The 57,671-nt window shown below is 40.8% G+C and carries 50 protein-coding genes and 2 pseudogenes (1 of these 52 cut by a window edge); 42 read left to right on the top strand and 10 right to left on the bottom strand.

Annotated features, from left to right (window positions below):
* Positions 1-231 precede the first annotated feature (231 nt).
* From hpsA to WKK05_RS29370, 13 genes are all read left to right on the top strand, one after another.
* Positions 232-5,154 carry a hormogonium polysaccharide biosynthesis protein HpsA gene (hpsA, locus tag WKK05_RS29430; RefSeq protein WP_341526552.1) on the top strand — a complete coding sequence of 1,641 codons (4,923 nt, stop codon included), beginning with the start codon at positions 232-234 and terminating at the stop codon, positions 5,152-5,154.
* 25 nt (positions 5,155-5,179) lie between these two features.
* Entirely contained in the window at positions 5,180-5,893 is a 714-nt protein-coding gene (hpsB, locus tag WKK05_RS29425; protein WP_341526551.1) for a hormogonium polysaccharide secretion pseudopilin HpsB, read from the top strand.
* 31 nt (positions 5,894-5,924) lie between these two features.
* The gene (hpsC, locus tag WKK05_RS29420; protein ID WP_341526550.1) at positions 5,925-6,902 is read left to right on the top strand and encodes a hormogonium polysaccharide secretion pseudopilin HpsC; all 978 of its coding nucleotides are present in this window, start codon (positions 5,925-5,927) and stop codon (positions 6,900-6,902) included.
* Between the two features lie 146 nt (positions 6,903-7,048).
* Positions 7,049-7,768 carry a type II secretion system protein gene (locus WKK05_RS29415; protein WP_341526549.1) on the top strand — a complete coding sequence of 240 codons (720 nt, stop codon included), beginning with the start codon at positions 7,049-7,051 and terminating at the stop codon, positions 7,766-7,768.
* A 107-nt stretch (positions 7,769-7,875) separates the two neighbouring features.
* Positions 7,876-8,835 carry a hormogonium polysaccharide biosynthesis glycosyltransferase HpsE gene (gene hpsE, locus WKK05_RS29410; protein ID WP_341526548.1) on the top strand — a complete coding sequence of 320 codons (960 nt, stop codon included), beginning with the start codon at positions 7,876-7,878 and terminating at the stop codon, positions 8,833-8,835.
* A gap of 117 nt (positions 8,836-8,952) precedes the next feature.
* Positions 8,953-9,561 (top strand): prepilin-type N-terminal cleavage/methylation domain-containing protein, encoded by a 609-nt coding sequence (locus WKK05_RS29405; protein ID WP_341526547.1) that lies wholly within the window; start codon positions 8,953-8,955, stop codon positions 9,559-9,561.
* 31 nt (positions 9,562-9,592) lie between these two features.
* Positions 9,593-10,261 carry a TIGR04282 family arsenosugar biosynthesis glycosyltransferase gene (locus WKK05_RS29400; protein WP_341526546.1) on the top strand — a complete coding sequence of 223 codons (669 nt, stop codon included), beginning with the start codon at positions 9,593-9,595 and terminating at the stop codon, positions 10,259-10,261.
* Between the two features lie 225 nt (positions 10,262-10,486).
* Entirely contained in the window at positions 10,487-11,329 is an 843-nt protein-coding gene (locus WKK05_RS29395; RefSeq protein WP_341526545.1) for an HpsJ family protein, read from the top strand.
* Between the two features lie 125 nt (positions 11,330-11,454).
* Positions 11,455-12,363: a glycosyltransferase family 2 protein gene (locus tag WKK05_RS29390; protein WP_341526544.1), complete on the top strand. Its 909-nt coding sequence runs from the start codon at positions 11,455-11,457 to the stop codon at positions 12,361-12,363.
* Positions 12,364-12,931: 568 nt separating this feature from the next.
* Positions 12,932-13,696, top strand: a complete 765-nt coding sequence (locus WKK05_RS29385; protein WP_341526543.1) for a DUF502 domain-containing protein — start codon at positions 12,932-12,934, stop codon at positions 13,694-13,696.
* Between the two features lie 122 nt (positions 13,697-13,818).
* Positions 13,819-14,460: a transcription antitermination factor NusB gene (gene nusB, locus WKK05_RS29380; RefSeq protein WP_341526542.1), complete on the top strand. Its 642-nt coding sequence runs from the start codon at positions 13,819-13,821 to the stop codon at positions 14,458-14,460.
* Positions 14,461-14,725: 265 nt separating this feature from the next.
* Entirely contained in the window at positions 14,726-16,444 is a 1,719-nt protein-coding gene (gene ftsY / locus WKK05_RS29375) for a signal recognition particle-docking protein FtsY (RefSeq protein ID WP_341526541.1), read from the top strand.
* 868 nt (positions 16,445-17,312) lie between these two features.
* Entirely contained in the window at positions 17,313-18,725 is a 1,413-nt protein-coding gene (locus WKK05_RS29370; RefSeq protein WP_341526540.1) for a PP2C family protein-serine/threonine phosphatase, read from the top strand.
* A gap of 116 nt (positions 18,726-18,841) precedes the next feature.
* Here the strand turns inward: WKK05_RS29370 and WKK05_RS29365 are convergent, their stop codons facing one another.
* Both WKK05_RS29365 and WKK05_RS29360 read right to left on the bottom strand, forming a co-directional pair.
* Positions 18,842-18,997 carry a hypothetical protein gene (locus tag WKK05_RS29365; RefSeq protein ID WP_341526539.1) on the bottom strand — a complete coding sequence of 52 codons (156 nt, stop codon included), beginning with the start codon at positions 18,995-18,997 and terminating at the stop codon, positions 18,842-18,844.
* A 69-nt stretch (positions 18,998-19,066) separates the two neighbouring features.
* Positions 19,067-19,690: a hypothetical protein gene (locus tag WKK05_RS29360; protein ID WP_341526538.1), complete on the bottom strand. Its 624-nt coding sequence runs from the start codon at positions 19,688-19,690 to the stop codon at positions 19,067-19,069.
* A 205-nt stretch (positions 19,691-19,895) separates the two neighbouring features.
* Here WKK05_RS29360 and psbP point away from each other — a divergent pair, with 205 nt between their 5' ends.
* Together psbP and WKK05_RS29350 are read left to right on the top strand one after the other, a co-directional pair.
* A complete protein-coding gene (gene psbP / locus WKK05_RS29355; protein WP_341526537.1) occupies positions 19,896-20,441 on the top strand; it encodes a photosystem II reaction center PsbP in 546 nt (181 codons plus the stop codon).
* Between the two features lie 113 nt (positions 20,442-20,554).
* Positions 20,555-21,148: a nucleoside triphosphate pyrophosphatase gene (locus tag WKK05_RS29350; RefSeq protein ID WP_341526536.1), complete on the top strand. Its 594-nt coding sequence runs from the start codon at positions 20,555-20,557 to the stop codon at positions 21,146-21,148.
* Between the two features lie 129 nt (positions 21,149-21,277).
* Here the strand turns inward: WKK05_RS29350 and WKK05_RS29345 are convergent, their stop codons facing one another.
* The gene (locus WKK05_RS29345) at positions 21,278-21,505 is read right to left on the bottom strand and encodes a hypothetical protein (RefSeq protein ID WP_341526535.1); all 228 of its coding nucleotides are present in this window, start codon (positions 21,503-21,505) and stop codon (positions 21,278-21,280) included.
* 203 nt (positions 21,506-21,708) lie between these two features.
* On the opposite strand from WKK05_RS29345, the gene WKK05_RS29340 reads away from it, so the two are divergent.
* The 4 genes from WKK05_RS29340 (at position 21,709) to WKK05_RS29325 (ending at position 26,914) form a co-directional block, all read left to right on the top strand.
* On the top strand, positions 21,709-22,446 hold the full coding sequence (locus WKK05_RS29340) for a phycocyanobilin:ferredoxin oxidoreductase (RefSeq protein WP_341526534.1): 738 nt from the start codon (positions 21,709-21,711) through the stop codon (positions 22,444-22,446).
* Between the two features lie 950 nt (positions 22,447-23,396).
* Complete coding sequence (locus WKK05_RS29335) at positions 23,397-24,821, top strand: HlyD family efflux transporter periplasmic adaptor subunit (protein ID WP_341526533.1); 1,425 nt, start codon at positions 23,397-23,399, stop codon at positions 24,819-24,821.
* A 45-nt stretch (positions 24,822-24,866) separates the two neighbouring features.
* Positions 24,867-26,021, top strand: coding sequence for an ABC transporter permease DevC (gene devC / locus WKK05_RS29330; protein ID WP_341526532.1), 1,155 nt, complete (start codon positions 24,867-24,869; stop codon positions 26,019-26,021).
* Between the two features lie 158 nt (positions 26,022-26,179).
* A complete protein-coding gene (locus WKK05_RS29325) occupies positions 26,180-26,914 on the top strand; it encodes a DevA family ABC transporter ATP-binding protein (RefSeq protein WP_341531223.1) in 735 nt (244 codons plus the stop codon).
* A 287-nt stretch (positions 26,915-27,201) separates the two neighbouring features.
* Here the strand turns inward: WKK05_RS29325 and WKK05_RS29320 are convergent, their stop codons facing one another.
* On the bottom strand, positions 27,202-27,987 hold the full coding sequence (locus WKK05_RS29320) for a hypothetical protein (RefSeq protein WP_341526531.1): 786 nt from the start codon (positions 27,985-27,987) through the stop codon (positions 27,202-27,204).
* Positions 27,988-28,212: 225 nt separating this feature from the next.
* On the opposite strand from WKK05_RS29320, the gene WKK05_RS29315 reads away from it, so the two are divergent.
* The 14 genes and pseudogenes from WKK05_RS29315 (at position 28,213) to phnE (ending at position 41,783) form a co-directional block, all read left to right on the top strand.
* Positions 28,213-29,025: an HAD family hydrolase gene (locus WKK05_RS29315; RefSeq protein ID WP_341526530.1), complete on the top strand. Its 813-nt coding sequence runs from the start codon at positions 28,213-28,215 to the stop codon at positions 29,023-29,025.
* Positions 29,026-29,961: 936 nt separating this feature from the next.
* On the top strand, positions 29,962-30,321 hold the full coding sequence (locus WKK05_RS29310; RefSeq protein ID WP_341526529.1) for a Mo-dependent nitrogenase C-terminal domain-containing protein: 360 nt from the start codon (positions 29,962-29,964) through the stop codon (positions 30,319-30,321).
* Between the two features lie 17 nt (positions 30,322-30,338).
* Positions 30,339-30,620: pseudogene (locus WKK05_RS29305) on the top strand (cupin domain-containing protein).
* 488 nt (positions 30,621-31,108) lie between these two features.
* Complete coding sequence (locus tag WKK05_RS29300) at positions 31,109-31,855, top strand: creatininase family protein (protein ID WP_341526528.1); 747 nt, start codon at positions 31,109-31,111, stop codon at positions 31,853-31,855.
* A gap of 376 nt (positions 31,856-32,231) precedes the next feature.
* Positions 32,232-33,314, top strand: coding sequence for an SGNH/GDSL hydrolase family protein (locus WKK05_RS29295; RefSeq protein WP_341526527.1), 1,083 nt, complete (start codon positions 32,232-32,234; stop codon positions 33,312-33,314).
* Positions 33,315-33,323: 9 nt separating this feature from the next.
* Positions 33,324-33,467, top strand: a complete 144-nt coding sequence (locus tag WKK05_RS29290) for a hypothetical protein (RefSeq protein ID WP_341526526.1) — start codon at positions 33,324-33,326, stop codon at positions 33,465-33,467.
* A pseudogene (locus tag WKK05_RS29285) lies at positions 33,460-33,693 on the top strand (M42 family peptidase); the annotation flags it as partial. The gene WKK05_RS29290 and the pseudogene WKK05_RS29285, both read left to right, overlap by 8 nt.
* 108 nt (positions 33,694-33,801) lie before the next feature.
* On the top strand, positions 33,802-34,275 hold the full coding sequence (locus tag WKK05_RS29280; RefSeq protein WP_341531222.1) for a hypothetical protein: 474 nt from the start codon (positions 33,802-33,804) through the stop codon (positions 34,273-34,275).
* Between the two features lie 336 nt (positions 34,276-34,611).
* Positions 34,612-34,941, top strand: a complete 330-nt coding sequence (locus WKK05_RS29275; RefSeq protein ID WP_341526525.1) for a hypothetical protein — start codon at positions 34,612-34,614, stop codon at positions 34,939-34,941.
* Between the two features lie 96 nt (positions 34,942-35,037).
* Positions 35,038-37,917 carry a pentapeptide repeat-containing protein gene (locus WKK05_RS29270; RefSeq protein WP_341526524.1) on the top strand — a complete coding sequence of 960 codons (2,880 nt, stop codon included), beginning with the start codon at positions 35,038-35,040 and terminating at the stop codon, positions 37,915-37,917.
* A 150-nt stretch (positions 37,918-38,067) separates the two neighbouring features.
* The gene (locus WKK05_RS29265) at positions 38,068-38,550 is read left to right on the top strand and encodes a cupin domain-containing protein (RefSeq protein WP_341526523.1); all 483 of its coding nucleotides are present in this window, start codon (positions 38,068-38,070) and stop codon (positions 38,548-38,550) included.
* A gap of 276 nt (positions 38,551-38,826) precedes the next feature.
* Positions 38,827-39,801, top strand: a complete 975-nt coding sequence (locus WKK05_RS29260) for a phosphate/phosphite/phosphonate ABC transporter substrate-binding protein (RefSeq protein WP_341526522.1) — start codon at positions 38,827-38,829, stop codon at positions 39,799-39,801.
* 362 nt (positions 39,802-40,163) lie between these two features.
* Positions 40,164-40,985, top strand: a complete 822-nt coding sequence (locus tag WKK05_RS29255; protein WP_341526521.1) for a phosphonate ABC transporter ATP-binding protein — start codon at positions 40,164-40,166, stop codon at positions 40,983-40,985.
* Between the two features lie 3 nt (positions 40,986-40,988).
* Entirely contained in the window at positions 40,989-41,783 is a 795-nt protein-coding gene (gene phnE / locus WKK05_RS29250) for a phosphonate ABC transporter, permease protein PhnE (protein WP_341526520.1), read from the top strand.
* Between the two features lie 235 nt (positions 41,784-42,018).
* Here phnE and WKK05_RS29245 read toward each other — a convergent pair whose 3' ends face one another.
* Positions 42,019-42,702 (bottom strand): (2Fe-2S) ferredoxin domain-containing protein, encoded by a 684-nt coding sequence (locus WKK05_RS29245; protein ID WP_341526519.1) that lies wholly within the window; start codon positions 42,700-42,702, stop codon positions 42,019-42,021.
* 79 nt (positions 42,703-42,781) lie between these two features.
* Positions 42,782-43,039 (bottom strand): Asr1405/Asl0597 family protein, encoded by a 258-nt coding sequence (locus WKK05_RS29240; protein ID WP_341526518.1) that lies wholly within the window; start codon positions 43,037-43,039, stop codon positions 42,782-42,784.
* A 442-nt stretch (positions 43,040-43,481) separates the two neighbouring features.
* Between WKK05_RS29240 and WKK05_RS29235 the strand changes: the two genes are divergently transcribed.
* The 8 genes from WKK05_RS29235 (at position 43,482) to WKK05_RS29200 (ending at position 53,904) form a co-directional block, all read left to right on the top strand.
* Positions 43,482-44,036: a Dps family protein gene (locus WKK05_RS29235; RefSeq protein WP_341526517.1), complete on the top strand. Its 555-nt coding sequence runs from the start codon at positions 43,482-43,484 to the stop codon at positions 44,034-44,036.
* Between the two features lie 508 nt (positions 44,037-44,544).
* Complete coding sequence (carB, locus tag WKK05_RS29230; protein ID WP_341526516.1) at positions 44,545-47,862, top strand: carbamoyl-phosphate synthase large subunit; 3,318 nt, start codon at positions 44,545-44,547, stop codon at positions 47,860-47,862.
* A 581-nt stretch (positions 47,863-48,443) separates the two neighbouring features.
* Positions 48,444-49,400: an RNA polymerase sigma factor, RpoD/SigA family gene (locus WKK05_RS29225; RefSeq protein ID WP_341526515.1), complete on the top strand. Its 957-nt coding sequence runs from the start codon at positions 48,444-48,446 to the stop codon at positions 49,398-49,400.
* 268 nt (positions 49,401-49,668) lie between these two features.
* On the top strand, positions 49,669-50,013 hold the full coding sequence (locus WKK05_RS29220; RefSeq protein ID WP_341526514.1) for a DUF760 domain-containing protein: 345 nt from the start codon (positions 49,669-49,671) through the stop codon (positions 50,011-50,013).
* A 470-nt stretch (positions 50,014-50,483) separates the two neighbouring features.
* Positions 50,484-50,900 (top strand): 8-oxo-dGTP diphosphatase MutT, encoded by a 417-nt coding sequence (mutT, locus tag WKK05_RS29215; RefSeq protein WP_341526513.1) that lies wholly within the window; start codon positions 50,484-50,486, stop codon positions 50,898-50,900.
* Positions 50,901-51,144: 244 nt separating this feature from the next.
* The gene (locus WKK05_RS29210) at positions 51,145-51,609 is read left to right on the top strand and encodes a CBS domain-containing protein (protein WP_341526512.1); all 465 of its coding nucleotides are present in this window, start codon (positions 51,145-51,147) and stop codon (positions 51,607-51,609) included.
* Between the two features lie 159 nt (positions 51,610-51,768).
* A complete protein-coding gene (locus WKK05_RS29205) occupies positions 51,769-52,434 on the top strand; it encodes a phycobilisome degradation protein NblB (RefSeq protein ID WP_341526511.1) in 666 nt (221 codons plus the stop codon).
* Between the two features lie 843 nt (positions 52,435-53,277).
* Positions 53,278-53,904, top strand: a complete 627-nt coding sequence (locus WKK05_RS29200; protein ID WP_341526510.1) for a hypothetical protein — start codon at positions 53,278-53,280, stop codon at positions 53,902-53,904.
* A gap of 328 nt (positions 53,905-54,232) precedes the next feature.
* Here WKK05_RS29200 and WKK05_RS29195 read toward each other — a convergent pair whose 3' ends face one another.
* Positions 54,233-54,751: a DUF456 family protein gene (locus tag WKK05_RS29195; RefSeq protein ID WP_341526509.1), complete on the bottom strand. Its 519-nt coding sequence runs from the start codon at positions 54,749-54,751 to the stop codon at positions 54,233-54,235.
* A gap of 83 nt (positions 54,752-54,834) precedes the next feature.
* Positions 54,835-54,981 carry a hypothetical protein gene (locus tag WKK05_RS29190; RefSeq protein WP_341526508.1) on the bottom strand — a complete coding sequence of 49 codons (147 nt, stop codon included), beginning with the start codon at positions 54,979-54,981 and terminating at the stop codon, positions 54,835-54,837.
* A 242-nt stretch (positions 54,982-55,223) separates the two neighbouring features.
* Here WKK05_RS29190 and WKK05_RS29185 point away from each other — a divergent pair, with 242 nt between their 5' ends.
* Positions 55,224-56,129 (top strand): M48 family metallopeptidase, encoded by a 906-nt coding sequence (locus WKK05_RS29185; protein WP_341526507.1) that lies wholly within the window; start codon positions 55,224-55,226, stop codon positions 56,127-56,129.
* Between the two features lie 277 nt (positions 56,130-56,406).
* Here the strand turns inward: WKK05_RS29185 and WKK05_RS29180 are convergent, their stop codons facing one another.
* Complete coding sequence (locus tag WKK05_RS29180; protein ID WP_341526506.1) at positions 56,407-57,066, bottom strand: cofactor assembly of complex C subunit B; 660 nt, start codon at positions 57,064-57,066, stop codon at positions 56,407-56,409.
* Between the two features lie 96 nt (positions 57,067-57,162).
* Positions 57,163-57,671, bottom strand: partial view of a response regulator transcription factor gene (locus WKK05_RS29175; protein ID WP_341526505.1) — the 3' portion only. It continues 220 nt past the right edge of the window; the window shows 509 of its 729 coding nt (coding positions 221-729); the start codon falls outside the window, past its right edge; the stop codon is at positions 57,163-57,165.

The raw sequence follows: 57,671 nt of genomic DNA, 5'->3' as shown, positions 1-57,671 counted from the left end.
TATTTTATAACTGGAATTAAATAATTTAAAACAATCAGTAGTTAGCAATCAGATAAAACCGAATAAATGGTAAATAATCTCACCTTAAAAATGTGTATTTTGTAAATCAAGATGCACTAATTACTTACACCAATTTTACCTTAGCTTTTGCCTTAAAATTTATCTCACAGGCATGGTTAAAAACATAAAAATATTCAAAAAATTGTCACAAACTATTTGAAAAAAACAACTATGTCTCGAAAACGCTCCCTATTCAAGACAATAAGAAAAACCTTCCAACAAATTAGTAAGCAGTTTTTCCATGCGATTAAAAAGCGCATTGTTTGGTTACTGCGAACTTTATTTGTCATCAAGAGAAGACGAAGCTCTGCAAATGCAGGTTTTGTGCTGCCAACAGTAGCGATGGTAGTTTTAGTCGTTGTTCTGTTAACAACTGCAATTTTGTTTCGGTCTTTTGAACGCTCAAAAAATGCTAGTAATGTCCGGGTAAATGAGACTGTTCTTAGGGCAGCAGCACCAGCTCTTGATCGCGCAAAAGCAAAATTAGAAAAGCTATTTCAAGACCCTAGATTACCACGCTCAACCCCCTCAGATTTCTCACTGAGCCAAGTAGTCAACGACAACATTAGCGAATTTACATTTGGTGATGAGACACAGTTGAAGCTGGTCAAGAACAATGAAGAACCGCTCAAGTCAGTTTGGAAATATCCTGTTGATACTGACAATGACGGCTACTTTGATAGCTTCACTATCTATGGCATTTACTTTCGGACTCCTACTACTACCAGAGCTAGAAGCCCTCTAGAAGCAAGAGCGCAACCAATGGATGAAGGCGCTACAAGTGGTCGATGTGTGAGTAATGTTGCTACTAGTGCCGACTTAGTAGGCAGTCAAGGTTGGTATAAAGTTGGTAGTAAGCTGAAAAGAAGTATTTTTGTCTATACAACCACTGTGCCTATTACAGTGGAGCCAACTTCAGCTGCATTGGGCGCTGATTATACCAAATATAAGAAGTTTACAGGTAATAAAGGCTTTGCCGCGCTAGAGTATCAGCAAGACCGGGAGCGGGTTCCATTAAGCAACAACGCTGTCATTTATGAAAATGATTTAGAAATTTCACCTGGAGGTGGAATCAAGATTAATGGACGTGTCTTCACTAATGGTAATTTGCTAACAAGAAATACAGTGAGATTTTATCAAGTTAGCAGTCCTTACTCTTGCTATTACACAGAGGAAAACAGCAAAATTGTTGTTGCTGGCAATGTGGTCAACACACGCATAAATGAAAACACAAATACATCCCCTGATACTAGTACTAGTGTAGTAGTAGATTTCTTTAAAGACGAAAAACCTTATTCAGGGGGTTCTGCTAATATTCACAACGGCAATAAGACTGTACCTGAAACTGTTTACGGAAATCAAGCAGGTTATAACGATGCGGCCTATGCTCAGCGAATTAAACGCTTAGTGGATGCAGCTAGTAGTATAAGCACGGCATCTTTGCCCAAAGAAGTTAAAGATGGAATTACCAGCGCTCAACAGGCTGATGCCACATTATCAGCAACTGATGCTAAGACAGATCAACTAAAGACTTACTTCAAAAAGCGGACACGGCGTGTTCCCTATGCAGAGGTGGCTGTTGGTGGTAATGCGCTGGTGAAAACTGGAACCGGAGCTTATGACTACACAACAACTAGCCCACTTCAAGGAAGTGGAGATGCTCTACGACCACAGGACGTATGGGCTTTCCCCTTCAATCCCAGTAATGGCACAACAGAGACTGGTGGTTATGCTGGAATAGGGATTAAAGCACGGACTAGTACCAATAAGATTGAGCTAGCAGCGACAGACCCAGCTGTTCTGAAAGCTCTCACACTAGATGAAGAAAAACTTATTGGCGATCGCGTTTTAGTAGGCAACAACTTACCACAATTATGGTACGACGGTACTAAATTTGTTAGTTCAGACAAAGGACAGAACATTTCTGGTAAGGAGTGGGATAACAATACCAACACTCGTCAGCGCTTCACCCAAGCTAACCAATTAGATGATTTTGGCGATACAGATAGGGATGAATTCTGGGAAAAGGTAGCATCTCAAAAACCCACAGGTCTTTTGGATGTAGTTGGAGGTTTGCGAGTCATCACTGGCGCAGGAATTTACTTGCCGACTGGTTTCACTACTATGGGCGATTTTAGTACTGCAAAAGATACAGTCTGGCCAGATACAATGCCAGTGGGTGTTACTAGTAAGGATCAGGGCTTGCCCGATGATAATACACCCTATCTGCAAATGCGGGCTACAGCAGTTTATCACTACAAAGATTCATTTTACGATCCCAAGACTCCAAGCACTTATCAAACTCCCATAGCTTGTGTTGCTAGTTACTACGACCCCACCAATAGCATTACAGCAAAAAATAGAGCTACAGACATTGCAGGTAATGCTCTAACAAGCTTAACGGGAGTATCCGCAGTTGATCCTGAAAGTCCTGCGAATACAAGTAACAAATCTCTCAACGGTATTGTCTATTCAGCTTCTTCCCTGACAACGACCGGTTATACAGCAGCATTAAATTACCAAGCATCGCTGAAATACCCCAATGGACGCTGGGTAAATAAGCCCCTTAAGGATGCTTTAGCTAATGCTGGAAATCTTACCCTTTCCCAGCAATCAGCAATTGATTCTGCTGTCTGTGCTTTAAAAATCTTGGATGGTTCTATTGGAGCGCCCACAAATACCGCAGTTCCACATGGCGCTATCAGGGAAACAACTTTGCTTGATGCCAGACAGATTAAGGCGATTGATAAGCCTTACTCTTCAAGCGCTATAAAATACGACTTGGATATAGAATTTCGTCAGCCTTTAGAAATTCGTACCACAGTCTTAGATTTAGGTTCATTAAAAACCAAATCTAAGACTGGTGGAGAATTTCTATTTCCAAATAGTGGCATTATTTATGCTACCCGTGATGATGCACTACCAGATTTAAGCAGTACTAGCAATCCAAACTCTTTCGCGAATAAAGAGGAACGTAAAACTTTTATAGATTTAAGTTCCAAAGACTTTAAGCTAGACTCTACTCGGCGACCTAACGGCATTATGCTGATTAATGGTGGGGATTTAAGCCGTAACGCTACTTATAAACCAGAGGAGAAAGGCTTAATCTTAGCATCTGACCTGCCTGTATATGTTAAAGGTGATTTTAATAAACACACCAAGCAAGAATTCTTACAAAATTTAGATAGTACTTGGGACAACTTTTATTCTCGTGGTAGTACCACTGCCACTGCTCTTAACTCAAACTTTGCCTGCCGCAAAGGTCAGTTTACTAGCTGTGACACTGGTGAATCATGGCGACCAGCAACGGTACTGGCTGATGCTATTACTGTGTTGTCTGCTAATTTCCGAGAAGGCTACCGTAGTGATGGCGACTACGACTTAAATGATAATTACGACACAGTTGATAACGTTGGCAATCCAGTTTTTCTGCCTAATTTTGATGCCAACGGCGACGGTTTATTAGGAAATGTTAATGAATCTGACTTTGGCTTTGATCTAAATGGTAACAATAACAAAACTGATACTGGTGTTGCTGAAGCTAGTCAAATCACAGCCTCATCTGCAACTAAAATCAATGGCTTTTGGGATAACAACTTCGTTACTAGCCGTGACTTTCAAGATAGTACTTACTCATCGACATCTAGTATTTCAGGAAACCTCTCACCTAATGCTACTAATCCTTATCCTTATTCTTCTTACTTCAACAACTTTGTTACTCCAGTTCAGCGCCGGGCGACGTTTTCTGAGTACATCATGGAAATTTGCCCGAAGCTAACGGTGACAGCTTGTACACCTACTGACTGGGTAGTTGGCTATGACTTAAATGATGGTGGATTTGACGCAACAGAGAAAAACATTAAAGCTAATCAATTAGTTAAAGCCATAGCTGATGCTGGCATCACATCAATAGAGACCAACAAACTACGAGCAGGTACAACAGCAAGACCAGCAACAGATTCTGCTGATTCAGCAATTCAACGTTACCCCAGACGAGTTGCTTTCTTAAGACACACTGCTGGTCTAACAGTAAAAAAGGGAGGTACTGATATAACTGGAGCAGAAAACACATTAGTACTAGATCCAGACGATAAAACCCCTATTCCTTTGGGCATCTTTGAGAATGGGGGATCTAAACAAGTGAATTATTTTCCTTTTTCTAATACTATTCATATCGCTGGTACTCCCTACCAAAAATATGATACTTCAAGCTCTGCTAGTAACCCTAACAGACCACGCACACAAAGTAATGCTCTGTGGTTTAGAACCAATAAGTCAGGAGCAAAGAACTATGCTGCTAACTATCCTTTATCAATTTTAAATGCGAGCAGTTTAACTGGAACTAGAGCAACAGAACAACCTCTGTTGGTGCCAGTATTACAAATTCAGTTTCCCTTTAAAACACCAACTGATACAGATACTCTCCAAGAGGGTGAGAACGGCGATAAAGTCATTAATAATGGTGATTGGTTTCAACGCGCTACAGCCACAGAAACAAATCTTGTATTTGCTCAAGGTGATACACCAAGTCGTCCACCCACTACAGGTAATACTGGTGAACTTGGTGGTGGTTTAGAAAACTTTATACGTTTCTTGGAAAATTGGAAAGATAGAGATTTAACAGCTCGTGGCTCTTTTATTCAGTTCAAACGCAGTTCCTATGCCACAGCACCTTGGCAGGGGTTGATTGCGGACTATAATAACGACGATCTAGGCTACTTAAGCACTTCAGGAGCAATTTTTGGTTATCCACAAGGTTATCGAGTTAACTCAAATAACGTTAGTGGTAAAAACTGGGGTCGTTCACCTTTCTATATCACACCTAACCGTGCTTGGGGTTTTGATGTTGCCTTGTTAACACAGCTACCTGACTTGTTCTCTCAGCGCTTTACTGCACCAACACTCAGCCCTCCCAATGAGTTTTATAGAGAAGTGCCGCGAGACGACAACTGGGTGAAAACTTTGTTATGTGCTGCCCAAGTTGATAGTACTGGTGGCTACGACAACGCTGCTGCTGCATATAACGTTACTACTCCCACTGCAATTAACTACAAATACGCTGTTAGCTCAGACCAACGTCCTAGTTGTCCTTGATATAACCTACCTAAATTGCTGAATTATGGTTCATCACAAACAGCAACAAGCATCTTTATCTAGTCAATCAGGGTTCACCATTATCGAATCATTGGTAGCTATTCTAGTTGTTGCAATTTTACTCACAGCGATCGCACCTGTGATTGTCTTATCTGTAGCAACACGGGTGCAAGCAAAGCGTATTGAAACAGCCACTGATGCTGCTAAAAGCTACATAGATGGTGTTCGTTCTGGAACAATTACTGCTCCTAATTCTCCTATTACAAACAGTACAGATATAGCAGCCTACGCAGCTCCTACGGCAGGAAGCTTAACCTGTACGGCAAATGCTTACTGTACTTCACCTGCAAATAATTTGTATTGTGTCTCGTTGGATGGCAATAACTGTACCACCACTAGTACCAACAACTTTGTGATTCAAGCGATTCGCTATAACAAAGCTACTGTAACTAGTGGCGGAACTACTACCAATATTGTTGATCCTACAAAGGGGTATCAGTTGGGGATACGTGTTTACAGGGCAGATGGCTTTAGCAGCGATGGTGGCGTCCTGAAAAACGCACCTAGTAAGCAACCGACCTTCACAGGGGGAGGAGGCGATCGCAAAACACCATTAGTAGAAATAACAACAGAAATAACAAAAGGAGTCACATTTAGTGATTTCTGCGATCGTCTGCGACAACCTTCTCCAACTCCATCTCCTAGCCCTGCTCCCCCTGCTCAATCTCAATGCTCTTAAACTCTGCAACTTTAATGGAAAACTCAGTACTATGAGACCGCTTAAGTGGCTTTTAATTAATCAGCTAAAACATCCTAGAGCAAAAGGAAAAATAGATGGCTTTACTCTAATAGAGTTACTGGTAGGCATGATTATAGCTTTCCTTATAATCACGCCTTTGTTAGGATTTATGCTTAATATTCTAGACACTGATCGCAAGGAACAAGCTAAAGCAAATACTGAGCAAGAAATCAAAGCAGCACTTGACTATATTGCACGAGACTTGCAACAGTCAGTTTACATTTACGACGCTGATGGTATAGCTGCTATTAGGAGTCAGCTACCTAAGTCATCTACAGCGGATAAAAAAACATTTTTCCCTGTGCTTGTGTTCTGGAAGCGACAGTACATTCAAAATGGACTTACTGTTGCCACTGGTGTAACAGATGATACCTTTGTCTACTCTTTAGTTGCTTATTATTTGATTAAAGACAATGATCCTACATGGTCTAAGGCAGCTCGGATTGGGAGATTTCAAATCAGTAATGGTTATGGAAAAACTGATACGGAAAAAGAAAGCACTAGAGACCCTGGCTTTAAGATGTTTGACTTGAGTAACGAAGGAACTCTTAAGAGCAAAATGAATCTATGGACGCAGAAAAGCAGTGAGACCTACACCCAAGATATTTTGCCTTTAGTTGATTACGTCGATCAAACTACGATAAATACTACAACAAATCTCGTACCTCCCAGTTGTCAAGCTGATCCTAGTGTTACTGACCCTGATAAGCAACCACAGATGGTTCCAAAATTTTCTGGTAGTGGGGATGCTGTTGCTACAGATAACGTTAAAACACGAGGGTTTTATGCCTGTGTTAACTCAGATAAAACTGTAGCGGAAGTTTATTTACGTGGTAATGCCCTTGCTCGTATTCAAGAGCCAAACTTGGATTTTAATGAAAGTAGAAAAATATATTTTCCCCAGGCAAGTATACGAGTGCAAGGAATTGGGTCTTTATTTACTAAATAAGTAGGCTTATATAAATAGATATGTATCAAGACGGCTAATAACTAGTAGTTAGGCAACGAACTGTTAGTTAATGCCAATATCTTTACTTCGTTTAATTTATCTACTTAAAATTTTGAACTTGTTTAGCTAGTGAAGAGAAACCTGTTATGTATAGCCTAGTATTAGAGAAAATATTACATAAAATCCCTAAAAAGGTATTGACTGAAAAACCAGTTCGCTCTTCCCACCTTGCTCAAAAAAATGCTGGGTTTACCTTGATTGAACTTTTGGTAGTGGTAGCTATGATTGGAGTTTTGTCAGCCATTGCTGCTCCCAGTTGGGTTACCTTTGTCAATAGACAAAAGGTGAACAAGGCTAACAATGTTCTATTGTCAGCACTCCAAGAAGCTCAACGAGAAGCTAAAAAACGAAAACTTGGTTACAGTGTTAGCTTTAGAACTGATAACAACATTCCACAAATTGCCGTCCATCCCAAAGATTCTGCCCCCACTAACTATTGGCGTTATTTGGGCGGAGATTTAGGAATTCAGCCAGGACAAATAGTGCTTGGTACAAATCTTACTAATAGAAACATGACCGCAACCGCTAGCCCCATTCCTGTAGACTACCCCGTCGGTGCTTTCGACCCTAATTCACCAAAAACTATTACCTTTGACTACACTGGTGCTTTGGAGTTGCTAGTGAAAACAAATAGCAGTAGCATAACATCTGTGCAAAACGATAATATTGGTAATAAAGGCTTAATTGTGGCGGTAGCTGTCGCTAAAACTGGAGAACCTACTCAAGAGACTAATCTTAAGCGATGCGTGATTGTAAAAACTATCTTAGGTTCAGTACAAACTGAAAAAGATTCTAAATGTGACTAAAACTTTATAATATAAGTTTATCCATAAATTCAGTAAATCAACTGAATACTGTAAACTCATTTAAAGTTCAAAATTGATGTATAAATTGAGTTTTTATATGTAGGGCAATGACGATGCACGTTGACTTTACTGTAGCCATCCCAACTTATAACGGGGAAAGTCGTTTGCCTGAATTGCTGGAACGACTTATAAACCAACTTTACACTGAAAACTTTTCTTGGGAAATAATTGTTGTAGATAATAACAGCAATGACAACACTGCAAAAGTTGTGCAAAGCTATCAAGAAAAATGGCAATGCTCCTATCCCTTAAAATATTACTTAGAATTACAACAGGGAGCAGCATACGCGCGTAAACGTGCAATTAAAGAAGCCGGAGGTAAATTGATCGGCTTTCTAGATGATGATAACTATCCAGATTCAAGCTGGGTAGCAGCAGCTTATGCTTTTGGGCAAAAGCATCCAAAGGCAGGGGCTTATGGTAGCCAAATACATCCTATATGGGAAGTACAACCACCAGAGAATTTTCAGCGCATCGCTCCATTTTTGGCAATTACAGAGCGAGGTGATTTGCCTTTATTACATGAACCATCTAAAAAGCTACTACCCCCCTCTGCTGGACTGGTTGTGCGACGACAAGCTTGGTTAGAAAGCATACCCAATAAGTTTATTTTGACTGGTAGAGTCACTGGTAATATGCTTACTAGTGAAGACTTAGAAATGTTATCTTATATCCAAAAATTTGGGTGGGAAATTTGGTATAACCCGGATATGAAAATTTATCACAAAATACCAAGTTGGCGTCTGCAAAAAGAGTATCTGATTCCTTTTTTTCGAGGCATCGGACTTAGCCGTTACGTTACCCGAATGGTGAATATAAAACCTTGGGCTAAACCAGTGGTTTTTTTAGCTTACATGATAAATGATTTGCGTAAAATTGTTTTACACTTACTAAGATATCGTTTCAAGATTAAAACTGATCTGGCTGCATCTTGTGAGATGCAATTATTTTTAAGTAGTTTTGTTAGTTACTTTTATCTTTGGAAAAATGGCTATTTAAACAAATAGTTTTTATTGTTATAGACAGCAAGCATACTTTCCAGATTAGTAATTAATACTTTAGTGTATTTTTTTATAAAAAGTATTTTGGTGCATCTTCTATTTTTAGCTCATACAAAAACTTCATTGAAGAATCACTCTAGTAGTGGTTTTACCCTGCCAGAGATTTTCATCGTTATTGTAACAATTGGCATATTAAGTGCGATCGCGCTACCCAGCTGGCTAGCTTTTGTGGATATTCGTCGCCTCAACACTGCCCAACATGAATTTCATAGCGCCATGCGCCAAGCTCAAAGCCAAGCTACCAAGGAAAAATTGGCTTGGCAAGTTAGCTTTCGTGAACAAAATGGCATCGTGCAATGGACTATTCATCGAGCAGAAGCGGGAAAATTTATTCCTGATGCTGTTAAAAACAATGACAATCTATGGAATAAACTTGATCAGCATATTCGCATTGATAAAGAGCAAAATCAAAAAGGTGAAAACGAGACAACCCTACCGAAACAAACGTCACAGCAAGTCTGGCGAGTTATCTTTAACTACCAAGGTTGCCCCGTTTACAAAGTTGGAGATGAGTGTACCAAAACATCACTAAGAACACTAGGGCAAATAACGCTCTATAGTCAGAACGGTGGTAAAGTTAAACGTTGTGTTTATGTTTCTACGATTTTAGGGGCAATGCGAATGGGAAAAGACCACACTACACCCAACGCAAACAAAAAGTATTGCTATTAAAATATTTTTAGCTATTCAGATAAGGTATTGCGTGCTGAACTTACAAACAAGACCAAAACAGCACCTAATCATTTTCACCCGCTATCCAGAGGCAGGGAAGACAAAAACCCGATTGATACCTGCTTTAGGAACTGTTGGTGCTGCCAATCTTCAACGGCAGATGACAGAACATACAATCTTTCAGGTTAAAGAATTACAAAAGACAGCAGATATATCTGTAGAAGTGCGGTTTGCAGGTGGCGATTTGCAACTCATGCAAGATTGGTTGGGGTTTGGTTTGGTTTACCAGCCTCAAGGTGAAGGGGATTTAGGTTCACGGATGGCGCGATCGCTATTTGACGCTTTTCAATCTGGTGCAGAAAAAGTAATCATCATTGGTACAGATTGTCCTGGGGTAAATGCCAAGATTCTAGCTACAGCTTTTGAACAACTGCAAGTGTTTGATCTCGTTTTAGGCCCTGCAATTGATGGTGGCTATTACTTGATTGGTTTGCGGCAACATATCCCTGAGTTATTCGCTAACATCAAGTGGGGAACTGCTGAAGTATTCCAAAAAACTGTGGATATTGCTCAGTTACTTAATTTAAAATGCGCCTACTTACTTACGTTAGCTGATATTGATCGTCCAGAGGATCTGCCAATTTGGGAAAAAACCCTTGAGGATAAGTATAAAAATGTCCAAGGTGAGGTAATAAATTAGCCTTATCCTTTAGTATTTAGAGTTACATTGTATTTTATAACACTAGATATTTCTGAAGACAGCGGAGATTACAGATGCTACTGTGGTGTAGTTTCAAACTAAGAAGTAGATAATCTCAACTTGTCTAAAATATGCCTTGTGTTTCCATATATATAACAGTTACGGTCATGGGAACAATATTCAAGTAACTTTAAATATGACAATTACTCTGATTCCAAACCAATTATGGTTAATCGTTTTGCTTCCGTGAACACTGCCTTGATACTCAAGGTAGTTGGAATAATTTGCATTTTGTCCTTTTTTGTTGACTTTCTGATTCTGTTGTTACCCTTTCAACCAACTGATCGGGGATGGCAAATCAGTTTGGCAACAGCCCTAGTTGATCGAGGAATTGTTCCTCTGGTGGGCTTAGGTGTACTGTTTGCAGCATATTGGTTTGATAGTGCTGATACTGGAGGCGATCGCCCCAAAGGTATCGATTTAAGATTTCCCGCCCTCATCTTATCAAGTATTTTAGGGCTAATGTTCTTACTGATTTTTCCCCTGCACCTTAACAATGTGAATCAAGCTAAGGCTCAAACAGTCAATCAAATCTCCCAAGATGCAGAGCAGGCAGAAAATCAACTCAAAGGACAGCTAACACAATTGCAAGCACAACTGAACAGCGATCAAGCTAAGGCTCAGCTAGAACAATTGCGAAACCAAGCTAAAGCTCAGTTCACTGACTTGCTTAAAGATGACCAAAAATATAAGCAAGCACTTGAGAACCCTCAAGTTCCCGCTGACCAGAAAGAATTACTCAAGAAGTTTAAAGCAAATCCCCAGGAACTGGACAAATTTATCGCGCAGCGAACAGATCCTCAAGGACTGGCAAATCAAAGGCTAAACCAAATTCGCCAACGCCGGGACGAAGCAGAGAAACAAGCTAAAGATAACGCTTGGAAGTCTGGACTACGGATTGGGATTAGTAGTTTGCTGCTAGCTATTGGTTACATTATCATCGGCTGGACAGGATTAAGAAGCTTGGGTGCTTTACAAGGTGGTGGACGTAAAGCTGCCGCACGCTAGTCCACTATTGGTAGGGCAGTAGGACTCATCAAAAAATTTTTGGTGGCTCATACTGCCAAGTGCCTCATAGTTAATAACAATAAAAAGGTAATTAATACTTAGTTAAATCTTTATAAAATCTGGTAATGTTCTCAATTTACATATTGACATATAACGAAGAGTTAGATATCGCTGCTTGTATAGAGTCGGCGATGCTATCAGATGACATTATTGTCGTAGATTCATGCAGTAGCGATCGCACTGTGGAAATCGCCAGCCGCTATCCCATCCGTGTCGTCCAACACGCTTTTGAAAGCCACGGACGCCAACGCACCTGGATGTTAGAATCTATTCCCCCAAAGCACGAATGGGTCTATATTCTAGAAGCTGATGAACGCATGACCCCAGAACTGTTTGCTGAAGGCGAAACAGCAATCCAAAGTCCAAATTACATCGGTTACTATGTCGCCGAACGGGTGATGTTCATGAATCGTTGGATTCGCTACAGCACCCAGTATCCTCGTTATCAAATGCGCCTCTTCCGCCACGGTAAAGTCTGGTTTACAGACTACGGTCATACTGAACGAGAAGTCTGTGACGGCGCAACTAGCTTTTTAAAACAAACCTATCCTCACTACACTTCTAGCAAAGGCTTAAGCCGCTGGATTGACAAACACAACCGTTATTCCACAGACGAAGCTCAAGAAACACTGTATCAGCTAGAACAAGGAAAGGTTAGCTGGCGAGATTTATTCTTTGGCAAGTCAGAAGTTGAAAGACGCCGCGCCCTAAAAGATTTATCTTTGCGTTTACCTGCTAGACCATTGCTACGCTTTTTCTATATGTATTTTATCTTGGGTGGCTGTTTAGATGGCCGCGCTGGAATGGCTTGGTGTACATTACAGACATTCTACGAATACCTGATTTTGCTCAAAGTCTGGGAACTGAAGCATCTACCCAAAACAGCCTTAGACACAAAAGCGACTTTTACAGATGAGAGTACGCAACTGGTGCAACGCGGGGCTTCAGAAACTACACAAGTTGATATCGCTTAATAAAATTCAAAAACTGAAGTTTAGATCAGGGTAGCCCTACGTAGAACGGGGCAACTACAATTAGCTTTTCTCGTTTGATTGTCAACATTTCTTGCAATACAACATAAGTTGCACTACTCCTTGAGCTTTTATCCTTACTTGCTAAGAGTGCAGTACTACAGGGTGAAATTTCATAAATTAATTTTTTAAAAATATTTAATAGAATTTTTCATAAAAGCTGTTCTTATTCAGATGTAAGCGACTTACTAGACAAATCAACTCGTGAGTTCACCCAGTAATGCTTTCAGAAGCATTAGCAGCTTTTGATTGAGCGCGGTAGATTAGTAATACCTAAGAGGCTTGCAACAATGATTTACAAGTTTTATAAAGAAAAGTAACACTCTCTGAGACTAACTAGCCACCATCGGCTTGGTATTATCTCTACGTGTATGCTTATAGAAAAATAGCTGATTTCCAGCAATAGGCACGTGTTTTTGCAGTAGTGGTCAAGCTATCCGCTGTTTCAACACTTTGCCTGTAGCATCTTTTACCTCCAGTAAAGTCTTCGCGATTTGTCAGTTCTGCTGGTATGAATACCAATAATAAAAGTTTCTCTAGCCTAAACAAGGAGAATCGGGACTTGGTAATCGAACGCCTAAAACAGGATTTAAAAAACGACCTGATTGCTGGTTTGTTGGTAATAATTCCACTAGCAACCACTATCTGGCTAACGATTACTATTGCCAATTGGGTAATCAACTTTCTCACTCAAATTCCTAAACAACTAAATCCTTTTGATGGGCTGCACCCCATCTTAGTGAACATACTGAATTTATTGGTAGGATTAGCTGTGCCACTACTAAGTATTCTCCTCATCGGCTTGATGGCGCGGAATATTGCAGGGCGGTGGTTGCTAGATTTTGGTGAACGATTATTACAAGCGATCCCCTTAGCTGGACAGGTATACAAAACTCTGAAGCAGCTTTTAGAGACACTCCTAAAGGATTCAAATGGGAGGTTTCGCCGTGTAATTTTAGTAGAGTATCCCCGGCGGGGAATTTGGGCGATCGCTTTTGTCACTGGTGCAATTAGTGCTGAGATCCAAGCTCAGATGTCTCGCCCTATGCTGAGCGTTTTTATCCCCACTACGCCAAATCCTACTACTGGGTGGTATGCAGTAGTTCCAGAGGACGAGGTAGTGAACCTCTCAATGTCGATTGAAGACGCCTTTAAAATAGTTGTGTCTGGTGGCATTGTCGCCCCCAATACACCCCTAGTTTTAACCACAGTGTCCAAACTAGAAGTAAACCACGACGAAATCAAGCAGCAGATTATCCACGTTGAAGAAACTTAAAAATCCTTTGGCAAAGTCATACTCAGATAGATAACGTTGTTGTTTGACTGTGCCAAAATTGATAGGCTTATAAGTTTGTCCCTCCTGCTTAATCAGTTCTCGCACAATCACCCCTCAGTTTTATGCAACCTCGTAAACCCCAGCAAATTGCTCGTGAGTTAGCACTTTTAAGCCTTAGTCAGCTGCCAATCAATCCGAAAAAATTGGATAAATTGCAAGATGACCAACTAGTATCCAAGTTGGTACTAGGAGCAGTACGCACTCTGACCACAGAAGTGCAAGATACCCTAGACAATGCTGCCGGTGAATTGCAACGTAGTAACGATCGCCTTTTAAGTAGCCAAACACGGGCTTCAGACCTGAATACTGCTAGAACAATGCTCCAAGAAGCGATCGCTTACACCCAAACAGCAATCAATCAGCTAGGTACAGCAGTTGATTTCCCAGAATTGATCCAGCTAGCTAATCAAGACAAGGGAGTCCGCAATTACGCTAAAGAGATTGTGATTGTAGTCAACGAAAATCGGAACATTATCGATGGACTGCTTTCTAATGCCTTAGTGGATTGGCAAATAACCCGCCTCGCCCAAATTGACCGAGATATTTTGCAAATTGCTGTGGCAGAAATGAAGTTCTTAGGAGTTCCAGAAAGCATTGCCATTAACGAAGCTGTGGAACTAGCCAAACGCTACAGTGGAGACGAAGGTCATCGATTTATTAACGGTGTTTTACGCCGAGTCACAGAGCAGAAACAAACTGCATAGTATTTCATCCTCACTCCCGAAACTACATGAATGCTAAGTCTGGAATTGAGAGTGAAAAAGAACTAGCTGCGTGCGGAGAGAATTCTGATTAGAGGTTTCCTCCGCTTGTAACTGGGGAAATTTCCTACTGTTGAGCAGACTGATGCCTAGAGGTGAGGTGAGGATAACCCGGCAGTTTTTACTCCAAGAAAGAGTCCAAAGTTAAATTAAACTCATAACTTATAACTGATAACTTATAACTCACATAACAACTAATACTGCTGCAATGGTTTTTAATTGGTTCCGTCGTCAATATAACGATTCCTCTAATATCCCCTCTGAGCAAGAACAGCAAGAAACTCCTCCGGCAAAAGAACCCGAACCAGAGCCAACCCAAACGTCAACAGTCGCAGAAACTGCACAAGACACAGGTGCAGATTTATTGGCATTTGCTAAAGCGGCTTATAAAAATATTCAACAAAAACAGCAATCCCAGCCAGTAGAAACTTCGGCTGATTCAGCATCTGTTGAAGCGCCAATAGAACAACCTGAAACCGCAGAAACGGCAACGCCTGAAGTAGAAGTAACTGAGGAACCTGCTGCGATAACTTCAGAAACTACAACTACGCAGGTAACTGAAACAACACAGCCAGAAGCAGCAGATATTGCCGTTGTTCCCACAACTACTGAAGAACCTGCTATAGATGAAGATACTACAGAAAACTCCTCAGTTGCAGCAGTTACTAATGAGCCAGATGTCTCCGGTCAAGAGGTAACGGTAAGTGAAGTTGAATCAACACCCACCGAACCACTGTCCACGCCAGAAACAACACAGCCAACAGTACCAGCAACTTTATCCTTTTTAGAACGAGCAGCAGCAGAACGGCAAGCCAAGCAGGAACGACTGATAGCTAGTGCGATTGAAGTCCCAGAACCGGACGTAATACAGCCAGTAGCTACAACTACGCCAGAGACCACAGAAGAAATTCCCGGACTGACATTTGATGAAGGGTTTGTCTGGTCAGCGGAAGTCTTAGCAGCCCAAGGTAGACGTCCTGAAGACGTTTCTATTGAAGAAATTACTTGGCTGAAAAAACTGCGGCAAGGGTTAGACAAAACTCGTCGTAGCATTCTCAACCAACTCAAGGCGATTGTTGGTCAAGGGCCACTCAACCAAGCGGCTGTGTCAGAAATTGAGGCATTGCTGCTGCAAGCTGATGTGGGTGTAGAGGCGACAGACTTGATCATCAGTGCCTTACAGAAAAAACTGCTTGAAGAAGTTACTGCACCAGAAGAGGCGATCGCATTCCTGAAGAAAATCCTGCGGGATATGCTAGATGCACCAAGCAAAACAACCCAAAAATTTAGTTTGGCTCCAGAAAAAGACATCCTAAACATTTGGTTAATTACGGGGGTCAATGGTGCTGGTAAAACCACCACTATCGGTAAAATTGCCCACCTTGCACAGAAATCTGACTATAAATGCTTAATTGGAGCAGCAGATACCTTCCGCGCTGCGGCTGTGGAACAGGTAAAGGTTTGGGGTAACAGAAGTGGTGTAGAAGTCATTGCTAATCCTGGCAAAAATACAGATCCAGCAGCAGTGGTATTTGATGCGATCGCTGCTGCCCAAGCACGTCAAACACAGTTACTTCTGATAGATACTGCTGGACGACTGCAAAACAAGAAAAATTTAATGGATGAACTCAGTAAAATCCGGCGAATTATTGATAAAAAAGCTCCAAATGCCAAAGTAGAATCACTTTTAGTTCTAGATGCCACTTTAGGTCAGAATGGATTGCGACAAGCTGAAGTATTCTCCCAAGCTGCCCAACTAAGTGGTGTAGTATTAACCAAGCTCGACGGCACTGCTAAAGGAGGTGTTGCCCTTGCTGTTGTGCAACAGTTGGGTTTACCCATTCGCTTCATTGGTGCTGGCGAAGGAATTGAAGACCTGCGTCCCTTTTCCAGTTATGAGTTTGTTGAAGCCCTTTTGAGTGGTTAAATGACTAGTTGAAAAATCTATAGTTCAAATTTTAGTTTGACAAACTCAATAAATTTAGAACTAATCGTTCTGGTCTGCTCATTTGAACGTATCGTGGCAGTCCCTACCTTCAACGTACCCGTAAGGTAGGGATCAGAACTGTTTATTGGAATAAAAACCGCTTAAATGCTTGCTGTACATCATCTTGAGCCTATATCAAAAATTTTTAGTTTTAGACAAGAGGGAATTTTAGTAGCTTCGATGCCAGATGTGAGTTCTAGTTATTTTTTTAGTAAGCTAAAATACATCTTTAGCAATTTAAAATTCGCTAAATCAGAGATTTAAAATGGAAAAACTTAGTTGCGGCAAGCATCGTAGCAATTATAGGTATATTAATTAAATATTTGAAAGATTATTTGCATATTTTCTACTTTGGGGATATTGTAAGTCTGTTTTCTATAAATACAAGGGTGACATAGGTGCTATACATATTCTTAACCAAAAGCTACTCTACCTCCCGGCTTATTATGCCCAAACACTTACACTCAAAGGTTTAGCGATTATTAGTTTACAAAAGTATTTTTCTGACTATAGATGTATGATTTGCCAATTAAGTTATGAAAGAATAAAAAGCTTTCTAGAGCCTCATCGAAAATACTGGTTTTTTCAGGTTGAGTTTTAATTAAAAATACATTAGTTGGAATTACTAATTATTGAGCCATGAATGCAATAAGCAATTACAATACTCATAAAAACCACACCTTGCGTCTTTATACTCTTGCTAAGTGACAGATATTGTCTCAATATGGTTTAGCAATGCCAAAACCAAAGGATTTATCAGTAATCTTAAGTAATCTAAAACCTAGTTTTCTAAAGTGCAATAGTACCTGTGCCTGTGTCTCAACTGCCCTCTCAACCCACTGACAGCAATAGTAGTGCCGCGACGGATGTCACACCAGTCGTGGCACTCAAAGAACTTGTGGCACGGTTGCATCGGGAACAAAACAAAATCCAAGATTTGCTAAGTTCTTTAGGATTTGCTCTTAGAAGTTTCAATAATTTAAATCAGTTTTTGGAATTAATTCCATTAATGGCAACAAGAGTAACAGATGCCGATGGCAGTGCGCTGTTTCTTTATAAGCCCAATGGTCAAGTCAGGTTAGAGCAACTGCACTGGCAAGATAGCCACCAGCGTAGAAATATCCGCAAAGCTCTAGAAACAGCCAGTAGTCAAGTTACACTTGTGGCTAATGCTGCCCCTTTAACAACTACCACAGGGCTTTTAAATGACCAGATGCATCGCTATTTAGGGCCAGATGTGCAAATATTTGGTACCGCGATTCTGGTCAAGCATACAGAACGAGGGTGGCTCTATGTCTTGAGCCGTGATCCAGAATACACTTGGACAGAAACTAGGCAAAAGTTAGTTAGGTTAGTAGCAGACCAAACAGCAGTAGCGATCGAAAACGATGAACTAGCTGTAGAACTCAGAAAGAAAGAACGCCTAGACCAAGAACTAGAAATTGGTGCAGAAATTCAACGGCGACTCTTACCACGTCAATGTCCTACCATTCCTGGGGTAGCCTTGGCTGCACGCTGTAAACCGGCTAATCGCGTCGGTGGAGACTATTACGATTTTATTCCTACTAATCACAATCAGATTCAACCAATTAGTCAAAGTGTTTTGGACGTTGGGCGTTGGGCTTTTGTAATTGGGGATGTGATGGGTAAAGGTGTCCCAGCAGGGTTAATAATGACCATGATGCGGGGAATGCTACGAGGAGAGGTACTACATGGTAATTCTCCAGCAGGAATTCTGCAAAATTTGAATCGAGTTATGTATGCAGATTTGGAAAATTCGCATCGCTTTGTAACCCTATTTTACTCAGAATATAATTCTCAAAACCGAATTTTGTCTTATAGCAATGCCGCACACAATCCTCCTTTGTGGTGGCACGCAGCCACAAAAAGTGTGAGCCGTTTAGATACTTTTGGAATGCTGATTGGGTTAGATGCTAACAGCCAATATGAAGATGCCCAGGCGCAGTTAGAGCCTGGGGACACAATTATTTACTATACAGATGGCTTGACCGATGCTGCTGCCGCAGGTGGCGATCGCTTTGATGAAGAAAACTTTGTCACTGCCTTCAACACAGCTTGTAGATATTGCAATGGGCCACAAGAAATTGTGGATTACCTATTCGACCAAGTTCAAGAATTCATCGGCCCAGATAAGCAAAATACTGATGACATGACACTAGTTGTTTTACAAATTCAAGAGTCAACATTTAGTGTTCAATAATTAAAAATTCTTGAGCTTCAGACTCTTGACTAAATATCAAAATACAACCGTCCATCCCTGTATTTTAGCGTCTTCTTTGGTGTATGAAATGCCATCAACTTTAATGCCTTGTTGATTCAGAAGGGCAATACAGCAGAATTTAGCTTATTAGGTACTATAGTACCTAATACGGTTCGGTTAAGGGAAGAGACGCGATAAATCGCCGTCTCTACAAAGGACTGATTATTGTAAAGACGGCGATTTATCGCGTCTTTGTGATCTATAACTTTCATTAAAAAACCTTATCCGAACCGTATTGCGGCAGTACTCACCAAGATAATTTTTGCTTTTATGGCAACCAATTACTGAAGAATCAGCCCTAGCCAATGGGGATAAGCATATGAATCCTCAACTTGTAACTTTGACCCTCGATAAGTATTGAAAACCCGACTAGCTAACGCCCCAAGATTCCCTATTAGACGGTCATCTTCGCCAAAAGCTTCAAAGGCAAGGCTCCACCATGCATGATCTTGACTTATGAGATGCGTAACTTCCAAACTACAACCGTTATCTATGTGTTCTTTGGTAGCAACGGGTTGTGTCGAATAATCGGGTAAGACTTGATAAAGTTGATTATTGCGAACTTTCTGGACATTAATCCAAGAAGAAGTCCGTAAAAAGGTTGCAGGCTGAAAACTTTCTCCTGTGGGATCATCACAAAACCACTTGCGCCATTTTTCTGCTTTGCCCTCTACAAATTCACCAAAATGCACTACGCCAAATTCTGCTTGACGCCATTTGGCTTCCAGCCGTCCTTGTCGCAGTTTGATTCCAAGGAAATCACACTTTGGAGTGTAGAGATACCAATCTTCCCGTACTTCTGGTAGTTGCATCTGGTCAATCAGACAGTTTTGCCGAAACCAAACTTCAATGTCTTCTGGTATTGTGCCAGGGTAAAACCAGCGCAATTCATTACTTGTGAACATAATGTTAGGAGTAGAGACGTGATTAATGGCGTCTGTACAAGAGTTGATAGTAATTATTTTCTCAATTTTCCGCTTGTCCCCACTCCCCCCCTCTCCCCCCCTCTCACTTTACCCATCTTCATCCGTAGCGCCCCTGATAATGGGAGAATAAAAACGATAAATGACTTAGCTTTGTATTGCCTCCAGCCCAAAGGAAACTTTAGAGATGTGGAAAAGAATTGCATTTATTTTGATATTAGTACTAAGCTTCAGCCTGAGTAATTCTGGCGTAGCGACTGCGGGTGGACTCAAAAGCTTTGTAGACAGTAATGATGGATATCAGTTTTCATATCCTAATGGCTGGGTGCAAGTGAAAGTTGCTAACGGCCCAGATGTAGTATTCCATGATTTGATTGAGGTGTCTGAAAATGTCTCTGTGGTAATTAGCCCTGTTCCAGAAGGCAAAACTTTGCCAGAACTAGGGACACCAACAGAAGTAGGATATAAGCTAGGAAAAGCTGCTCTTGCTCCTCCTGACTCTGGTCGGTCGGCTGAATTAGTTAACGCCGCGCAACGAGAGGTTGACGGTAAAATCTATTACCTTCTAGAGTATGAAGTCAAACTTCCTAATCAGCAACAAAGACACAACATTGCCAGCGTCGCTGTTAGTCGTGGTAAGCTTTTTACCTTTAACGCCTCAATTCCTGAAAAACGTTGGCAAAAAGTTCAACGGATAATGGACGAGGCTGTGAATTCTTTTTCCGTTTATTAGTCTGGAGAGACGCGATTATACTCTTACGAGAAGACGCTCTTAGAGCGTCTACGCGTCTGTACAAGAGTCAAGAGTTATGATTCTCCTACTCTCCCATCTCTCCCTATTTACCTATGGGCATTCCATCTTTTGTACTTGCCTCAGCTTCCCCAGCTCGTCGCCGCTTGTTACAAACTGTTGGTATTAAATCGATAGTTCGCGCAAGTGACTTTGATGAGTCACAAATCCAAATAAGTGAGCCTGCACAATTGGTCACAACTCTTGCCCAGTGTAAGGCGGAAACTGTAGCCCCGCAGTTTGAATCTGCTTTAATTATGGGTTGTGATTCGGTTTTGTCCTTGAATGGTGAGATTCATGGCAAACCAGTGGATACCGCCGAAGCGATCGCTCGTTGGCAGATAATGCAAGGTAACTTTGGTGACTTGTACACAGGTCACGCTTTGATTGACCTAACCCAAAACCGCACTATAGTAAAATCTCAGGTAACAAGGGTTTACTTTGCTCAAATGAGCGACAAAGCAATTAATGCCTATGTAGCCACAGGTGAACCCCTTAAGTGTGCTGGTGCTTTTGCCCTTGAGGGTTTTGGTAGCCTATTCGTAGAAAAAATAGAAGGCTGTCATAGCAATGTGATTGGACTCAGTTTACCCCTACTGCGGCGAATGTTGGCGGAACTAGAGTACGATGTTACTGATTTTTGGCAATAGTCATTAGTTATTGGTCATTGGTCATTGGTCATTTGTCAGTAGTTAGTTATTCTCCTTCTCCTCTTTGCCCAATGACGCCAGTTCTCTCAAGTCGGCGGAGCCGCCCACGAGACTGGCTCCCCAATGCCCCTAATAACTAAATTGCCCAATATTAAGTACTGCTTCCCCATGATCTGGAATCCAAGCCAGCCACTCGTCTTCAGAAATTGGACACAATAAAAGTGCTTCATCAAAACTAAAGGGGTTGGGAAGTTGCAAAAGGTTTACCCATGTAAAAGTTGGAAACTGCTGCAAACCTTCCAGCTTACGTCTTGTTGTTTTTACTGCAAAATCTGGTCTCTCAGAATCTAGTTTCATAGCTGTGTATTAACCTAAAGCGGCTAGCTAATCTAAAATTATTTCTGTAACCTAGACTACAAAATAAATATTATTTTTGAAAAGTCAATGTTTCATAACTTTACGTAGACTGAGCGTAACTGTTTGCTTATATTGCAAGTCATAACAGAAGCTGCACGGCAAGTTGTAGACTGGCAACTAGATAGCGTTTTCTCAACCACGATATGTCATTTACTTCTCTACCCTCGCTGCGTGAGCAACAACATCCCCTAATTCGTCAGCTAGCTGATTGTATTGAGGCAGCTTGGCATAAGCATCTGGATCTGTCGCCTTACCATTTACCTGCTGAATTGGGGTATGTGGAAGGTAGGCTTGAGGGGGAAAAGCTGACGATTGAAAACCGTTGCTATCAAACACCCCAGTTCCGAAAAATGCACTTAGAACTGGCGAAAATAGGAAATATGCTGGATATTTTGCACTGCGTCATGTTTCCTCGTCCAGAATACAATCTGCCGATGTTTGGTTGTGATTTAGTTGGAGGTAGGGGTCAAATTAGCGCGGCGATCGCAGACCTTTCTCCTGTACAGCTAGAGCGCACTTTACCAGAATCTTATACCTCTGCACTGGTGCAGCTAACACCGCTTGACTTTTCCCAACCTCGTGAATTACCTGAATGGGGACATATTTTTTCTGATTTTTGCATCTTTGTTCGTCCCAGTTCTCCAGAAGAAGAAAAGATGTTTCTCACGCGCGTGCAGGACTTTTTAGAGATTCATTGCACTCAAGCGATCGCCTCTAGCCCAGTTTCACCTGAACAAATGACGCAAATTATTGCAGGACAGCACAACTACTGCACCAAACAGCAGCAAAACGACAAAACCCGCCGCGTACTAGAAAAAGCCTTTGGCTCCGCTTGGGCAGAACATTACATGACCACAGTTCTGTTTGACCTACCAAGATAATCATCCCACACTCTCCCACTCCCCCAGAGTTCCCCATCTGTAAGCTCTGTTACGTTTTCCCATAACTGATAAATGTAGAATTCATTCAAAGCGAATATCACAAGATGGTTTGTTGTCTTGGGGGGTGCAATCAACCCTGCTAATCGGTTGATCAAAAAGTTAAGGAAACTATGATGTTAGAAATTCTCAAGTTGACAGACATTTTTTAATTGGTGATTGATTAGCTCAAGCAAAACTCAATTTCGCAGGGAGATTGTATCCAGTAATGGCAACAGTGTGTTCCTCATCTTCTTTTCTACTTGTGTGACTCACTGTAGCACTACCGTTCAATCTGTTGAAATTGATGCTAGTAACTTTGTATTTGCATTAGTGAATATAGCAGTAAGCTGTTTGCAAATAAGCTTACACATTGACTGGTGAGGATTGTCTTTTCTAATTAGTCATTAGTCATTTGTATTCACTAAAAATAAAGAGATGTAGGTGCATTAGTTAATCATATTCTCTAAGTAAGGATTGATAAGACTATTGGCATAACCTCTCAAAAACTTGCCAAAAGTCATCTCAGTTGCAGAAAATCTTTGCGATATTCTGCTCTATGAATTTGTTTGCTCAATTACACTTTTGTAATTAATACTTAAGTTGTTATCAGAGATTGAATCTAACTGACGCCGCTTGTGTATTTTCCTAACTCCCATCACACGCCTCAACAATATTTAGCAACTCTTCAATAGTCAACTGATAGAAAGCGCCGTTTAGCAAACCTATACATAGTGTTGAGTCTTTATCAAACAGGAGATTTTAAGTGATGCCTAACTTTAAATCACTGTTGTTTGTCCTATACACAGTTGGCTGTTTACTAAAAATCTTTTTTGGCTAATTTAACTGCACCTAACTCACTTTTTTTTATTTTACTTGCATCAGCACAATTCAGATAAACGGGCAAAGATACTATGTCAAGGGTGACTGAGAAGCCAAAGCCAAGCGAGCAGCCACTTAATCGTGAACAACCTAAAATTTTGTGGGGCATCGCTGTAGCTGTGCCACTAGTAATCGCTGCTGGGGTACTAGGTACAGCTAAAATCGAGCAGCTAAAAAAACTAACTACGCCTGTACCCACAGCGCCAGTTGCCAACACCATTAGTGCTGTGGGACGTTTGGAACCGCGAGGAGAAGTCGTTAAACTGTCTGCCCCAACCTCTGGAAGCAGTATATCGTCACGAATTCAGCAGTTATTCGTCAGAGAGGGAGAGCGCGTTCGGCAAGGCCAAGTGATTGCGATTTTGGACAACCGCGACACTCAAGTAGCCTCAGTCGAAGAGGCAAAAAGCAAAGTACAAGAGGCTCGCGCGAATTTAGCACAAGTCAGAGCTGGCTCACCAAGAGACATTCAAGCTCAAAGAGCAGTTATTGCTCGCCTACAAGCGCAGTTGTTTGGCGAAAGAGAAGGTCAGCAAGCCACCATTGCCCGGATTGCTGCACAGTTAAGTGGAGACAAACTTGTCCAACAAGCTACAGTGAATCGTCTGGAAGCTCAACTGAGTGGACAAAGAGATACTTTAAGAGCAACCCTTGCACGTATCCAAGCTGAGCAACGTAATGCTCAAGTCGATGCTGGTCGCTATGATTTTTTATACAAAGAAGGTGCTATTTCCCAGCAAGAACGGGATAGAAGACGCCTAAGTGCAATCACTGCTAATCAGCAAGTTGCCGAAAGTCAAGCGACTCTGAGGCAAACAATCGCAACCCTGCGACAGCAAATTGCCGAAGCTAGAGCTAGCCAAGTACAAAATTTAGCAACCTTGCAACAGCAGCTGATTGAAGCCAAAGTTAACCGTGACAAAACTGTAGCAACTTTGCAAAGACAAATAGATGAAGAAAGAGCCAAACTCAGCAGACTGCTAGAAGTTAGTCCGACTGATATGCAAGTAGCACAAGCTCAAGTTAGTAATGCGATCGCAAATGTCAGAAAAGCCGAAGCAGAACTGAAGTTGAGCTATGTTCAAGCACCAATCGCTGGAGAAATTTTAAAAGTTCATACCAAGTCAGGCGAAGCTATAGGCGCAGATGGCATAGCTGAGATTGGACAGACTAATCAGATGTTTGTGGTTGCTGAAGTTACTGAAGACAGTATTGGTAAAGTACGCATCGGTCAAAACGCAACTATTAGCAGCGATAATGGAGCGTTTGGTGGGGAATTAAAGGGAACTGTCACAGAGATTGGTAGGAAAATCGGCAAAAAAGATGTCTTAAATACAGATCCAGCAGCAGATGTAGATGCCAGAGTTGTAGAAGTAAAAATTGCTTTGTCTCCAGAAGATAGCCAGCGAGTTTCTGGTTTGACCTACGCTAAGGTCGTTGTTGAAATTAATATCTAATTACTTTTTTATAGATTAACTACTAACTGCTTGGATGCCCAGAGAATGAACCAAAAAATACCTCTGTCATGGCTACAATTGACAAGAGAAAAAACGCGCCTAGCAGTTGCCCTGGCAGGAATTGCTTTTGCCGACATTTTGATGTTTATGCAACTAGGTTTCCGAGATGCTCTGTATTATAGTAACGTTAGATTCCATACAAGCTTGCAAGGCGATATTGTTTTAATTAGTAGTCAATCTACTGCTTTACTAGCAATGAAAGCCTTTTCTCAACGGCGCTTGTATAAAGCTTTAGATTTACCAGCAGTACAATCAGTACATCCTATATATTTGGATTATACAAGCTGGAAAAACCCTGTTACAGGTATTCCTCGTAATTTGCTGATCTTTGGATTTAATCCAGAGGCTAACATATTGAATTTGTCTGGAGTTCAAGAGAATCTAGATAAAGTTAAACAGCCTGATGTAGTTTTATTCGACCGTTCGTCTAGGGTTGAGTATGGGCCAATTGCGGCTAATTTTGGACAAGGCAAGATTGTCACAGCAGAAGTGCGAAGGAGACGAATTAAAGTAGGAGGACTATTTACATTAGGTGCATCATTTGGAGCAGATGGTAATTTGATTACTAGTGATGTTAACTTTTTACGGATATTCAATAATCGCCAGCGAGGATTAATTGATATTGGGCTGATTAGATTAAAACCAGGAGCAAACTCTACAGATGTTTCTCAAGAATTACGTAATTATTTACCTAAAGATATTAATGTTTTAACAAAACAAGAATTTATTGATTATGAGCGTAATTATTGGGCAAGTGGTACAGCTATTGGATTTATTTTTACTTTAGGGACAATTATGGGTTTCATTGTTGGAACTGTAATTGTTTATCAAATACTTTATACAGAAGTAACAGATCACTTAGCTGAGTATGCCACTCTCAAGGCAATAGGCTATACACAAAATTATTTGTTAATTGTAATTTTACAGGAGGCTTTATTTTTAGCAATTTTAGGATATCTTCCTGGATTTGCTTTTTCTATGTTTATGTATCAAAGAGCCAGAGAAGCAACACTTCTACCAGTTTTTATGAGCTTTGACCGTGCAGTAATGGTATTAATTTTAACGATTATAATGTGTTTTATTTCTGGTGCTATTGCTGTACGTAAATTACGTTCCGCAGATCCAGCAGATATTTTTTAATATAACGGTTTAATTAAGTAAATATTTAACCTAAGAAAAGAGTATTTATGATGAATTGATACAGAAAAATATATAATTTATTTTAAAATAAATTATTAGCTTTGATATTTAATCACTTTATTTGTTGGAGATAATAGCTCCTATACACTAGAATTATGATGAAAAAAGAACCTGTTATTGCTATTAAAAATCTTAATCACTACTATGGTAAAGGCGCTCTGAGAAAACAAATTTTATTTGATATAAATCTAGAAATTTATTCTGGAGAAATTATAATAATGACTGGGCCATCAGGGTCAGGTAAAACTACATTACTGAGCTTGATTGGTGGGCTGCGATCTGTGCAAGAAGGAAGTTTGAAGTTTTTAGGTGAAGAACTATCTGGTGTCAGCCAAAATAAGCTGGTACAAATGCGACGTAAAATAGGCTATATTTTCCAAGCTCACAATTTGCTAGGGTTCCTGACTGCTAGGCAAAATGTGCAAATGGCAGTGGAATTAAATGATAGGATTTATCAAACAGAAGCAGTGTCCAAATCAGAAGTTATGCTGGGGGCTGTTGGTTTAGAAGAACGAATGAATTATTATCCAGATAACCTTTCTGGTGGGCAAAAACAAAGAGTAGCGATCGCCCGCGCCCTAGTAAATCGTCCTCCATTAGTACTAGCAGACGAACCAACAGCAGCTTTAGACAAACAATCAGGTCGCGATGTCGTGGAAATAATGCAGAGTCTCGCCAAAGACCAGGGAACTACTATCTTGTTAGTGACCCACGACAACCGCATTTTGGACATAGCAGATCGCATAGTAGAAATGGAAGATGGTCTTTTAGCCCGTCATTCTCAAAGTGCAGTTACCAGTTATGATCCCAGCGTCAAAAATCACAACTCATAACTAAGTCGTTAAACATTTAATTGCCTATTTACTTCTAAAGGTCGTTCCCGCGCCCGCCTTGGTCTGCGATAAAATAATTTCTGCGCCTGGCTTTGCAACGAGCTAACTTTTTTCTTTTAAAGGAAACACTACGCAAACGGAACAAGCCGATACTCAGACCTCTCTATTTGTCATTGATCATTAGTATTTACAAAGGACAGAGGACTAATAACTAATGACTAATGACAATAATGAATAGATTGAATAGATTTACACCCTGAAAGAAAACGTGATTAGTGAATTCCAGCTTACTTTTGCTGCGTCGAGACACTTGCTTGGCGACTAGTGCGAAAAGTCACGTTTACACCCTCATTCGATTGCTCCAGTACCAGCAGCGGCGTAGGTTTAGCTTTTTGATCCCAATGCATATGGGCAATCCGGCCTTGAATTGTTGGCTGCCAAGTATCTTCGTCTTCCATTGGACTAAGATAAGTTTCGATACAGTCAATAATTTGACTAATAGTTGCAGAAGTAGCTTGTGTAGGCAACTTCATTAACCGGATTTGAATACGAAACAGGACTCGCTTAGCAGAGTTTGGTAAATTGACAGTTTCATACTCTACATCAAAAATTTCATCCACCTGCCGTCCGGCACTATTAGCAATTCCTAATGTTCCTTGTTGGGCTTGATTTGGACGCAAGGCTTGAGAAATTTTATCTTTAACCTTGATTTTAACTTGATTAAGAATCGCAAAATGGAATACCTCCTCTGACATCCGCATTCTCAAATAATCTAGGTTAAAGTCCCGTGAATTAACCAAATCGGGATTAGTTTCCATTTTGCGAATTGTTTCCAGCGCCAGCTTAAACTTTTTCTCTAGTTCTCGCGCACGGAATTGTTCAAATTTGAGCTTTTTCTCCAACTTATTCATTTGGAGTTTGCCATATATAATCAAAGCAATCACCGCTAAAGCCAGTCCTCCAGAAGTTAACACCAAGAATGGTGGTATTTGAGGATTACTTGCTAGCACTTCCTGGGATGCTTTTTTAGGCTTTGACCCTGAGGATTGGGCAAGAAACATCGAAGTGGGCATGGTTGATAAACTGAAAAACTTGACTCTTGATTTTTAGGATGCCCAAATATTGAATGCCATCTTGCTGTACCGTTAATATTTTTTACGAACAAGGACTCAGGAGCCAGTAGTCAAGAATCAAGAGAACTGTATATAACTGGTCGCCAGACGAGAAAGCTAACTACTGCACTGCCTGCTCCTGTATTCTGGATTCTGACTCTTTTCATAGCTTTTCCTAAATTCTATATGTCCAGACATCTGAATGTCTCTTCTGGGGATTCCATCAATCTAAGGCCGCTATCTGAGATTTCATCTACTTGTCTGGGTAATATTCGTCTCATAGCCACAGATATGGATGGTACCCTAACTAGGCAAGGAAAATTTACCGCTGAACTGTTGCAAGCCTTAGAGGATTTAGCCGCAGTTGGTATCCAAGTAATGATTGTTACCGGGCGTTCAGGTGGCTGGGTAAGTGGACTGAGTAGCTTGATGCCCATCAGTGGCGCTATGGCAGAAAACGGTGGTTTGTTCTTCCCATCCGGAAATCAAAAACCAGTAGCTTTAACGCCTATTCTCGATTTAACTGAGCATCGCCAGCATTTAGCTACAGCTTTTAGACAATTACAACTCAAATTTCCTCAAATTCAGGAATCTGCCGATAATCGCTTTCGGATAACTGACTGGACTTTTGATGTAGACTCTTTGAGTCCAGATGAGCTACAAACTTTAGGCAATCTGACCCAGCAAATGGGTTGGGGATTCACGTACAGTAACGTGCAGTGTCATATTAAACCCCAAGGGCAAGATAAAGCTGTGGGATTATTGCAGGTATTGCGCGAATACTTGCCCCAGTACTCACCAGAACAAGTTGTTACCGTTGGCGATAGTCCCAATGACGAAAGTTTATTTGACCAGCGTTATTTTCCTATATCGGTGGGTGTAGCGAATGTGCTGGAATATGTGAATCAGTTGCAACATCAGCCTGCTTATATCACCATATCTGCCGAAGGAGAAGGATTTTGTGAGTTATCTAATTATCTTTTGAAAACTTGCAACTAGCAAAAAGTTAGACATAGCTGAACTTGTTTTAAAATAAGCTGGCAGCACTAAGGTTGCGTAGATCCAAAGTAGCTTGCCGTCAAACATCACTTGGTGTAAATGCTGGTGCTGTTCAATAATATGTACGGTGTAGTTTCAGAAGCTGCGTAGACACGTGCCTCCGACAGAAGAGGTTGCGAAGATAACGAAGCATACGCTCGCGACAGAACGGCTTGTGGCTAAACATAGCTCTCCGGAAATTATTTCTTAAATATTTGACTAGAAATCAGTGTTTTTTAAAAGCACATATGCCAGTAATTTTGTCAATAGATATAAGTAGACAAATACTCTAGCTTTTTGGTATTCTTTAGGCGCAAAAGCAGTATTTGCCTCATATTTTAGGTAGCCAAGATTTCCCTTAATTTTAGTTACTGGCAAAACAAGTATATTAGCTTGTACTTATCAAAGGAAATTCAGGAACTTTGTAAGTAATAACTAGCACAACAAATGTAGCATATATCTTGCTTTAGGGAGTAATTACCATATTATAAAATCTTTTTTGATTGGTTTGCAAGAGAAAAATGTATGAAATACAAGAGTTACAGGTCTGTTTAAAATTTAGTAGTCACCTTCAAGGCACTGGGTAGTTTAAGAACTAATAAATTAAATTTAATCTGTCAGATTATGATCCCCAATTTATATAATCAATAAGTTAAAGAAATACAATTTTTATATTTTCTTTGTTATTTTGTATTTAGTGGGACAGTTCTTCACGGTTTGGTGGGTTTAAATAACAATTAGTTAAACCATTTGTCCCCGAAATTCCATGTAAATTTGCTGTTTTGGGCTTGTTTAACTTCTTTTGACAAGCACAAATCAACTGCTGATAAAGATTGCATAGTAACATTCCAAATCGGCTAATAGTTCATTAATCTAGGGAAAACCTTGCTTACGACCATGCTCAAAACAAATAATCGGCCTATTGTTCTGCCTGCTTTTATTAACCCGGTAGAAATAATCAATCAAGTAGGTGGTAAAAACAAATTTTTTCAACCTAAATCAGATTTTCTGCAACCATTACGCAAATGGCTTGATGAACTTGAAATACAGAACCCTAAATTAGCTAAATTTATTGCCAAACTAGTTCCCGCACAATGTCCATTTGAGCGTGATATCATGCTATTTGGTCGCAAAATAGGCCACATTCCTCCGATGTGCAAACTCAATCCGCTTTACGATCAACTCGTAGGCTTGCGTTTTCGTGCTTTGTGTTATTTAGTAGATCAGTGTGGAGAAGATATTCAGTCCTACTGTTGAAAACAAATAGAATAAACTTGGCATGGAAATCAAAGATTGACCATCAACCCAATCAAGAACATTTTAAATCAGTTAGATGTGTCTGAATGGGTAATTTGGAAAAAATAAGTCTCAAAATTCCTTTAGACTTATAATTTATCAATAAACGTGCTATTTTCTGGAAGGTTATGTAATTGTGATTCCTGATGGTGGACAGCCAGTGCAAATGGGTAAAAGCGAGAAGAGTGACTTTTCCCGCTGGGATGTCCTGTATATGGGAAATAACAAGCGATGTGAAAAAACATTATTGCTTTGATTAATTAAGACTAAAGACATACTGGGAAAAAATCATCTTTGTCTTCTTTGCTTTCCCAAACGCAAACATCTCAGAACTCAACTCAGATTTTTATTATATGGAGTTACGCAACGGGTGTCGTAGAGTGAAATGGCAGAATTCAGTGAATCGTTTATACTTATAATCTGTCAAAACTCGTTGCAACTCCATACCTCAAATTAATTAGTAACGATGCTCCGCCGCGCTACGCTAATGTAATTCGTAATTAAAACACACTTTAGAGAGACCTGATATAAGCGCTTTCCACTACGTTAAGCCAAACGAGTGAACACTACTATCTATCTTAATTTAGTATCAGACAATATTGATAAAAATAAATAGTTTCATTTCATTAAAATTGCTTCCAAGTTAGGAAGTTCATAATCGTGTTAGTGGGACATTAATTAGAAAAGATGTTGTTTAGCACAACCAGATTTATTCCCACTGCACTTTTATTGAGGATGTTCATAAAAAATGTTATTGCATTTAAGTACTTGGCAGGAAGTTGAAGCTTATCTACAACAGTCTGGGGGTATTATTTTTCCTATTGGTTCCACAGAACAACATGGGCCAACGGGATTAATTGGCACTGATGCAATTTGTGCAGAAGCGATCGCTCGTGGTGTTGGTGATGCAACTCAAGCGATCGTTGGCCCTACAATCAATGTTGGCATGGCACTACATCACACCGCTTTTCCTGGCACAATCAGTCTGCGTCCCAGCACTTTGATTCAACTAGTGCAAGACTATGTAACTTGTTTAGCCAAAGCTGGTTTTACCAAGTTTTACTTTATCAATGGACACGGCGGTAACATCGCCACCCTGAAAGCAGCTTTCTCCGAAACTTATGCTCACTTAGAAGATTTGCAGATTCCCGATGCACAACGAGTGCAATGTCAAGTAGCTAACTGGTTTATGTGTAGTTCTGTTTACAAGCTAGCTAAAGAATTATACGGTAACCAAGAAGGTTCTCATGCAACCCCAAGTGAAGTAGCTCTCACGCAGTACATTTATCCAGAGGCGATTAAGCAAGCACCCCTCTCACCAGAAGTTGCAAGTGGACACAGGATTTATGGTGCAACTGACTTTCGATTTCGCTACCCCGATGGACGTATGGGATCAAATCCTGGTTTAGCAACGCCAGAACATGGTAAGCAGTTTTATGATTTGGCAGTCAAAGAACTCAGTAATGGGTATTTAGAATTTATCAACGCTGAATAGAACTCATATCAGAACAGTGTAGAGAGGCAATTATAGTTGCGTCTCTACACCCAATCTCTTGATAATAGGGCATGGGGCATAGGAAGAGAAATTTTAATAATTCGTTATGAGTGCAATCTAGGGAGTTTATTAAAAACATCATTTTTGCTTACTCTTTAAATGATAGTAATCAAACCACTATAAAAATTGACCGTAATTTTTCTGATAGGTTTACTAATTATTTTTTGCTGCTAAGATAATCATAATTACGCAAATTAGGCACATTAAGCCTGCTTAGTTTTTCAATAGCTATCTATACAGACAGGGTGTTGATTTATTCTCCTTGATTATTTGTCAAGCTTGATACGCAACATTAAGAACTTAAGAAAAAATCAGCATGAAAAAAAAAGTTGTAGCGGCAGGATTTATACTTTTCTCCTTCATGTTGCCAGCGAAAGCAACTGCTGCGAATTTCAGCAAGTTTTATGTATTTGGTGACAGCCTTTCTGATACTGGTAATGTGTTCGCTGCTACTGGCGGTGCGATCGCACCAACAACAGCCATACCCCAAGACCCGCCCTATTCTCAAGGGCGTTTTTCCAATGATAAAGTATGGGTTGACTACTTGGGAGATCAGCTAGGTTTAAAGCCTACTCCATATCTGACTGCAACTACTACTATCCCTAACCAAGGTGTTAACTATGCCTTCGGCGGTGCTAATTCCGGTCAAGGTAATGCTGTTATTCCCAACCCAGCTTTGCCAGGAATATTACAGCAAGTCGGCTTATTGACGCAACCTGTCTTACAAGCTAATCAAAAGCTTGACCCGAATGCTCTATATTCTGTGTGGGGTGGTGCAAATGATTACTTATTTGGTCAAACTCCTGATACTGCTCAAACAGTCCAGAATTTATCAAATGCAGTAGGGTTGCTTGCCGCATCTGGCGCTAAAAATATTTTGGTATTTAACTTGCCTGATTTGGGCAAGACTCCACTTGCAGTTGCAGCAGGACAATCAAGCAATTTAACTGCTTTGACAAATGATCATAACAGTAAATTAGCAGAGGAACTGAGCAAGTATACCAACAGTCCTGACCTTAATCTTGTCTCTGTTGATGTGTTTACCCCATTTAATCAAATCGAAAAAAATCCAGGACAATTTGGTTTTAAAAATGGCACTGATCCTTGCGTCATCGGTGATTTACAAACAGTTATAAGTGTATGCTCTCAACCAAACGATTATGTGTTCTTTGACGCTGTACATCCAACAACAGGCATTCATAAGTTAGTAGCAGATACTGCATTAGCGGCGATTGAAGCTAAGTCTGTTCCCGAACCTTCTATAGAGTGGGGAACTGTGTTAGCACTTAGTGGTTTGGGTGTAGCTGGAGTACTCAAGCGGCAACGCAAAAAGCCGGCAATTACGACAACAAGTTGGGTTTTTGACGCACAATTGTCTCATACAAAAGTTGAAAACTAAACCAACTCATTGATGTGGGATTACGATCGCTTATTTAAAATTATTGAAGAATTGGTCATGCACCACTCTCCCAGTGGTGCAGAAGCCGAGATTAATCAGTTGTTGATGCAGCGATTTGCCGCTTTTGGTGTAGAAGTCTGGCGCGTTAAATAGGCAACTGCGCCATAGTGCCAAGCAACTAGATATGCCATTGCAGCTAACAACACTGAGCGGATTTGGTAGCGATGCCTCAATCGCCATGAAATTTGGTCATGTTGCCCGTGCTGCTTGTCTAGCATTTCCCACACAAAACACACATGGCTATGAAATTGCTCATTTAGGAGCGATCGCTAACTGTTTAAACTTGCTAAAAGCTTTTTGTGAAAGTGAGATTGAGTGAGTCAAGGAGGTAGGAGCAAAAAGACAAATAATTATGAGGAATTTACCTAGCGATCGCGCTGATAACTTTGGGAATACTGAACTCAAGTATCCTAAAGGAGTATTAAAAATGCCAGATAATCGCATCAGTGCTAATTTTAATCAAGCAGATCGGGAAGCGGTAATGCAAGCGATCGCTACTATTCGGGAAAAGTTACCATTTTTGGTTGATTTGACAACTGAAGAACGGCGAACAATGCTCAAGATGGGAGATAAAAGCCGTGCATTTGTCAGCAAAGCGTTGGAAGTTGCAACACAAAACCCTAACTTTCTGCCCCGTTCTTTTGATGTCGAAGAGATGCGGCAGGATTTGTCGCTGTATGAGGCGTTGTATCCAGTGCTGCTATCTTTAACGCAACTGCAAGAATTAGTGGATGATACTTATATAGCCACTGGCAGCGAGGCGTATGCAGCAGCATTGTCAGTTTACAACTATGCCAAAGCTTGCGGTGATGTTGCAGGTTTAGATGGAGTGATTGATGAGATGGGACGCAGGTTTTACCGCCGTTCTAAGAAAAAGCAACCCGAAAGCGTAGCCAGCTAAAGCTGTAGATAGGTAATTATAGCAGTTATCAATAGGGTGAAATATACATTTTTTGGTAGGGGCGTACAGCTGTACGCCCCTTTTGCGTTTTATAGCAGCTTACAAACCCGTAGGGTGTGTTGTCGCGCAGCGCAACGCACCATCAATGATCTTCGGTGCATTAGGGCTGCATTTTGTAGTGCTTTGCAGTTGAGTTTAATACAGACCTAACCCCCAGCCCCTTCCCTACAAGGGAAGGGGAGTAAGCCTCAAAGCCTCTCTCCTTGTAGGAGAGAGGTTTGGAGAGAGGTCAGAGTGTATTCTATTTAAACGAGAACGCTATAAATCTGAAGATTTTTGAAACCTGTCTGCGCTGATTTTGTTTGTGTAGCCGCGATTTACAATCGCCAAGGCATCATTGAGCCTCAGAAGGTCAACATCGAGCTTCCGAACGTCATCATTGAGCCTCAGAAGGTCATCGTCGAGCTTCCGAACGTCATCATTGAGCCTCAGAAGGTCATCGTCGAGCTTCCGAACGTCATCATTGAGCCTCAGAAGGTCAACATCGAGCCTCCAAAGGTCAACATCGAGCTTCCAAAGGTCAACATCGAACCTCCAAAGGTCAACATCGAACCTCCGAAGGTCATTATCGAGCTTCTGAAGGTCAACCGCAATTTTATTCTTTAAAAACTATTAAATTTACTGGTATCTTTCCGAAAAAATCGTGTTCAGCGTTGTTTAAATAAACTCGTTAAGCACTTCTAGCAGCGCAACCCAATACCCATGAGCAACAGACCTGGAATTTTGATCACTGAGCCAGTTGCAATTTTAAACAAAAAACTAAATATCGATGCGCGGAGTGTCTTTACAGGAATAACAAAAGCTGTGGCAAATGCAGCTACTGGTAATTTAGGCAACGTGCCAGAAAATATTGTAGATATTGGAGCAGCAATAGGGCTAGCAAAAGAACCAGGAGAACTTGCTTGGATACTAATTTTTCATTCTCTTACACAAGCAATGTTGAGCTTGGTAGAAGACAATCAAGATTTAGTGCGGGAAGCCAACAGAAGTAAAGAAGTAAACACAGATGACCTTCAAGTAATTTCTAAACATCGCCTCAACCAGTCATTAGAAAAACTCGAAGAAGAACAAATAACTATTTACCAAGACTTTTTCGAGCATCCCAAAGACTTAGCAATTGTTGAAACAATCAAAAAACCTTTTGCTGAGTGGTTGGAAGATATTAATTTAAATAAAGCACAAGCAAAAGCAATTAGCGATCGCCTTCCTGATGAGTTTGTTAATGCGCTACATATAGAGTGGGCAGAACATTCTGATAAATATGCCCGCTTGCAATCAGAATTAGACACTCCTTTTATTAAAGCTGTTGAAAGAAACGCTAAAAGAGAACTGTCATGGCAACGTTATTCCGTGTGGCTGCAAAACCAGATTAACCAAAGAGTCTTTTCTGAAGCTTTTACCTTGAAGGATGTTTATGTGCCGCTGCGTGCTTATTACGAAGAGCGCAAAGATGAAGAAAGAGAGAAGGAGATTCAGCGGGTTGTTGTTGATTTAGAAACAGAACTGCAAACTTGGTTAGATAAAGCTGACAAGGCTGATGCCATTCGGGTAATTAGTGGAGGGCCAGGAAGCGGGAAATCTTCTTTTGCTAAAATTTTTACAGCTAAACAGGCAGTAATCTTTACAACCAAGCAGATAGACAAAGTAAAAATTCCAGTTTTATTTATTCCTCTACACCTTTTTAATCCAGAGGGTGACTTAGTTAATGAAATAGGCAAGTTTATCAAATCAATGCGTGATATTCCTCTGCCACCTAATCCTTTAGAGCTAGATAATTATATGTCCAGACTATTAATTATTTTTGATGGCTTAGATGAGTTGGCAATGCAAGGCAAAATTGCTGAGGATGTTGCCCAAAAATTTATTAATGAAGTTATACAGCAAGTCAGTAGTGCTAATTATTCTCAGACTCATTTACAAGTCTTAATCAGTGGTCGAGAATTAGTCGTACAAAACAATAGCAGCGAGTTTCGCCAACCAAAGCAAATCTTGCATATTCTACCTTATTTTGTAGATGAGAATGAAAGAAATAATTATAGTGATGATAATAACTTATTAGACGAAGACCAGCGACAACGTTGGTGGAAGTCTTATGGTGCAGTTAGTGGTCATGAATATCCAGGTTTACCAGAAAATTTAGACCAAGGTCATTTGAGAGAAATCACTTCTCAACCATTGCTCAATTACTTAGTTGCTTTGAGTTATGAACAGGGTGAACTGGTGTTTTCTGAGGATAGTAATCTCAATGAAATTTATGCAGACTTGTTAACACGAGTTTATAAGCGGGTTTGGGCTGAGGACAATCAAGATATAAAAAATCCCCATTTAAAAGGAGTTGAGAAAGAAGACTTTATTGGAATATTAGAAGGAATTGCTGTTGCTGCTTGGCATGGCGGAGATGGAAGAACAACAACAGTTAAAGAAATTGAAACTAATTGTGAACCAGATATCCTCAGACGTGTTCTAGCTATTTTTAAAGAACAAGATGCTAAAGCAGGTGTTACTCGTCTTTTGACTGCCTTTTATTTCCGAAAAAGCGGCTATAAACAAAACGAAGAAACGTTTGAATTCACTCACAAAAGCTTTGGCGAATATCTAACAGCAAGGCGCATAGTAAAGGAAATAGAACGTTTTCAGGAAATCAAAGAATTTAGTAAAAATAATAAATACATAAAGTGGGATGAAAAAGAAGCCTTAAAAGACTGGGCTAAACTATGCGGTTCAACCGCTATGGATAAATATCTGTTTAAGTTCGTTGTAGATGAAATCCGTTTAAAGCAGGAGAGGGCTGATGTTAGTGAATGGCAGCAGATATTGTGTGACCTGATTAGTTTTATGCTGCATAATGGAATGCCAATGGAACTTTTGACTGATATCAAATCTTTTCATCAAGCCAACCAACAAGCACGTAATGCAGAAGAAGCGTTATTGGCTGTCTTAAATGCCTGCGCTAGAGTGACACGAAATGTTTCCAAGATTAAATGGCCTTCTCCTGAAGCTTTTGGCTCTTGGATTTCCCGCTTGCAAGGGCAGAGAGGTGATACTGATACTGATGTGTTTTGCTTGAATTGTCTAAGTTTTTTGGATTTGCGAGATTGCGTTTTAGTTTTTAAAGACTTGTATAAGGCGAATCTTGTACAGGGCAATCTTGTAGAGGCGAATCTTGCAGGGGCATTTCTTGCAAGGGCGTTTCTTGTAGGGGCGAATCTTGTACAGGCCAATCTTGAATGGGCCAATCTTGTAGAGGCGAATCTTCTACAGGCCAATCTTGTAGAGGCGAATCTTCTACGGGCGAATCTTGTAGAGGCGAATCTTCTACGGGCGAATCTTGAAGGGGCGAATCTTCGAGGGGCGAATCTTCTACGGGCGATTCTTGTAGAGGCGAATCTTGAAGGGGCGAATCTTGAAGAGGCGAATCTTGAAGAGGCGAATCTTCTACGGGCGAATCTTGAAGGGGCGAATCTTCGAGGGGCGGATCTTCGAGGGGCGGATCTTGAATGGCCAAGGCTTACACAGGCGAATTTCGAAGGCGAAGATTTAGCAGATTTAAATGAAGATTCAGGTTCAGACTCGAATGAGTAACCGCCATCACCTTTGATTTTGCAATTAGCCAACTTCTATCTATCAACCTGCTTGCATTAATAATACTTGTCTCAAAACTACCTGAAGAAAACATCAGTTATTTTAAAGTACATCTATGTCAGGATTTAACAAAAAAATCAGGAGATTACAATGACAGCCACAGTAGTCCAGCCAAGTAAAGGTTCTACATATTTGGTTTTGGGTGACTTTTACACCATTCTGACTACACCAGAAGATACAGATGGAAAGTACGGACTAGTCGAGATGGTATTGCAACCGCAAAGCTTTACACCACCCCACAATCACTACCAAGCGGATGAAGCACATTATATTCTTGAAGGTGAGGTCGAGTACCAACTTGACGACCAGACTATCATCGCCACTCCGGGAATGTACCTTCACTTTCACAAAAATCAGAATCACGCTTTTAAGAACATCGGTTCAAAGCCTGCTAAAGTCTTGGGTGTACTGACACCATCAGGCCCTGAGTTGTTTTTTGCAGAAGTAGGGCAGCCAGTCAACCTACCTTTGAGTGAAGAACAGCACAGTCTTTTGACTCCTCCTAATCCTGCCGATATCGAAAAAGCTATTGAAATTGCTAAGACGAAATATGGAGTAAAGTTTACTTTCTAGTAGTGCAGAATTCCTCAAAGTAAGCGCTACAAACACAGAGAGCAATTTTTATCCGAACTTTACTTGAGCAAAAGCGATCGCTTCTTACTAACCGCATCATCTTCTCAAAAAGATAACAGTGCGATCGCTCTATATCATCTAAATTAACCGCTTGTTTAACCAGTCATTACACAACTCATATTGACATTTGCTCTTAAAAGCTATAAATCTTTTTTATAGAGCAATTGAAAGTAATTTGCAAAAAAACTGAGAATACTTCTTAATGGAGAGTTGCAAATGAGTGTGAGGAAAAAGGGCTTGTTGGCTGCTGGCGCGGCAGTTGTAGCGCTTACAAGTTTAGTGGTAAGCACAGTCGGGGGAATGCAGACAACCATCGCCAACCCCACTGCAAATCAACAAACACCACGCTTACTCGCCCAAGGGCAGAAACCCATAACAATAGTCTTTCCTAGTAGAGCAGATTCTACAGACTTGCAAAATAAAGCGAATGCTGTTGCTAAACTCTTGTCTCAAGAACTGAAAACACCAGTTAAAGCCCAGGTAAGCGATGATACCGCCGCCGTAGAAGCCTTGAGAGCGAATCGCGCCGATATCGCTTTCTTAAGTAGCCGCCCAGCTTTGAAAGCTGAGCAATTGGCAAACGCCCGCTTGTATTTAGCCGAAGTACGTGACAACTATTCTGGCAGATATACGTATAGTTCAACATTTGTTGTTCCCAACAATAGCCCCCTGAAAACCAGAAATTCAGCTAAAGCCACCTTAGAACAACTCCGGGGCAAAAGAATGGCTTTTACTTCACCCACATCTGGCTCAGGGTTTATTATCCCCGTGGCTGAGTTGGTGAAACAAGGATTTGTCGAAAACCGCGATCGTGTAGATCGTTTCTTTGGTCAAGTTGCCTATGGTGGCAATTACAGCAAAGCTTTGCAAGCAGTTGTTCGCGGTCAAGCAGATGTAGCAGTAGTCTCAGAATACGCTCTCAACCCTCCGTATATTACCCCACAAGAAAAGAGCCAATTGCGGGTTCTATACAAAATTACTGGTGTACCTGCCCACGGTATCGCTATTGATGATGACGTTCCAGCACCAACACGCGAAAGAATCATCAACGCCTTACTCAAGTTAAATCAGTCACAAAACAACCAACTGCTACGTAACTTATATAACTCTACAGAATTGGTGAGAGTAGATCATGATCGTCACTTAGCACCAATCCGTAACGCCCTCAAACTTGCTGGCATTGAACCGTAGAAGAGGAGGGGGAGCAGATGGGCAGGGGGACAAATTAATTCAAAATTTAAAATTCAAAATTCTTTACCCTTGACTGAATGGCACTAAGTTAAGCACAAGCCCTTGATAAAACTTGCTTTTGGGTGTGGGGTTGCAGGTTCGGGTGTGGGGAATTAAGAAGATATTGAACTCTGCCGCGCAACTAAAATTTAATTGTCTTAAACACTACACCCAACACCCTACCCCCAACACCCTGCCCTGACGAGGTTTTACCTTTTCTTAGTGCCATTCACCCTTGACTCTTGACTCTTGTAGAGACGCGATTAATCGCGTCTCTACTCTTGACAAATGACGAATGACCAATGACAAATGACCAATAGATTATGACTGAGCCTGTCATTGAATGTCACAACGTAGAGACGGCTTATACTGCATCATTGAATCGTCCTATCCTCAACGGGATTAATTGCCAAATAAAGCAAGGCGAGTTTGTTGTTTTGCTCGGACTCAATGGTGCAGGTAAGTCCACATTATTACGATCGCTAGTCGGATTAGTCCCAATAGTCAAAGGAGAAATTTGCATTAATGGTGTAGGGGTTACTCCCCGAACATTGCCACAAATTCGCCGTGATATTGGAATGTTATTTCAGGGTGGCGGACTGATTCGGCAATTATCAGCAGTTGAAAATGTGCTGTGCGGACGCCTTGGTGTTAGGACAACTTGGCAAACCTTATTGGGATTTCCTAAACGCGATCGCCTTTTGGCATTAGAGTTATTGCAGCAGTTGGGCTTAAAAGAGTTAGCTGAACAAAAAACCAGTCAACTTAGCGGCGGACAACAACAACGAGTAGCGATCGCCCGTGCTTTAATTCAATCACCGCAAATTCTCTTAGCGGATGAACCAATCACAGGCTTGGATGTCATAGCATCTCAACAAGTGATGCAGACATTATCCCAACTGCACACTCAGCAAGGCATGACTATTGTGGCAGTGTTGCACGATTTGGGAATAGCAGCAGAATATGCCCAGCGTGCGATCGTCTTAGATGCCGGACGTATTGTTTATGACGGAGTTTGTGAAAACTTGCAAGCTCAATTTTCTCCAGTTTTGAAGCGCAGTGACTCACCCAGTTCCGGGTTCTCCGAAGTTCTAATCCGAGGAAGCCTCCCTTTAGATTTCTCTGTGCCTCCTGATTCCCTATAAATAATGAGTTACTTATCAAATTCAAAACTCATACGCCGCTACCCTTGGGTGAGTCCCTTACTCATCCTGTTAGTTTTGGTTTTAGTTTATGGTTGGGCTGTGCGAGGTCTAAAAGTTGACTTTGAACTGCTTCAGACGAGCTTTCCCTACATTATCGATTTTGTTTCCAGGTTATTTCCCCCAGACTGGAAAGTTTTAGATATAGCAATTAAGGCACTCATTGAAACTGTACAGATGTCTTTGTGGGGAACCACCATTGGAGCAATTCTTTCTTTGCCTATTGCTATTGCTAGCGCTAACAACCTTGCTCCCCTATGGCTGCAATGGTTGGCGAATTTGCTGCAAAACGCAGTGCGTTCCGTACCATCAATTATTCTGGGGCTAATTTTTGTCGCCGCCACCGGATTAGGCGCACCTGCGGGAACTTTAGCTTTGGGAATTTATACCATCGGTTACCTAGCTAAATTTTACCAACAAGCAATTGAAGCGGTAGATCAGCGTTCTCTGGAGTCTTTGCAAGTGATGGGAGCATCCAGATTGCAAGTTGCCCAATATGGGATTTTGCCTCAAGTGCTGCCACTGGGATTAGGTTATACCTTGTGGATGTTTGAGTACAATATCCGTGCTGCTTCTGTATTGGGTGTAGTTGGAGCAGGTGGTATTGGTTTTCAATTAAAAAGTTACATTGACGGTTTTGAGTACACCAAAGCTACAACTATGATGCTAGTGCTGTTGGTAGTCGTCACGGTAATTGATGCCTTTAGTAGCCAGTTACGTCATCGGCTGGATTCAATGTAGTGGTAGTGAAACCAGTCGCTAAGAGCTAATAGGTAATGAATTATGTCTTTAGTTATATTTTCTTGTAGTTGCAGGATGTGCTGAGAAGGGCTTTCAAGCGAGAAAATAAAACTCAACTTATTAAATAGACCTTTTGCAATCTATTTGCAAAAGGTCTATTGAGCATTAGAAGAACAATCAGAAAACGTTTGTTATTAAATTTTCTCATTAAACAGTTTAGAGTTAGCTATTAGCTTTAGCAAAGTTTGCCGTAGGCAATCCCTGCTTCCTTTGATTTCTCTGGGATTTGTTCTGGGCTACTGTCAGCAAAATGCTTATTCATCAGGCTGGGAACCTGTCCAGCTTGAATCCTGCTGTAACGGGTTTTATCTGGCATCACTAGGTTAGGCCCAGCTTTGCAGTTTTTCATGCAGCCAGTGCCTTTGATAGTTACTTGGTCTTCCAAACCGCGATCGCTCAACGCAGCCTCCAATGCCTGACAAACTGCTTTGCCACCGCGTTTCATGCAATCAGACTTTTGACACACCAAAATCGTGGCTTTGCTCTTAGCTGGTTTTACCTTCGCCTGATCAACTAATGCTGATTCCTTTGGTGGTTCGATTGAGGAAACTCCTCCCCTCTTTGCATCTTCTACTATTCCATCCTCAGAACGCCGTGCCGCCATCACACGTTCAGCTTTTAGTGTAATTTTGTCATGTTTCAAGTCATATTTTTTATAACCAACAACTTGCAACCAAGTACCTGCTGGTAAGCGCAAATCAAAAGCACCCCGTAAATGTTTGGCTAATTTTACATAACGTTCACCTTCAGGAGTTCCCAGCAGCAAGCCTTTGAGCTTATAACCATCTTTGATTACAAAATCGAGAAATATTCCTTCAAGGCAAAATTCTGATACTTCTGTAGTGTGTAATTCACTCATTTCTTTGACCTATTTTTAACTAATACAAGTTATTTAACAGTCTCTAAGATTGGTTTTGCCCAGCGTGGGCGATCGCCCATTAAAACTGTTTGTAGCGAATCTGCCAGCACTGTTCAAGACTCCAAATCAGCTGTTGACGAGAGGCGGTGAATCCCCGCATTACACTCCAAAGTTGAAAAGCCGCCGTGGGGCTAGCAATTTCAACTCTCAATGGCTGGTTAGTTTCACAACAACAAGGAACCTGTAACTCCTGTAAACGTTGATAGACTTGCCAGCGGTCTGCCCAATCCACATTTACAATGTGCTTTCTTTCTACTTCTGAACTAGACGATTTCAAGAGAATTGCCCCCAAAGTGCAACATACTCGCAATAACTACAGTGCCTCAGCCCCACATTTTTGAAAAACTTAGGAGATTAGCCTCTTAAATAAGGATACCTCAAGTGCAAACAATTCTCAGTAAGTTTTGAAAAAAAATCAAATATTAATCATCTAGTAAGCAGCAAATAGAGACAGGAACCAAAAGTGATTATTGCTATTTTCCCACTTTTCCCGTTCCTCTTACTGAATATGCATAGTTAAAGACATATATCAAGGATAGTAGTAAGCATAAATAACATAATGGGCGTGCCATTATTCAGAGCTAGAGTGAATTCAAGACTTTTAGTAGCAAAAAATTCAAAACTCTGTAATATTAATTGGGCTTGCTTTTATTTTTTAAATGTTAATATGTAAAGACTAAGCAGTTAAAAACTATAACTGCTAGAAAGCGAGGAGAACAATGTCTGAAACGCAAACTGTATTACGAAATTTTGGTCATGTTTATGACAATCCTATCTTACTGGATCAAAGCGTAACTGCTCCAGTTACTGAAGGATTAAATGTTGTATTAGCTAGTTTCCAAGCACTATACTTACAGTACCAAAAACATCATTTTGTAGTTGAAGGCTCAGAATTTTACCAGCTACATGAGTTTTTTAACGAAAGCTATGAACAAGTACAAGAACACGCCCATGAAGTTGGAGAGCGCTTAGATGGGCTGGGCGGTGTGCCAGCATCTACCTTCAGCAAATTAGCAGAATTAACTTGTTTTGAGCAAGAATCTGATGACGTATATTCTAGCCGCCAGATGGTAGAAAATGACCTGGCCGCAGAGCAAGCTATTATTGGTGTGATTCGCCGCCAAGCCGCCCAGGCTGAGAGTTTAGGCGACCGTGCCACACGTTATCTATACGAAAAGATTCTGTTAAAAACTGAGGAACGGGCTTTCCACTTAGCTCACTTCCTTGCTAAAGACAGCCTAACCTTAGCATTTGTCCAAGCTGCTCAAAGCTAAGCTCTCATCATCTAGATTTGTCTACTCCAGACTCAAGAAAAAGTTAGCAGCACTAGCTCTTAAAAAAATATAATAAATGGCAGAAAAGTGGGATACTGCTCTCTGCCATTTTTAATCTCTATAATTAGAGATGTATAAAATTTAATTTTGAAAATATTTGGCAATTAGCTAGTTAATAAATAACGTCTAAGTTAATTGGCTAAATACCTAGACATATATGGTAGTTAAATAAATCACTATTTGTTACAAAAACTATTAATACAAATAGTAAAAATTTGCAAAAGCTATAAAAAGTTTACGCTTACAACTAAATAAAATTCGACATACAAATGTATATCAATGGGAAAGTGAAGAATAATAATTGTTGATTAATTCGATTCTTCCATTGCTTCACTTTCCACCGTTGTCTGTCATCAAACCTAGAAAACTTGATAACAATTAGCATGAAGAGGGGTAAAGACCCTTAAAATAATCAGGATTTCTATTCTCGTACTCTAAGGCAACGACTATGCCCCGCCGTGATGACCTCCGGAAGATTCTGCTGTTAGGCTCTGGCCCTATTGTGATTGGACAAGCCTGTGAGTTTGACTACTCTGGCACTCAAGCCTGCAAAGCACTTCGAGAAGAAGGCTATGAAGTGGTGTTAGTCAACTCAAACCCTGCGACAATTATGACCGACCCGGAAACGGCCGATCGCACTTACATTGAGCCGTTGATACCGGAATTGGTCGAAAAAGTCATCGCCAAAGAACGCCCTGACGCACTACTGCCAACGATGGGTGGACAAACCGCGCTCAACCTCGCCGTTACCCTAGCAAAAAACGGGGTATTGGAAAAGTACGGTGTTGAGTTAATCGGCGCTAAGCTCCCAGCGATTGAGAAAGCCGAAGACAGGAAACTGTTTAACGAAGCAATGGACAAAATTGGGGTGGCTGTATGTCCCAGCGGTACTGCTTCATCTTTAGAAGAAGCAAAAGCGATCGCTCGTCAAATTGGCACTTATCCCCTAATTATTCGTCCTGCCTTCACAATGGGCGGTACTGGTGGCGGTATCGCCTACAACCAAGAAGAATTTGAAGAAATGGCACAGGTTGGTATAGATGCCAGCCCTGTTTCTCAAATTCTCATCGACCAATCTCTACTCGGCTGGAAAGAATACGAACTGGAAGTGATGCGTGACCTTGCAGATAACGTTGTGATTATCTGCTCCATCGAAAACCTTGACCCTATGGGCATCCACACTGGGGACTCTATTACCGTCGCACCCGCGCAAACCCTTACTGATAAAGAATATCAGAGGTTGCGGGATATGGCAATTAAAATCATCCGCGAGATAGGGGTAGAAACTGGGGGTTCTAATATCCAGTTTGCGGTCAATCCTGTCACCGGAGATGTGGTTGTGATTGAGATGAATCCCCGCGTTTCCCGTAGTTCAGCTTTGTCTTCTAAAGCCACGGGTTTCCCCATTGCCAAGATAGCGGCAAAATTAGCTGTGGGTTATACCTTAGATGAAATTAAAAATGACATCACAAAGAAAACTCCCGCATCCTTTGAGCCGACAATCGACTATGTGGTGACCAAAATCCCCCGCTTCGCCTTTGAAAAGTTTCCTGGTTCAGAACCAGTGCTGACAACACAAATGAAGTCAGTAGGTGAAGCAATGGCAATTGGGCGGACTTTTAATGAATCCTTCCAAAAGGCGCTGCGTTCTCTAGAAACAGGACGCGCTGGTTGGGGTTGCGACAAAGCCGAAAAACTACCCAGTGGGGAACAAATTCGCGCTCAACTGCGGACACCCAACCCCGATCGCATCTTCGCTGTGCGTCACGCCTTACTGCTAGGGCTAACTATTGAGGAAATTTATGAACTCACCGCCATTGACCCCTGGTTCCTGGGTAAAATGCAGCAATTGCTAGAAGTGGAGAAATTCCTGAAGCGGACACCATTAAAGCAGTTGACAAAAGAGCAGCTTTATGAAGTGAAGCGAGATGGATATAGCGATCGCCAGATTGCCTTTGCCACGAAAACCACTGAAGATGAAGTCCGCACCTACCGCAAAGAATTAGGAGTTATCCCAGTTTACAAAACTGTGGATACCTGTGCGGCTGAGTTTGAAGCGTTTACTCCCTATTACTATTCTACCTACGAAGAAGAAACAGAGGTCTTGCCCACAACCAAACCAAAAGTGTTGATTTTGGGTGGTGGCCCCAACCGGATTGGGCAGGGGATTGAGTTTGATTATTGTTGTTGTCACGCCGCCTATGCTTTAAAGGGAGCGGGTTACGAGACAATAATGGTCAACTCTAACCCAGAGACGGTTTCGACAGACTACGATACAAGCGATCGCCTTTACTTTGAGCCATTGACCAAAGAAGATGTCCTTAACATCATTGAAGCTGAAAATCCTGTTGGGGTAATTGTTCAGTTTGGCGGACAAACACCATTAAAATTAGCAATTCCTCTCCAGGAGTATTTGCAAGGATTAGGGACTAGTGACTGGGGACTGGGGACTGGGGATAATTCCCAATCCCTAATCCCCAATACCCAATCACCAATACCCAAGATTTGGGGTACATCACCAGATTCCATTGACGCAGCCGAAAATAGAGAGCGATTTGAAAAAATTCTTCAGAAATTGAATATTGCTCAACCGCCAAATGGTACTGCTCGGAGTTATGAAGATGCGTTGATTGTTGCTCAACGCATTGGCTACCCGGTAGTAGTGCGTCCTAGCTATGTGTTAGGGGGACGAGCGATGGAAATCGTCTATTCTGATACGGAGTTGGAACGCTACATGACATTTGCCGTGTTAGTGGAACCTGAACATCCAATTTTGATAGATAAATTTTTGGAAAATGCTATCGAAGTTGATGTGGATGCGATCGCTGACCACACTGGGCGAGTAGTAATTGGTGGTATCATGGAACACATAGAACAAGCGGGTATTCACTCAGGAGACTCAGCTTGCTCTTTACCCTCTATTTCCCTATCACCAGCAGTTCTCAATCAAATTCGCACTTGGACGGTACAGCTAGCGCAGGAACTGTCAGTCGTGGGGTTAATGAATATTCAGTTTGCCGTTGTCGGCGCTCAAGGCTATTCTCCCCAAGTTTACATTTTGGAAGCTAACCCCCGTGCATCTCGCACAGTTCCATTTGTGTCTAAGGCAACAGGTGTACAGCTAGCAAAACTAGCATCCCTAATTATGTCGGGTAAAACCTTAGAGGAACTGAAATTTACTGAGGAAGTCATCCCATCACATATTGCTGTAAAAGAAGCAGTTTTACCGTTTAATAAATTTCCTGGAACTGATACTATATTAGGCCCAGAAATGCGTTCCACTGGCGAAGTCATGGGAATTGACAGTGACTTTGGGCGTGCGTTTGCGAAAGCGGAAATGGGTGCTGGGGAGCGTTTACCACTGTCGGGAACTGTATTTGTGTCAATGAGCGATCGCGACAAAGCTGCTGCGGCTTCAGTTGTCAAAGAATTCATTGAATTGGGCTTTACCGTCATGGCTACACTTGGTACACGTCGAGTTCTTCGTGAAAATGGCTTAGATGTTGAATTAGTGCTGAAACTGCATGAAGGTCGTCCTCACGTCCTAGACGCCATCAAAAACCAGAAAATTCAACTCATTATCAATACGCCATCAGGGGAAGAAGCCCAGACTGATGCCAGATTAATCCGTCGTACAGCCTTAGCTTACAAAATTCCGATCATTACCACCATCGCCGGGGCAAAAGCCACAGTTGCCGCCATTCGCTCCCTACAAAATACAACTTTGGATGTAAAAGTCATCCAAGATTACTGCAAAAACCTTTAGCAGTAATCTTGTTTTGGAGAGTGAGGGAGTAGGGAAGTAGGGAGCAGGGAGCAGAGGGGAGAAGAATAATAACTACTGAACCAATGCCCTATGCCCTATGCCCTATCCCAATCCCCAGCCCCTAAAAAATTAAGCAATTGTTATAAGAGAATGAATATAGTTCTCATTGAGATATTTTAACAAATATGAGGAAGATTTTTAATCTAGCTATTTTCTAGAATTGCCTTCTCTCAGCCATAAGACTAATGAAAATAATGCATAACCCAAAATATTCAGGAATTTCTAGCTACAATCTAGCCAAATCTCTCTCATAAATGTTACAATATTTAATACTGATTAAACTAAAGAAACGTCAAAAGGTTACCTTTTATCTAACTATAGATACTTGTGAAACCATGAAAATAGCTGTAATTTCTAGCAGTTAAGAAGCTCTAATTTGATTACTATGAGCAGCCGAGTTTATCGGGCGCGTAAATTGTAAACCATAGCATGGGTTCCAGTTTAACTGGTTAACACCCTGGAAAGCATCTATCCATTTAATGACCCTACCGTCAAGTCCATCATTACCAATGAGTAGCGCCATGAAGACCGCTCAGACAGCCACAGACCTCGTGCGGACTTACCTGCGTGAGATTGGCCGTGTGCCACTCTTAACCCACGAGGAGGAAATTTCTTATGGCAAACAGGTGCAACGTTCAACCGCCTTGCAAGAGGAGAGGGAGAACCTTGCCACTCAGTTGGGTCGTCATCCGACTTTAGAAGAGTGGGCAAAAGCGACTAAGCTAGATCCAACAGAGTTGAACGAAGCGATCGCTGATGGTGAAATTGCCAAGCGCAAGATGGTAGAAGCCAATTTGCGACTGGTAGTATCCGTTGCCAAAAAGTACATTAAGCGCAACGTCGATCTACTCGACTTGATCCAAGAGGGTAGTATCGGTATGCAACGGGGTGTAGAAAAGTTTGACCCTACCAAAGGTTATAGATTTTCTACTTATGCCTATTGGTGGATACGGCAAGCCATCACACGTGCTATAGCCGAAAAAGCTCGCACGATTAGGCTACCTATCCATATTACTGAAAAATTGAATAAGATAAAAAAAGCACAGCGCCAGCTGTCTCAGAAATTAGGACGCGCTCCCACAGCAGCCGAGCTAGCCGAAGAATTAGAATTGACTCCTAAGCAAGTGCGAGAGTATCTAGAAAAGGCGCGTCTACCCCTATCCTTAGATTTGCGGTTGGGAGATAACTACGACACCGAACTCGGAGAAATGTTGGAAGATCCAGGAGCTTCTCCAGAAGAGTTCGTCATGCAATCTTCCCTATCTTATGACTTAGAGCGTCTCATGGGCGACCTGACACCGCAACAGAAGGAAGTGATCACACTACGCTTTGGGTTAATTGATGGGCAAGCTCTCACTCTCGCTAGAATCGGTGAAATCCTCAACATCAGCCGGGAAAGAGTACGGCAAATCGAGCGGGAAGCATTAACTAAACTTCGTAAGTCTAAAGCCAACATGAATGAATATTTGGCAAGTTAGTTGTTTGTTACTTGCCCCCATTCAGAGCGCTGCAAGTCGGCGCTCTGAATTCTCTGTTTATCATTAGTGATTTATAAAAGACCCTTTGGGTTCGCCCGTAGGTGAGAAAATACCCGCCTTTGGTACGGTTACACCGACTTACACTAGATAGCTAGCCTGTTACATTAGTTGACAAGAAGAAAAAGTAGCCAGTTGAAGTCAAGTTCAATACAGGCATTTAGCTTTTAAGTCTCACTGCTGTAAGCATTGGTAGTTCAAGAGGTAAAAAATGAGTAACCAATCAAACCGAGTCTCAGAATTTTTCAATAGCGAATCAGAAAGTAGCGATTTACTTTGGCAGTACGTTAAATCTTTGAGTCCAGAAACCGTCACTCAACTATCTAAACCTACTTCTCCTGAAGTCTTTCAAGTGATGGAACGTAATATTACAGGGCTGTTGGGTAACCTACCTTCAGAACACTTTGGTGTTACCGTAACCACCAGCCGAGAAAGCCTTGGTCGGCTTCTCGCCTCTGCGATGATTAGTGGTTATTTCTTGCGTAATGCTGAACAGAGAATGGACTTTGAAATCGCTTTGCAAGGAAGTGAAACCAATAACAGTGAAGTTGAATAGGAATCTCACATTTAACTTTCAATGGTGTTTGATGTCTAATCAAACTTATGGCGGCACTAATCGAGAATATGCTTCTGCTAAATTCTGATAATCTCGCTTTTCCTTTTTATTCAGCCCTAGTCATTTATTAACTATAGTCTCTTGTGTTTATAAAAATCTAAATTGCTAACTAACTGAGGGCTGAAATGAAAGGCATAAATCTGGATAATTTTTTACCCATGTAATTTTGTCAGTTTGTATTTAGTTTCATCGGGGATAAATTTCTCAATGATTAATGCAGGTCTGTGGGCAAACTAATAATGGTAAACGACTCATAATAAGTAAATATAAATTTATCAATCCAAACTCGGCAGAGTTCTAATCAGTCCGCCGAGTTTTATTATTGACTGATAGTCAAGAGTTATTCGTTATTAATTTACCTAGCTCCTCTGCTCCTTCATCCTTTCCTCTCCTAAATTTCGCAGTCAATTATGAGTGAAACCAGTTTTTCCCCACCCCATAAAATTATCGGTGTTGCTGTAATTTGGAACGATCAAGAACAAATTTTAATTGATCGCCGTCGTCCAGAAGGAGTCATGGGTGGATTGTGGGAATTTCCTGGTGGCAAAATCGAGCCGGGTGAAACTATCAAAGAATGTATTCTACGAGAAATTTATGAAGAACTGGGAATAGTCATTGAAGTAGAAGAGCATTTGATTACTATTGACCATACCTATACAGATTTACGTGTCACGCTCACAGTGCATCACTGTCGTCATGTTACAGGTATTCCCCAACCTTTAGAATGCGATGAAATTCGCTGGGTAAGCTTGGAAGAACTGGAGCAATTTGTTTTTCCCAAAGCCAATATTCAAATTATTGATGCCTTAAAAACGGCTAGGAAATAGTGACTGGTGAGCTAGCTAGCGTGGTTTCTATCATCAGCGGCTGGCGTAAAGTCCGGGTATAGATGCGCTTACAGCCTTGGTACGTTTTGCACTCACCCAAAAAGAGATTAGGGACTGTAAAGAATAATTAATGTCCAATGCTCTCAATATCCAATCCCGTAACAATCTATTAACGGCCACGGGTTAATACCCGCAATTTTCTACAATAAACGCAGAGACTTTGATAAAAGGTGTCAGTAAACAAATGCCTAAAACAGTTGCCGACGTGATGAACTGCGAGCCAGTTGTCGTCCGGGCTGAAACTCCGCTTAAGGAAGCTATCCAAATTCTTGCAGAACGCCACATTAGTGGGCTACCTGTTGTGGATGATGTCGGTAAATTAGTGGGCATTATCTCCGAAACCGATTTGATGTGGCAAGAAACTGGTGTTACTCCACCGGCATACATCATGTTTCTGGATAGTGTTATCTATTTAAAAAATCCGGCTGACTATGAACGTGACTTGCACAAAGCACTAGGACAAACCGTTGGGGAGGTAATGAGTCAAAATCCCATCACTATTTCCCCTGACAAAACTTTAAGGGAAGCAGCCACAGTTATGCACGATCGCAGCGTTCATCGCTTACCAGTGCTTGACAGCGCGGGTCAAGTAATTGGTATCCTCACTCGTGGTGATATTATTCGGGCAATGGCAGCAAGTCAAGATTAGTCATTAGTCCAAAGTCAAAAAGTCCACAGTCTAAAGTCAAGAGTCCAAAGTTCAAAATAGGCTCTTGGCTAGAAGCAGAGCGTCTCCGGCTCTACCCTTGACTATGGACTCTTGACGCTTGACTCTTTTTAAACACCTTTGAAAATCAAGGATAACTAAATGAGTATTACTCCTGAGTCAGTTAAGGAATTGCTCAGTTCAGAAGATGTGGGCGATCGCTTGCGCGCGGTTAATCAAATCCGCCAACTAGAACCAGCTGTTGGCTTTGAATTGATTCAAGCTGCCGTTGGCGATAGCAATGCGCGTGTCCGATATTCGGCTGTGAGCCAATTGGATACGCTCGGAGATCAGAATTTAGAGTTATCCTTGGAAATATTGCGCGATCGCTTGTTCAATGACACCGAAGTAGATGTACAAGCAGCAGCAGCAGACTGTATCGGCGCTCTTAAACTACATGATGCTTTTGAAGACTTACAGCAGGTTTACCACAAGACCGATGAATGGCTCATACAATTTAGTATCATTGCTACATTAGGAGCGTTAGGTGATCCGCGAGCCTTTGAATTGCTCAAAGAGGCACTTTCATCAGAAACCGAATTAGTACAAACTGCTGCTATTAGTTCTTTCGGTGAATTAGGAAATTTAGAAGCAATTCCCCTCTTAGCTCCTTATGCTACGAATCCAGATTGGCAAATGCGTTACAGAGTTGTTCAAGCTCTGACTCTATTAGGGGGTGCAGAAGCCAAATCGATATTAGAAACACTCGCTAATGATGAAGTCGAAGCGATCGCAACTGAAGCGAAACAATCTTTGCAGTCTGCATAAAAAGCTGTTACTCAAGAAATACCTCGATAACCCGTAGAGGAACGAGAGATTACGAGTTATTATCCTAAATCAGCAATATAGCAATCCTAAATCATTCTCGAACGTACTAAATATGATTGTTTAGGGTGGGCAATGCCCACCTTTTTCTTATTTTGCTGAGAACTGTCCAGATACGAGTATTTCACCAATTAACTAGGATTGCTATATACAGGAGTTTTTTTTTGCATTAAGTAAAGCTACGGGTTTTGAGGCAGGAGGCAGAAACTCTTTATATCTGATGCGTGAGTCCTGCATTTTGTATTTCACTTACTTGCAAACTGCTGTATGTAATTTTTGAATGTCTAAACTATTTACAATTTATTAGATTACTACTTTACAGTTATTTTACAAATATTTTGCTTTGTTTTAATTGGTAATAGTAAAGTTATCTCTAAACTTTATTCTTGCTAAACAATTAGAACTAAATGCCTAAGCTTATGCCGAATATTGAACAAAAAGCATAATTTTTTATAAAAAAGGAAAATTTTTAAATACTACCTATTTTAACTATTTTTAGCAAGTTAGATAACAGTGTTTACAAGAAAAATATATAACAGTAATTCGCACAAACTTAGCAGACTCTTCACTTGTACTTTAACACGAATCAATTAGTTGCATGTGATAATACTGACAGGTGAGACACAAAATAATATTTTGAGTTGAACTCTTGCAATTCCTTATTTGGAATCTACTTAGATAAATTTTGATATGTACCAATATCTGTAATTTCCCCGCAGTATTTGCAATTGTCGTATCAAAATTATCATCCAATTAATATTCACAAATTTTTAGCTGGTGAAAATAATGAGTAACCTCAAGAATATTGTCCGTGGAGCAGCTTTGGTTAGTAGCACCTTGGCTTTAAGCGCAACTGTAGCTGTTTCATCTGCTCAAGCAGCAGTTTTTGGTGATCTTAATATCACAGGGCAATCTACTTTACTTAACGGGAATGATTCCAATCCTGCAACTGACAAAATTACGTTTGATTCTGCTATAGTTCACGCTAACTCAACTGGTAGCTTTGCTACCTTGATTGGCTCGAATGCTATCATATCTGCTATAGATTTAACTCAAGTTTCAGGTGATACCTATTCAGCGACTACAACTAACCCATTTATTACATTTACTAATGGTTTGAAGTTTGTCGCAGATAATCCGTTCACCGTTAAGAGATTAACAATTGGTTCTGATTTAACATTAGCAATAACTAATCCACCCTTTAGCGGAAACTTTATTGATGCTATAGGACAAGTTGTAGGTAGAGGCGCTTTTACTTCAAATTATAACGTTACGAGCGGTAGCTACTCCATGACTTTAAAAACTGTACCCGAACCTACAGCTACTCTAGGCGGATTTATAGCTTTAGGGCTAGCAGCATTAGGCACAAATAATGTAGCTAAAAATCAGAAGAAGCTGAAAGTAACTGCATAATAAAAGCTTTTACTTTACAGTATATTTCTTAAAGTTTTAAGGCGAGGTTGGGTATTTGTTCTTCAAATTTAATACGGATGTAACAATACACATTTTCCTGGAATTAACTTAATTAACTAATAACAAGCCAGTCATCTATACAAACCTAGATAAGCTTGTGTTGTTTGTAATTAAGATCCTCAAAATACCCTATGACTGTTTAATAGCCATAGGGTATTTTTGATTTGATAGGACTTATTATGGCATACATCAAATCTTATAATATTGGAGATTAGAAAATAAAAAATCTATTTATGCGAAACTTGTTGAAAATACCTTTACTCAAACTTTACCTACCAAATACCTGCGGCCAAGTTGTGGTTATGAAAACTACAACTGCTGCGATCGCTAACAACCCTTGAATTAAATTTCCAACCAAACTTCCTACTACAATTCCTATACCAGCCTTCACAGCTAAACCTATTTCACGCTGATAAAGATATTCACCAATAATTGCTCCTAATAGCGGCCCTAACAAAATTCCTAACAACGGGCCTCCAAAAGGCAATGTTGGCAATAATCCAAAAAAGCCTAGCAACAAACCGACAATTGCACCAATTTGTCCCCACTTGCTAGCTCCAGCTTGTCTTGCTCCTATGTAGCTAGCTAAAAAATCTACCCCGACACTAAGAAGTAAAACGATAATTGTCACTATTAATGGTATTTTAATGGCTGTAAAGGAACTAGTCACAATTCCCCAAATAATAATTGCAATTAAAATTAAACTGCTGCCAGGAATAGCAGGAACCACAGCACCAACGATACCCACAACCATGACAGCGACCAATAGCCAATAAATGATTTGCATAAAATTTTAAATTTCTGAGTTAGCTAGCGGGAACTACAAAGGATTTATAAAGTAAATCTATCGCATTTATGGAGATGTGCTGTCTATCTTTCTGCAAAAGCTAGGAAAACCTGATCCATTTGGACTTTTAAATAGAACCAAACATAATTTTCTACCTCAATCTGATAAAATTTTTTAGCGATCGCTCTTGACTTGTCTTGGTAATTCACATCTGTAGAGAGTAAGATCATTTGGCTTTTAGGTTGCTACACATAGGCAATCCAAAGCAAGGAAGAATGATATTTAGCTATTTTTTTAAGAATTGGTATAATCAATTGCTGGGCAGATGCGATTTACACTGTTCACGAAATTGAATACTAAGCACGTTACTTGCGGTTTGTTGAGTATGCAAACCTCTTATTGGCTATATAAACTGTTCACGTCAAGTAACTGAACTTCCTAAACACTCCTTAGAAAGCTCACATCACAATCTATGACTAGAAAAATATTGACCGGATTAAGTTCAGAAGCCTATGAACACCCTTTTGATCGCAAGGCCTTGGCTTCTTTGCAAAATATGCCCGGTGCCTCTATGCTCCTCAAAAAAATTAACGAGTACGGCATTGATCGTTTACTTAGGCTGCAATGCCTTGGTAGTGAAATCAGAATTACACCCCGGAATTTTCCTAAATTGCATCAAAGACTTGTAGAAACTTGCCAAATTCTTGATGTTACCCCGCTTCCTGAACTGACTTTATCTCGAGGTACAGGTCACGTGGAAACCTACGTAGTTGGGGTAGAAAAACCGATTATTACTATTAATCTAGATGTAATGGAATGGCTTAATGAGGATGAATTACTTTACATTTTGGGATACGAAGTGGCTCGCATCAAAAGTCAGCATATGATGTATCACCAGATGGCAATTGTTATGCCAACTTTGAAAAACTTGTTGAGCAGTACGACACTGGGTGTAGGTGGCTTGGTAGCTAGTGGAATGGAACTGGCTTTATATAATTGGCGGATGATGGCTAGGTTCACTGCTGATCGTGCTGGTTTGCTAGCTTGTCAGGATATTAACGTGGCTACTACCACGCTGATAAAACTTGCAGGTTTGCCAGATGAATACTTAACTAATGCTGTAATCGAAGATTTTCTCGCTCAAGCTCGCGAGTTTGCATCTAATAACTTCAATAGTGTAGATCAGGTAACTAAAATATTAAGTTATACAGAACAACATCTTTCCTGGGTACTTATGCGGACTGGTGAGTTATTGAAATGGATTGATTCGGGAGAATATGAAAAATTAGTTCAACAGAAAGATTTAAATACACCTGAAGAAGTAGAAGAAAAAACACCTGAAGAGATAGAAAAGTGGAATTTTTTGACTTCTTGGTAAGATACTAATTCGTAACGATGCTCCGCCCCGCTACGCTAACGTAATTCGTAATTATATATATGAGCAAGTCAATTTATTAATGCAAAGAAAAAAGACTATTCATAATTTAAATCAAGCAGGTAAATATCTTAGAGTAATACTTGCCAAGTAAGAGTTATTGTTACAGATGACCAACCAAAAGCAGATTTCTACAAGTATTTAAAATTCAGCAATAGATTCTCTGTCTAAAAACCCAAATTAAATCTGACGCCTCTTAATTACGCATTACGAGTTAGTATTACTTCGCTTGGTTGTGTAAATTCGAGCTAAGAGTTACAGCTAATTTATCTGCAATTCCCGCAATCCAGTTTTCATCTTGTTTTGTGTAACTGCGACGAGCATTCGCTCCTAAAATTAAGACACCTTGATTACCAATCGGTTGACAAATTACACCTTGAGTATTTTCTGGTAAATAATCAAATTCAATCTTACCTGGATAAATTTCCAGGGCAACTAAGTAAGTTGGTTTTTGTGTTTCCAGTACTCGTTTTAAAATTGCTCCTGGAAATACTTCAGATTTAGTACCCAGAATACCGCGACGCAACAAAACTTTGCCTTGATAAAAAACTACTAGCGATCGCGTTACTGTATTAGTCAACAATAAATGAGATGCCCACGCTAGTTCAGTTTTCACGGTTTCTGGTAAATCTGCGGCTAATACAAAACCTTCCTCCCCAATTAGTTCTACAGTATCAGGCGATCGCGGCTGCACTTGCTGCCAAATTAAACCCGTTAAAATTAATACCGCACTTAAAACCACACCAAGCACATCCCCACGTGCTTGGGATTGAGTAAGTTCTGGTGTCAATAAACGGTTAATTAATAAAAGTACAGCGCCCAAGCCACCAACAACAATGGGTAGACGCCGCAAAACTCTATTAGAATCAGGTTTATTCATTGGACATGAATTACGAGTTATGAGTTATGAGTTGTGAGTTATGAGTTGAAGAAAGTTTTTAACTCTTCACTTTTAACTCCTCACTTCTAACTCTCTTCATTCTTCTCCTGGTTCAATAATCCGTTGGAAAAGATAACCAGTACCCCGCGCTGTGAGAATCAATTCTGGGTTGCTGGGGTCATCTTCTAATTTTGCCCGCAACCGGGAAATATGCACATCCACTACACGCGTATCCACATGGCGTTCTGGTGTGTAGCCCCACACTTCTTGCAAAATTTCCGAACGGGAAAAAGCTTCTCCAGAGCGGCTGACTAACAACTCTAGTAAGCTAAACTCCATACCCGTCAGCCGAATACGCTCATCGCCTTTATAGACTTGTCGCTTATTCGTGTCAATTTTGATATTGCCAACATGAATCACCCCAGAACTGGGGATACCAGAAGCACTGGTTTTGTCTACCCGTCTCAATACCGAACGAATTCGGGCTTCTAACTCCTTTGGGGAAAATGGTTTAACTACATAGTCATCAGCACCCAGCTCTAGCCCAGTAATGCGATCGGCTACATCCCCCAGGGCTGTTAGCATAATAATAGGGACATCTGATT

Source organism: Nostoc sp. UHCC 0302 (assembly GCF_038096175.1).
In the GTDB taxonomy this organism is placed as follows: Bacteria; Cyanobacteriota; Cyanobacteriia; order Cyanobacteriales; family Nostocaceae; genus UHCC-0302.
Note: the sequence above shows the minus strand (reverse complement) of the source record. Positions and strands in the feature narration are given on the sequence as shown.

What these genes read in the sequence shown, in the direction of transcription:
- WKK05_RS29200 (WP_341526510.1), top strand. Translation starts at nt 53,278, where the DNA reads ATGAGTAACCTCAAGAATATTGTCCGTGGAGCAGCTTTGGTTAGTAGC.
- nusB (WP_341526542.1), top strand. Translation starts at nt 13,819, where the DNA reads ATGCAACCTCGTAAACCCCAGCAAATTGCTCGTGAGTTAGCACTTTTA.
- hpsE (WP_341526548.1), top strand. Translation starts at nt 7,876, where the DNA reads ATGACGATGCACGTTGACTTTACTGTAGCCATCCCAACTTATAACGGG.
- WKK05_RS29260 (WP_341526522.1), top strand. Translation starts at nt 38,827, where the DNA reads ATGAGTGTGAGGAAAAAGGGCTTGTTGGCTGCTGGCGCGGCAGTTGTA.
- WKK05_RS29320 (WP_341526531.1), bottom strand. Translation starts at nt 27,987, where the DNA reads ATGCCCACTTCGATGTTTCTTGCCCAATCCTCAGGGTCAAAGCCTAAA.
- WKK05_RS29205 (WP_341526511.1), top strand. Translation starts at nt 51,769, where the DNA reads ATGAGTATTACTCCTGAGTCAGTTAAGGAATTGCTCAGTTCAGAAGAT.
- WKK05_RS29300 (WP_341526528.1), top strand. Translation starts at nt 31,109, where the DNA reads ATGTTATTGCATTTAAGTACTTGGCAGGAAGTTGAAGCTTATCTACAA.
- mutT (WP_341526513.1), top strand. Translation starts at nt 50,484, where the DNA reads ATGAGTGAAACCAGTTTTTCCCCACCCCATAAAATTATCGGTGTTGCT.
- psbP (WP_341526537.1), top strand. Translation starts at nt 19,896, where the DNA reads ATGTGGAAAAGAATTGCATTTATTTTGATATTAGTACTAAGCTTCAGC.
- WKK05_RS29310 (WP_341526529.1), top strand. Translation starts at nt 29,962, where the DNA reads ATGCTCAAAACAAATAATCGGCCTATTGTTCTGCCTGCTTTTATTAAC.
- WKK05_RS29210 (WP_341526512.1), top strand. Translation starts at nt 51,145, where the DNA reads ATGCCTAAAACAGTTGCCGACGTGATGAACTGCGAGCCAGTTGTCGTC.
- WKK05_RS29180 (WP_341526506.1), bottom strand. Translation starts at nt 57,066, where the DNA reads ATGAATAAACCTGATTCTAATAGAGTTTTGCGGCGTCTACCCATTGTT.
- WKK05_RS29345 (WP_341526535.1), bottom strand. Translation starts at nt 21,505, where the DNA reads ATGAAACTAGATTCTGAGAGACCAGATTTTGCAGTAAAAACAACAAGA.
- WKK05_RS29365 (WP_341526539.1), bottom strand. Translation starts at nt 18,997, where the DNA reads ATGAAAGTTATAGATCACAAAGACGCGATAAATCGCCGTCTTTACAAT.
- WKK05_RS29390 (WP_341526544.1), top strand. Translation starts at nt 11,455, where the DNA reads ATGTTCTCAATTTACATATTGACATATAACGAAGAGTTAGATATCGCT.
- ftsY (WP_341526541.1), top strand. Translation starts at nt 14,726, where the DNA reads ATGGTTTTTAATTGGTTCCGTCGTCAATATAACGATTCCTCTAATATC.
- WKK05_RS29235 (WP_341526517.1), top strand. Translation starts at nt 43,482, where the DNA reads ATGTCTGAAACGCAAACTGTATTACGAAATTTTGGTCATGTTTATGAC.
- hpsB (WP_341526551.1), top strand. Translation starts at nt 5,180, where the DNA reads ATGGTTCATCACAAACAGCAACAAGCATCTTTATCTAGTCAATCAGGG.
- WKK05_RS29255 (WP_341526521.1), top strand. Translation starts at nt 40,164, where the DNA reads ATGACTGAGCCTGTCATTGAATGTCACAACGTAGAGACGGCTTATACT.
- WKK05_RS29225 (WP_341526515.1), top strand. Translation starts at nt 48,444, where the DNA reads ATGAAGACCGCTCAGACAGCCACAGACCTCGTGCGGACTTACCTGCGT.
- WKK05_RS29265 (WP_341526523.1), top strand. Translation starts at nt 38,068, where the DNA reads ATGACAGCCACAGTAGTCCAGCCAAGTAAAGGTTCTACATATTTGGTT.
- devC (WP_341526532.1), top strand. Translation starts at nt 24,867, where the DNA reads ATGAACCAAAAAATACCTCTGTCATGGCTACAATTGACAAGAGAAAAA.
- WKK05_RS29295 (WP_341526527.1), top strand. Translation starts at nt 32,232, where the DNA reads ATGAAAAAAAAAGTTGTAGCGGCAGGATTTATACTTTTCTCCTTCATG.
- WKK05_RS29190 (WP_341526508.1), bottom strand. Translation starts at nt 54,981, where the DNA reads ATGATCTTACTCTCTACAGATGTGAATTACCAAGACAAGTCAAGAGCG.
- WKK05_RS29340 (WP_341526534.1), top strand. Translation starts at nt 21,709, where the DNA reads ATGTCATTTACTTCTCTACCCTCGCTGCGTGAGCAACAACATCCCCTA.
- WKK05_RS29315 (WP_341526530.1), top strand. Translation starts at nt 28,213, where the DNA reads ATGTCCAGACATCTGAATGTCTCTTCTGGGGATTCCATCAATCTAAGG.
- WKK05_RS29395 (WP_341526545.1), top strand. Translation starts at nt 10,487, where the DNA reads ATGGTTAATCGTTTTGCTTCCGTGAACACTGCCTTGATACTCAAGGTA.
- WKK05_RS29415 (WP_341526549.1), top strand. Translation starts at nt 7,049, where the DNA reads ATGTATAGCCTAGTATTAGAGAAAATATTACATAAAATCCCTAAAAAG.
- WKK05_RS29335 (WP_341526533.1), top strand. Translation starts at nt 23,397, where the DNA reads ATGTCAAGGGTGACTGAGAAGCCAAAGCCAAGCGAGCAGCCACTTAAT.
- WKK05_RS29195 (WP_341526509.1), bottom strand. Translation starts at nt 54,751, where the DNA reads ATGCAAATCATTTATTGGCTATTGGTCGCTGTCATGGTTGTGGGTATC.
- WKK05_RS29280 (WP_341531222.1), top strand. Translation starts at nt 33,802, where the DNA reads ATGCCAGATAATCGCATCAGTGCTAATTTTAATCAAGCAGATCGGGAA.
- carB (WP_341526516.1), top strand. Translation starts at nt 44,545, where the DNA reads ATGCCCCGCCGTGATGACCTCCGGAAGATTCTGCTGTTAGGCTCTGGC.
- hpsA (WP_341526552.1), top strand. Translation starts at nt 232, where the DNA reads ATGTCTCGAAAACGCTCCCTATTCAAGACAATAAGAAAAACCTTCCAA.
- WKK05_RS29350 (WP_341526536.1), top strand. Translation starts at nt 20,555, where the DNA reads ATGGGCATTCCATCTTTTGTACTTGCCTCAGCTTCCCCAGCTCGTCGC.
- WKK05_RS29245 (WP_341526519.1), bottom strand. Translation starts at nt 42,702, where the DNA reads ATGAGTGAATTACACACTACAGAAGTATCAGAATTTTGCCTTGAAGGA.
- WKK05_RS29360 (WP_341526538.1), bottom strand. Translation starts at nt 19,690, where the DNA reads ATGTTCACAAGTAATGAATTGCGCTGGTTTTACCCTGGCACAATACCA.
- WKK05_RS29185 (WP_341526507.1), top strand. Translation starts at nt 55,224, where the DNA reads ATGACTAGAAAAATATTGACCGGATTAAGTTCAGAAGCCTATGAACAC.
- phnE (WP_341526520.1), top strand. Translation starts at nt 40,989, where the DNA reads ATGAGTTACTTATCAAATTCAAAACTCATACGCCGCTACCCTTGGGTG.
- WKK05_RS29270 (WP_341526524.1), top strand. Translation starts at nt 35,038, where the DNA reads ATGAGCAACAGACCTGGAATTTTGATCACTGAGCCAGTTGCAATTTTA.
- WKK05_RS29325 (WP_341531223.1), top strand. Translation starts at nt 26,180, where the DNA reads ATGAAAAAAGAACCTGTTATTGCTATTAAAAATCTTAATCACTACTAT.
- WKK05_RS29385 (WP_341526543.1), top strand. Translation starts at nt 12,932, where the DNA reads ATGAATACCAATAATAAAAGTTTCTCTAGCCTAAACAAGGAGAATCGG.
- WKK05_RS29220 (WP_341526514.1), top strand. Translation starts at nt 49,669, where the DNA reads ATGAGTAACCAATCAAACCGAGTCTCAGAATTTTTCAATAGCGAATCA.
- hpsC (WP_341526550.1), top strand. Translation starts at nt 5,925, where the DNA reads ATGAGACCGCTTAAGTGGCTTTTAATTAATCAGCTAAAACATCCTAGA.